We start from the raw sequence: 57,671 nt of genomic DNA on the forward strand, positions 1-57,671 counted from the left end.
GGAGCTTCATAGGGTCAAATGTAAAGTTTTATGTCTCAATTCAACACTTCTGGGTTCGAGGTTATTTGCTCTAATCAAATTAGGCTCCAGTTTCGCAGCGCGGGGATGCCGCAAAAGATGAGTGCTGGGTCACGATGAATGCGGGCAGCGAGGGTTGGGTTTTGTTGAGAAAGCGCCTGGTGGAGCAGGGCGGAGTCGCCGCCTGTAAGGGCGATCGCCCCCAAACCTGCGCCCCTGGCCCAGCGACACCACCGCAGCGCTGCTGCTCTCTCGCGCCACCCGCACCAGCAGCGCCGCCGACACCAGGCTGGCGATGACGGAACTGCCGCCATAGCTAAAGAAGGGAAACGGCAGCCCTGTGGTGGGCAGCGCCCCCGTGGCCACGCCAATATTCAGCAGCGATTGCCCCACCAGCAGCACTACCACGCCGATCGCTACTAGTTGATGAATTGGGCTTTTGGCCTTTAGCGCCACCCGCAGCCCCAGCGCCGCGAAGGAACCCAGCAGCAGCAGCAGCAATAGCCCGCCCAAAAAACCAAATTCTTCGGCATAGACCGCAAAGATAAAGTCGGTGTAATGAATCGGCAGGTAAAACAGCTTTTGCTGCGATAGCCCAAAGCCCGTGCCCGTGAGTCCGCCAGAGCCGACGGCCAGCAAGCTTTGAATCAACTGATAGCCGTTTTGGGCGGGGTCTGCCCAGGGGTTCAGGAAGGAGATAATGCGATCGCGCTGATAGTCGCGCAGGCTGACGCTGAGAACAGCAGCCCCCAATCCGGCGATCGCCGTGCCGCCCAGATATCGCCAGGGCAGTCCCGCCGCCAGCGCCATCAGCCACAGCAGCATTCCGCACAGCGCCGTGGTACTCAGGTTGGGCTGGAGCAAGATGCTGGCCAGCAGCAGCATAAAAATGCCCAGCCAGGTAAACCGCACCCGCCACGACAGCCGATCCCACCGCCCAAAAATTCGCGCCCCTTGCAGCACCAGAAATGGCTTGATCAACTCCGACGGCTGCAAAATCGGCAATGGCCCAATCGCCAGCCAGCGACTCGCGCCGTTGACCGTTGTACCAAATCCGGGCACCAGCGTTAGCAAGATCAGCCCCAGGCAGACCAGCATTAGCAAATCCGCCACGCCCAGCACAAACCGCAGCGGCGTACTGACCAACAGGCTAAAGCCCAGCAGCCCGATGCAGCCATACAAAATCTGGCGCTGGATATAGTAAAGCCCGTTGCCATACTCGGTATCGGCGATCGCATAGGAGGCAGAAAACAGCACCGCCAGCCCCAGGCCCAGCCACAAAAACGTCAGCCAGCGCAGCATCCGCGCCTCCATCGCCCAGGTATCGACGGGCGTACTTTCCCAGGGCAGCGCAGACGACCCAGAAGGGCGATCGCCCGACTCTGGCGGTTTCTGGGGCGGCTCGATGATTGGCTGCACAGCCGAGGGCATCGGCGCAGACTGCACCAGACGGCGATTTTTCCCGATACTTCTCACGCGGCGGCTCATATCGCGGCGACTCGTAAAACGATTCACAAATGCAGATTCACAAATCCAGGCTTACAAATCCAGACGGAGCAAGCAAACAGCTATCATAAACCAGACTGCCTCTAACCCTAGCGCAACTTTCCCGGTGCGTTAAAACAAAATCCCTGCTGACCCCACTCTCGGATTCCCAAGATGGCTATCTTCAATGTGCGATCGCTCCGCAAAGACTTCGGCATCAAGGAAATTCTCCGGGATGCCAGCTTTAGCCTGGAAGAAGGCGACAAGGTGGGGCTGATCGGCACCAACGGGTCGGGCAAGTCTACTCTGCTGAAAATGCTGGCGGGGCTAGAGCCGGCGGACGGCGGCGAGATCTGGCGCAACTCCGGTGCAAAGGTGGTGTACCTGCCGCAGCAGCCCGCTGTGGATGAGAATCGCACCGTGCTGGAGCAGGTGTTTGCCGATTGTGGCGAGCAGATGGCGCTGGTGCGCGAGTATGAAGCCCTGTCGGATAAGCTGGCACATGGGCACGGCGACCCCGACGTGCTAATGGCAAAACTATCCAGTGTGTCGCAAAAGATCGAGATGGCCAACGCCTGGGAGCTAGAAACCCAGGCCAAGGTGATCCTCAGTAAGCTGGGCATTCAGGACTTTGAGGCGCGGGTAGGCGACCTGTCGGGTGGATATCGCCGCAGAATTGCGATCGCCACTGCCCTGCTCTCCGACCCCGACGCGCTGCTGATCGACGAACCCACCAACCATCTCGACGCGCTCTCGGTGGAGTGGCTCCAGGATTATCTCCAGCGCTTTCGCGGCGCGATTTTGCTGATTACACACGATCGCTACTTTCTCGATCGCGTCACCAACCGCATTTTGGAAATCGACCGGGGCGACCTCTACGCCTACGCCGGCAACTATAGCTATTACCTGACGAAAAAAGCCGAAGCCGAAGAATCCGCAGCCAGCACCCAGCGCAAACATGCCGGAGTCTTGCGGCGCGAACTGGAATGGCTGAAGCGTGGCCCCAAAGCCCGCAGCACCAAGCAAAAAGCCCGTATCCAGCGGATTCAGGACATGCAGGCGCAAGAATTCAAACAGGCCCAGGGTAAGGTCGATATCACCACCGCCGGCCGCCGCATCGGCAAGAAAGTCATCGAACTCACGAATATTTCCAAGGCCTACGGCGATCGGGTGCTGATCAAAGACTTTACCCACAGCTTCAACCCGGAAGATCGCATCGGCATCATTGGTGGCAACGGCGCGGGCAAATCTACCCTGATGAATATTATCACTGGGCGCGTGCAGCCCGACGCGGGCACGGTCGAAATCGGCTCCACGATTCACATCGGCTATTTCGACCAGCACTCCGAAGACCTGGAAATCAACGAAAATCAGCGTGTGATTGATTACCTCAAAGGCGTGGCGGAACTGGTGAAAACGGCAGATGGCAGCGTCATCACCGCGTCGCAAATGCTGGAGCGTTTCCTGTTTTCGCCCAACCAGCAGTATGCGCCGATCAACAAGCTCTCCGGCGGCGAAAAGCGCAGGCTGTTTTTGCTGAAGGTGCTGATGGGCGCGCCCAATGTGCTGATTTTGGACGAGCCGACCAACGACCTGGACGTGCAAACGCTGGCGGTGCTGGAAGAGTACCTGGAGGACTTCAACGGATGTGCGATCGCCGTTTCGCACGATCGCTACTTTCTCGATCGCGTGGTAGACGTGATCTTTGCGCTGGAACCGGGCGGCACGATTCGCCAGTATCCTGGCAACTACACCACCTATCTGGAATACCTGGAGCGGCAAAAGCAGGAGGCCGCCGCCGAAGCGCCCAAACCTGCTCCCAAAGCAGCCGCGAAGCCTACGACTTCTGAGTCTGCAAGCACGGTTAATTCTTCAAGCAGCGCCACCAAGCCGCGCAAACTGTCTTTCAAAGAAAAGCGCGAATATGAAACCCTGGAGGCGAAAATTCCCGCCCTGGAAGCGGAACGGGATGCGCTGGAAAAGCAGCTTTATGACCAGCCGCCTGCCGACTTTACAGAAATGCAGCAGTTGACAGAAAAGCTGGCCAGCCTGACGACCGAAATTGATGCCGCCACAGAGCGCTGGCTGGAGCTAGCCGAACTGATTGACGCTTAGCGATGTCCTTAAAGAACGCAAAGAACGCCTACAAAGAACGCCTGCTTAAAGCCTTTAGAACACCTTAAGAATGTCCTTGAAGCACTATCCCTAGCGTTCCATTGTGGCTGATCCATGCTACGCTTAGGGGTGGAGCTGGCGCAAAGCTGTGTGTTCGATGCATTCTGGATGGATAGCCTGTCGGATGGATGCCATCGGTCTGTTTCAAGGAGCAATGTGCAGCCCGCCGCTCTGCTTCGGTTCTGGTGGGGATCAGCCACCAGACGCAAGGGGGAAAGTTCGGTGCAAATCCGACGCTGTCCCGCAACTGTGATGAGCGCAACCGCGCAGGATGCTTGACCCTCTGCTTGCCAGGTTCCTTTGGCAGGGCAGATTTGTCAGTTCTTTAGCCTGAGCGCGTTATCTCTGAGTCAGGATGCCCGCCGATAGCACCACTTTATGATTCATCTGCGAGGCATAGATGGTTTCAAGTTTAAGTTTTTTGGGACGTGATCCGGGGCGATCGCCCACTTTGATTTACTCCTTTCAGGCTGCTCGATCCTTTGAAATATCTGAACCGAACGTGGCAGATTCGCTGGAATTTTCACCAGATGTTTGACCACGGAGATCAAAGACAACTGCCAGACTCCTTCAGTTCGGCGGTTGGCTCAGCATTTCACAGATTAAAGCTTCAGCATGAGCATGATCTGCATGTCAATGTTTTTGCGTCGTTGGGATTTGCGTCTTTAGCAAATTTTCAGCAAATACAGCGTTTTTGAAGCTAGTGAGGCACACGATGGTCAATAAGCCCTTGCCTCGTGAGGGCAGCATGTGCCTCACGAGGCAAGAAAATGCTGTAGGGTGGCTAGATTCCTCGACTGCTGACCCAATTGACTGAGCTTTTTCTTGATGATCTAGCGATTCAAAATTGCCTCAGAAATACGCTTGAAACTTCTTTTCTAAAATCTCGTCTAGCTGATGAGCCGTGGGAAAAGAAGGCTTCAAGCAACGCTCTGTTTGGTGCGACCGCAGCAGTAAAGCTTTGCAGCGAAATTTTGCGAATTTGCCCACCTATCGGATAGGTTTCTGATTGGCTAATTTGAGATTTTATCGTTGTTATAGAATCCCCGATTTTGAGGTTTCTTTGCAGTTGATTAGTCCTCTGTTATTAGTCGAATGTTATTAGCCGAATCGGGTGTGAAAAACTCTCAAAATAACCTTGCAAACTCGCGTGGAGATTGCATCTGAAAACGAGTGCATCCCACTTTTGTAACCCTCACCCTAAATCCCTCTCCCAGAGCGGGAGAGGGACTTTGAATCGCCCCCCTTCTCCCAAAACGGGAGAAGGGGTTGGGGGATGAGGGCAAATTTGCATAACTGGGAGTCACCCTCTGAAAACTGCGTAGGTGCGATCAGGTGTGATCAATTGTTTGACCTTTTTGAGTGTTTGATGAGAAGCGGCATGAATGCAAAGGATTGTGTTTGGCAGGGCCTTTTGGGCTACTGGCAAAACTTGTTTATCCACCAAAATATGCTGATGTTGGGGTATGCAGCTTGGCACGGCTACATCAGCCAGGGGCGCGGGCTGCTGGTCTGTCGGGTGGCGATCGCCCATCCCCACACGGTGGATTGGAGTGTCGAAACGGTGCCTTTTTCGATGCAGTTTGTGGCGCTGGCAGCCGTACCGGAGTTTCTGCGATCGCTGGCGGCAGAAGTTCAATCAGACTTGCTAGATGAAGTGGCGATCGCCCGGCTAATGGAGGCGATCGCCCAGCATGACCCGACCCAATCCATGGTGCTGCTGATCGAGAACAACGGCACGGTCGATATTAACTTGCTTCAGCACTTGGCGATTTCTCCGGCAGACTGCCATCGCCAGGTCGAGCAGCGCTGGAACGAGTTTCAGCCCTATCTGACCGCGTTCCATCGGATGGATTAGCACCCGATTCTCCACATCCGATTTCTCTACATTTTTCCTACCGGCGCAAGCCAGGAGTTTATTCTGCATGACCGATGCCCATTTCAATGTGCCGCGTCCCCGCTGGGACGTGATTAGCTTCACTCTGTTTTTGCATCTGGCTGCTTTGCTAGCTTTTGTGCCGGCCTTTTTTAGCTGGTCAGCCGTAGCGCTGGCGGTGTTCTTGCACTTTGTCACCATTGGGCTGGGCATTTCTCTCGGCTTCCATCGGCTCGCCACTCACCGCAGCCTCAAGGTGCCGCAATGGCTGGAGTACTTTTTGATCATCTGCGGTACGCTGGCGGGTCAGGGCGCAGTCAAGGGCTGGGTCGGCTATCACCGGATGCACCACCTGCATTCCGACGAGGCGGGCGACCCCCACGACTCTAGCCTGGGCTTTTGGTGGTGCCACATCGGCTGGCTGATGCATCAAGTGCCGAGCCAGTCTCAGCTTGCTCGCTACACCAAAGACATTGCTAACGATCCTGTCTATCGCTTTTGCCATCGCAACTACATCTGGATGCAGGTGGCGCTGGCGGTGCTGCTCTACGCGCTGGGCGGGATGCCGTTCCTGGTGTGGGGGATTTTTGTGCGGCTGTTTGTGGGATTCCACAGCACCTTCTTTGTCAACAGCGCCTGCCATAGGATGGGCTATCGGACATATCAGACGGGCGATCGCGCGACAAACTGCTGGTGGGTGGCGCTACTCACCTTTGGCGAAGGCTGGCACAATAACCACCATGCGTTCCAGGCCTCGGCTCAATTTGGGCAGCGCTGGTGGGAAATTGACGTGGCCTGGCTGGTGATTCGCGCCCTGCAAGCAGCGGGTCTGGCGACTCAGGTGAAAACCATGCCCGCTTTCAAAGCGAATCAATAGGATAGAACTGACGCAGCTAGATCCCCCAAACCCCCTTAATAAGGGGGCTTCTAGAATTCCCCCCTTTTCAAGGAGGGCTAGGGGGATCAGCCGTTTAGGCTCTCCCTACGAATCTCCTAGTCGGCAATCTTTCTCACAAATTCTCACAAAAATGTTTCCCGCAGGTATCTCTTATGACAAAACCCGTTTCTTCGGTCGAACGTCAGGCCTTGCAGCCGGATGCAGCGACTCATGCAGGCACGACAGGAGCGATCGCCGACTGGCGCAAACTACCCAGCGGAGAGCGCTACCTCTACCAGCTCTTTAGCCTGATCGACGCGGCCGACTTTACCGTGATCAACCCGGCGGGGCAAGAGTTTCGCTTTGGGCAGGCGGGTGCATCAGAGCCGCTGCGGCTGATCATCCACCATCCCGGCACCTACGATCGCGTCTTGTCCTTTGGCACGCTGGGCTTTTGCGAAGCCTACATGGACGGCTGGTGGGACGAGGCCAACAACAATCTGGTGGAGCTGATCGGGCTGTTTTATCGCAACAATGTCTATTCCAAAGCCAGCAACAAGGTGACGCTGCCGCTGTTGTTTAAGGTGCTGACCCAGCGCCTGAAGACCGTGCCCGTGTTGATTCAAAACAGCCGCAAAAACGTCCAGCATCACTACGATGTGGGCAACGATTTTTATCAGCTTTTTCTCGACCCGACGCTTACCTATTCCTGTGGCTATCGGCGGCAAGAGAGCGACTCGCTGGAAACGATGCAGTTGCAAAAATATGAGCTGATTTGCAAAAAGCTGGGGCTAAAAGCTGGCGAAACCCTGGTGGATATTGGCTGCGGCTGGGGCGGCATGTTGATCTACGCGGCGGAGCGCTACGGCGTGTCGGGAACGGGCATCACCCTCAGCGTGGAGCAGGCCAAGCTGGCGCAAGAGCGGATCGAGCAGCGGGGGTTGGGCGATCGCCTCAAAATTGAAATTGCCGACTACCGCGAGTTTCACGGCCAGTTCGACAAGTTCGTGAGCATCGGCATGTTTGAACATGTCGGCAAGGGCAGCTTCGCCACTTTCATGCAGCAGGCCAACGCGCTGCTGAAACCCAGCGGTGTTGGGCTACTGCACACCATCGTCACCCAGAGCAACGAGCGCAACGGAGCCTGGGTAGACAAGTACATCTTCCCGGGCGGCTATGCGCCCCAACTGCATGAGCTGACTCAGGAGCTATGGGCAGCCAAGCTTGCCGTCGCCCATTGTGAAAACCTCAAGCCCCACTATGCCGAAACGATGAAGCGCTGGGCTGCCAACCTCGTCCGCAACCGAGACGCGATTCGCGCATTGGGCAATGCTTATGACGAGAAATTTCTGCGGATGTGGTATCTCTACCTGCAATCTTTTGAGGCATCGTTCCGCTACGGCAGTCTGCACGTTTATCAACTGCTGTTCTATAAGGGCAAGCCCTGGCCGCTGCCCATGCCGCTCGATTTCAGCTGGTGATGTTTATGCAGTGGGGTTTGCTTAGCTCAGCTTGGGCGATGACGGCAGCCTGGAAGTCGGGCGATCGCCCAAACCCCGCCAAGTTACTGGCCCAACACCAAGGCCCAACACCAAGGCCCAACACCAAACGCTTCTAGCTGCGGCTCATCACGCGCAGCAGCCAGAGCGAGGCGACAATGCCGATAAAGTGCGCCATGTTGATGTTGGTCGTTGCCAGCACCAGCAGCATATCCAGCGGATTGACAAAGCGGGCGGCACTGCCCGAAAAGATGGCGAATCCCTGGGCCGATGCCTTGATCACCAGCGACCCGATAATGGCCTGTGCGCCCAGAAACGTGAGCAGCATTCCTGCTAGATTGATCATCAGCCCCACGCGCAAAAGCTGAAAGGCCTCGCCGCGCTTGGGACGCACCCGCGTATCGGCGGTCTGGAGGCGGCGGCCGAGTCGGGCATAGCGAAAGGCCCAGAAGACGCTGGCGGCTAGGGCAAGCAGCCCCAGCGTCGAGAAAAACGCGCCTGTGCCTGTTTCGGTCGAGGTGGGGGAGGGCATGCCGGGGGTTGCTGTGGTGGCCCCAGCAGCCAGCCCGAAACTCGCAAAAACCAGCGACCCAGCCGAGATTACCCCTGGGACAAGCTGTGCCCAGAAGCTGATCCAGCCCGTGCGCCGAAACGCCAGCGCCACTCGCTGCACCGCAGGCGGCAAGCTGTAGGAAGACTCGATGCGGCTAGACTGGCTGGGTCGGCTGGAGCGGCTGGAGATGGGGCGATCGCTATAGCTTTCTGGCATGTCTGGGCGGGGGTAAGGGTGTCCCTGGGGTTTCGTCTATTGTATCGGGTGGGTGGGGTGATGAGGAGACGCGGTAGCGGAGAGGATTATTTAGAAGATTGATGGAAAACGCGCGATCGCACGCTGAGCGCCAGCCCGCCCAGACAGAGAAACCCCAGCACGCCCGCCAGCGGATTTTGGTTGATGCCCGTCATCCATGCGGGCACTTGCCCGGTATAGCGAATCAGCGAGCCGACATTCACCAGATAATAGCCCCAGACCATGCCACCGTGTAGCCCAATCGACAGGCCCAGTCGCCCCGTCTGCCGCTTGGCCCACACCAACAGCAGCCCTAGCAGCACCAGCCCCAAAAACTGGGGCGCGGTTGCAAGTACCTCATTCAGCGGGCGGATGAAGTGCAACACGGCAAAGGTGAGCGCGTTCGCCCAGAGCGCGGTTTTGGGAGAATAGTCGCGCTCTAGTTCGTCCAGCAGCCAACCGCGAAAGACGGTTTCTTCGGCAAGTCCATAGCCCAGCCCCACGCCCAGCCCTTCTAGCAGAAGGCGTGGAATTGGAAGAGAGGGCGATCGCCACGTAGCCCAGCCCAACCCGTTCATGAGGACAAATAAAAACAGGAGGCTGCAAAAGCCCATGCCTAGTCCTTGCAGCAGATCTCGACCCATTGCCCGCGTGCCCACCAGGCCATAGTGGGCGAATCCGCCCCGCCGCCCATAGACCCAGCGCCCCCACGCCCACAGCAGCCCAAAAAACAGCCCAAACAGCACGGGCATTACCAAAATGCTAATCGTGTTTGCGTCGTTTACAAGGGCATAGACCAGCGCGACGTAGGGCAGCCATAGGCCCAGCAGCACCAGCAGCAGACTGCCAATGCGGAGCGGAAAGGGTAGGTAGGCGAGGCGATGCAAGGGCAGGAGTTTGCTGAGTGGGTTGGCGGATTACGGCTCCACCAAATTTTCCAAGCCCGAAGTCACCTTCATCGACCGGATCGCGTCGCCTGCCTTCAGTTTTTCCAGCACTTCTTTGCCTTCGACGACATAGCCGAAGATGGAGTAGCGGCCGTCTAGCAGGTTTAGCCCGGCGGGGGTGAGTTCGGGTTCAAACAGGAAGAAGAAAAATTGGGAGGAGCCGCCGTTGGGGTCGCTGTCGGGGTGGGCCATGCCGAGTGCGCCAAAGGCAGAGAAGGGCAGCACGGGCTGATCCAGATAGCGGCCCGCGTCCTCCAGCGTAATGCCGTAGGTGGGGGCTTTGTCGCCCTGCACCATCACCTCCAGGGGAATCTTGCGCTCTTGCTTGGTTTTGGGGTCAATAAAGCCGTCTTCGGGCCCTGGCGGATCACCAATTTGCAACACATAGAAGTCTTCGGCGCGGGTGAACTTTAGCCCGTCGTAGAAGCCGCGCTGCACCAGATCGACAAAGTTGCCTGCTGTGACTGGGGCGTTGTAGCCGTCCACCACAGCCACCATATCGCCCTTATCAGTCTTGATGCTAATAGTGGCGCGGCCTTTGAGCTGGGGTAGGTTACTGTATTCCTCCGGCACTTCGTAGGGGAACTGGGCGACCATCAGTTCCTCAAGCTGCCCCACCATGTCGAGCAGTTCGGAGCGCTTTTCCCACAAGGCAGCTTTGTTGTTTTCTTCAACGGCACTCCGCATGGCGTTGATGCCCATTTCTAGCTGGGTAATCAGCAGCCCAGCCGCCGCTTGGCGATCTGCTGGCACGCTGGCTAGCAGTTCCTTTTGCTTCGTGTTCAGAATCCGCTCCATCTGCGACAGCTTGGGGTTGATGGCGTTGAGGCTGGTGCGGCTGATGCGGAGCGGCGTGGACAAATCTTCGAGCAGGGTTTGCAACTGGCGCACGGGTTTGTTGTTAATTGGCAGCGCGTAACGCAAAATGGCGCGGCCGTCGGTGATGGCGTTGCCCTGGGGGAGGGCGATCGCCGCCAAGTTGCTATGGGCGGTTCCCCATCCCACCAGCAGCAGCGTCATCAGCAGAGAAACGGCTCCGGCCTTTAGCCAGCGGGTGAAGGAACGCTTGGGCAGTTGAGTCATGGTTCTGCAAGAGCAACAACAGGAATCGGCTTCCTGTCTGATTTTGCCATAGCGCGGGCCGCGTGGCGGGTTTGGAAGATGGGGAGTGGAGATTCCACATTGCTCCAATCTTCTAACACTTCAACACACTTAGCGACAGCGATACAGGTCGTAGCTATCTAAGTGCCCCAAAATATTTATCACAAATATATCGAACACACTTAGCGACAGCGATACAGGTCGTAGCTATAGCCGTTGATCCAGATCTTGCGAATCTCCTGGGCGGTGCAGTCCGGCTGGTTCACGTTTTCAGAAGCGTGCCAGTTGACCAGCCACAGGTCGAACGGGCGCGGTACCTGGCTTAGCACCTGGTTTAGCGTGGCAGCGGGGGTTAACGTGTTCTTTTCGCCATGCGCTAGGACAAACTGGGGCAGCGTGTAGGGGCTAGCATCGGGCGCAAGTAAGAACTCGCGGGCAATGCCCATCATTTCGCCCGTCTGCACATGGGTTTGGTGGTCGGTAGCGACGAGGATGGGGGCTTCGGTGTATTTCCGCATTTGGGCCGCCAGTTGTTCAGGTCGGTAATATTTCTCGTAACCCAGGTTTACTGCAACCGAGAGGGCGCTGAGAAATCCTAGAAATAAGATGCCCAAAACCGCCGTTTTACCCGTTTTGGGGAACTGGTGGCGGGGGGCATACCAGCGGCGCGAAGTCCAGGGACGGGGCAAAGTTGCCAGATCGAGCAACCTACCCCGGTTCCACAGCGTTGCCAATGCTGCGCCCAGCAGCGCTACCACTGCCGGAAAGTAGATAAAGTTGTAGCGTGCGCCCCGCGTCACGTCGCGCCCCAACCCGTAGGTAATCAGCGTCATCACGGCGATACCTCCCAGCACTAGCCCGCCCAGAAGCACTACTGCCCAGCGCGTTTGGGGATTTTTTAGAAGTGTTTTGAGGCTGTAAATCAGCAGCGGCACGAACCAGATCAAGAAGGCAATCATGACCACTGCCGCTACGCCTGCCAGCGGCAAGAAATCTGCCTCCAGCGGCAACAAAATCACCATCACGACCCAGGCCGCAAGGAACTGAAAAATGGGGTTTAGCCACATTAATAGGTCGCTGCGGTCGTAAAAGATCCACTCAGTGAGGGGGCTGGTTTGCGAATTGGCCAGTTCGGGCAGCCAGACGAGGCAGGCCGCGAGAGAGAAGAGGGCAACCGCAAGGAGTTTGGGCGTGAGGAAGGATGAGATGGGGTGAGCGTGGCGGGCAGGAGCCTGGAAGCGCCAGAAGAAGAGGAGGGCGATCGCCTCGCTCAGCAAACTCAGCAGGACAAAGTAGTGAACCGCCACGCCCAGCGCATTCACCGCCACCCATCCGGCACACAGCCAGAGCGGAATCGGCTGTCTTGCCTGCATCTTGCGAACAGCAACCACCAGGCAGCAGAAAGATAGCGTAATCAGCAGCAGTGCCAGCGTGTAGTGGCGGGCATCCTGCGCCAGAAATACCGCATAGGGCGAAACTGCATACATCACCGCCGCTAGATTCGCCGCCAAGCGCGATCGCCCCGCCAGCCAGCCCAGCGCGTAGATCGCAGGCACCGTGAGAATAGCAAACACCACCGAGAGCGATCGCCCCGCCCACAGGCTGACAATGCCCTGCGGCAACGCCGGAAACAGCTTTAGCCAGAAATGCGACAGCAAAAAATACACCGGCGGGTGCGTACTCTCGCTCATGAGATAGCGCACCACGTCCTGCGGCGTGCCTTCCGGCTCTAGGCGCAGCGGCGACAGCAGCCCCTCCGACGAAATCACCTGATCCAGCGGCACCGTGCGAAAACTGTGCCCCAGGCTAAACACCAGCGTCGAGAACTCATCCGTCCAAGGCGGCTTGCTGCTCAAATACGCAAATCGCACCAACGCCGCCAGCGCCATCCACAAGAGCAGCTGCGCCCAGGGGCATGTTGCAAACCAATCCCTTAAACCTTTACTCACACCACGAATGGAAATCGACAAGTCTTTAGGCTAGCAGGTGTGGGAGGAGTGGTATACAGCATTTTCTTGCCTCGTGAGGCACATGCTGCCCTCGCGAGGCAAGGGCTTATTGACCATCCGTGTGCCTCACTAGCTTCAAAAACGCTGTAGCTGAAGGAGAAGGTCGGGAAAAAACGAAGGAGGGCGATCGCCCCAGTTACCCCTGCAATGCGAAGCGACCTCTCGGCAAGACCAGACCGCCCATAGGAGGGGGTGTGGGGGACGCTTCGTCCCCTGCAAAAGGGGGTTTGGGGGATATCCCCCAAGGCTGTTGGCTCGGCAGACAGAGTCCGCCCAGTCGCCAAAAACTCCTGCAAACTCCAAAGACACTGAGCATAAAAAGCGCTGCTGCGAGCAACCTCGAAACAGCGCCGATGGGTTTCTGTCTGTGGAGATAGAGGGCGATCACCCTCCGATCCAAACCTTTCTGGTTAAATCTCCGCCACTAAATCTCCGTCACTAAATCTCCGCCACAGCCCGCTCAATCAGGCGACGAGCCAGCGTTTGCGTGCCCGTGTGGGAGTAGTATTTCACCGCAATATCCAAAAACGCGCCCAGATAGTCGAGCTTATCCTTCGACACATCCGCCACCTGCACCAGCCGATCCACAATCCCTTCCTGGGTCAGACCGTTTTGAGTCACCAAATCACCCATCCACCCCTTCACCGACTCAAAGCTCTGGCCAATAAAATTCAGTTTCCCTTCTGAGTTTCTACCCGGAATCAGTTCATTCACCCCCTTAAAAGTCTGGTTTTGCTCCAGATCCTTCGGCGAGAGTCCGTTGATATAAGTCCCCACCTTCTGGATAAAGTTGGGCCCCAGCGGCACCAGCCCGTCAAACGACACCAGCGCCGCCATCCGCAGCAGCGACTCGCCGCCATAGTCACCCAGCGCCGCCAAAAAGTCGCCCAGGCTGTCACCGGGGATGCCATTGATCTGGCAGAAGGCGACCACCTCCGTCACCAGCTTCACGGCCAGGTCAATGCTCTGTGCCTGTTCTGGCTTGGGCGCGAGGTGCTTGAGCAGTCCCAAAAAGGAAATATCCTGCCCGACGCGACTGGCCAGCGCTGCCGCCCCCAGCGCACCGGAGGCACTGTCCACCGTGTTGTAAAGCCACAGCGCCTTTTGATAGCCCTGCGACTTGTCGTTATAAAGCTGGACAGCCCGTTCTCCAATCGCCTGGATCATGGCGGGATCGGTTTCCATCGTCACTGCTTTGATCGTGTTATCAAAGCCGACCAGGTTTTCCCAGTGACCCGGCACCACAAAGTCCAGAGATTTGAGGGCGCGGACAGTCAACCCGGTGGTGGGCAAATCATCCACGATTTCATAAATCGGTTTACTCATGGTCAGCGCTCCATTACTTCAGCTTGGACAGGCCAATCAGGTCAAATTTTTGAATCCAGGCGCGGCGATTTTCTTTGGTGAATTCTGGATCGCGGCTGAGGGCCTTGACCTGATAGCGATCTGCCACGAGAATGCCAGTCTGGGTGTTGCCGATTTCCAGGACAGGATAGCCCGCCAGTTTTTCGGTGGCGCTGTCATACTTTTTGGCGGCGGTCGGCAGACTGATGGTGTCAGAAATCGACAGCAGCGCCATATCTTTTGCGTCTTTCTTGAGCTTGGCTTCGGCAAAGCCTTTTTTCTCTTGAGAAAAGACAACGGTATAGCCCTGACCAGAACCTGGGAAGAACTTGTTAAAGCTGCTGCCTTGTTCGGCATCTTTGGCAACGGCCCTCGCGCCCCGCTGGGTGGACTCTTTCTGCGCCTGGGCATAGGGCGAGTTGTCTACTTTGCTACAGGCCGTAGCGCCAGACAACAGCAGCACAGATAGCAATAAAGCAGCTAGTGCTTTACGCCAGTTAAAACGGATCATCCTAACTCTCCTTTGCAACACGGTTGAAGGTGGCTGGGTTTTACGGGCGATCGCCGCTGGGGTGCGGAGCAAACAGGTTGTAAACCTGGTCTAGCGTGAGGCAAGCCAGACTTCTGGGAAGGAGCCGTCTGGTCAAGCCACAACTCATCTAAAACACCCTGTTCTGAGGCTTTTTGCGGCGTTCAGGACATAGCATACCGTTTGTGGTTCCCTTTTCTCTGTATCTATTCCGAACGCTTGGTTAGGTTTTGTAAATCTCTGGGGTTTGCGGCGGGCGATTTTTCTTTGCATTCTGCTTTGCGGAGGAAGGCAGGAAACCGGGTGTGATACGCTCTGGATTGCATAGAATCCCACGAAAACTCTCACGAAAGCGTGCGGATCAATCGTGTGATATATCGCATCAGCAGCATTTCAGCGGCATCTCAGCTTCTCAAGGGTTTAGCAGCAGGGCTATGGCACACCACACCAGTCTGGGGCAGGCGGCACAGTTCAGCACGGGGCAACGGAGATGGCGACCCCGAAACCTTCTCCAGACCAGACTATTGTCCTTGGCCTGCGGGCTGATGCTGGGCCTATCGACCTGGTTTGCCCGCCCCGCCCACAGCGCCGAGCGCGTCATTGTCAACCTGGGTAATTTTGAAATTTCCCTGGCGGTAGACGACCTGGAAACCTACGCCACTACGGGCGAGGTGCGGGGCGGGCTGAAGCTCTATTCGCGGTTTTTGGGCGAAACGGGCATGGTGGAACTGCGCCAGTTTCTCCAGCGGCGGTTTGACGTTGATCCGGTCGTGATTTCCCAGTTGCTTTATTCCTCATTGGGGGAGGAAACTCTGCTGCGACTGGGAGCAGTCGTGCGAACCGACACGCGACAAAACGGCTTTTCCGCGATTCGGGCAGCGGCGATTTTGGCGGCGAGTGAGCCGGAGGGACTGTCCATCATCGGCTGGCTACGTCAGTATCCGTCCTACAGCATCCGCCTGAATGCCCAGCAGTTGCTCGAACTGCGGCAGCAGTTTTCCACTCAAATCAACTATCGAGATGCTGTTGTGCGGGCAATTAACGAAGAAGTAGCCGCAGAAGCGGCCCAGTCGCCCCTGCCCGCAATCACCGGATTGCCCGATCCGGGGGAGTTGGGCCCCTACCGCGTCATTTCGCGCACGCTGGAGTTTAGCCGCGATCGCCGCACCCTCTTGGGCGATCGCATCCCCCGTCCGTTTCGCGTGCTGCTGCGGCTGCCCGACGGGTTGACCCAGCCCGCACCCGTCGTCGTCATTTCCCACGGGCTGGGGTCTACGCCCGAAGCCTTTGCCTACCTGGGCGATCACTTCGCGTCCCACGGCTTTGTCGCCATTCTGCCGCAGCACATCGGCAGCGATGAGAGCCGCCGCACCAGCGCCCTGGCAGGTGTGCTGACCAGCCCCGTGACATCCGTGGAATTTGTCGATCGCCCGCTAGATATCAGCTACGTGCTGGATACCCTGGGCGAACTGGCAGATACCGACCCAGGGCTGGCAGGACGCATGGACTTGCAGCGAGTCGCCGTACTGGGGCATTCCTTTGGCGGCTACACGGCGCTGGCGCTGGCGGGCGCAAGCTTGAACACGGGCGACCTGTTTCAGCAGGAATGTGCCCGGCCGCAGGCGCGACTGGATGTGTCGCTCGTGCTGCAATGTGCGGCCAGCCGCCTGCCACCCTACACCTACACGCTGCGCGACCCGCGAGTCCAGGCGGCGATCGCCGTTAGTCCGCTGACCTATCCCGTCTTTGGGCCTGAAGGGCTGGGGCAAATTCAAGTGCCCGTGATGATGATGAGCGGCAGCAACGATTTCATCGCCTCAGCGGTACAGCAGCAGATTCATCCCTTCCTCTGGCTCAACACGCCAGCAAAGTACCTGGCCATCATGGTGCCCAGTAGCCACACCTTTGCCGACAACACGCCCTCCTCTGGGGCGACGCTAGACACCGTGAGCCTGCTGCTCTCTGGGCCGTCGCCGCGCTTGGGGCAAGAGTATGTGCGCGAGATGAGCCTGGCTTTTTTGCAGCGACATTTGAACAATCAGCCCGCCTATGAGGTGTTTCTGAATGCCGCCTATGCCGAGTCAATCAGCGAGGAGCCGCTGGACTTGCGACTGGTGCGATCGCTCTCTACGGAGCAACTGGAGCAAGCCTTTGGCGGACCACCGCCGATTCCCTTTGTGCCAGAGGTGACGACCCGCTTACCGAGCGATCGCCCTGGATCGGTGCTGCGGGCGATCGCCGAATCAGGGGTGCTGCGAGCCGCCGTACAGCCCGACTCGCCGCCCTTCGGCACGGTCAGCGGCGCAGGGAACCTGTCAGGCTATTGCGTCGAATTACTCAACGGCCTCACCCAGCAACTCCAGGCACAACTGGGCCGCCCGATTCGCCTCGACCTCAGCGCCGCCGAGGTGTCGAACCGCTTTAGCCTAGTGCAGGCGGGCACCGTACAAATTGAGTGCGGCCCCAACACACTGCGGTCGGATATTGAGGGAGTGCTATTTTCTGCGCCCTTTTTCCTGACGGGGGTACAGCTTTTGGCCGCGGCCGACACCGCCAACCAGTTCAACGCGCTGGGCACGCTGGCCGGAGCCAGGATCGGGGTTCTGCGCGACACGGTGACCGAGCAGGTGATTCGGCAGCGCTATCCAGCGGCGCAAATTGTGACGCTGCGAGGCGCAACAGCCCGCACAGCAGGGTTCCAGGCGCTGCGGAGTGGCGCGATTGACCTATTTGCAGGCGACGGCGTGCTGCTGCTGGGCGAGGCACTGCAAACCAGCAGTTCCCTGGCCGGGGCAGGCTACACGCTGCTACCGCCAGAGCCGCTGTCCTGCGACCCCTATGGAATGCTGCTGCCCGCCACCGACTCTACCTGGCGCAACACGGTGAACCAGTTCCTCACCAGTCAGGCAGCGCGGCAGGTGGGCGATCGCTGGTTGACGCAAGACCTGCGACCCTACCTGTTGCTGACGCTCGATCGCTGCGTGGCAGAGTAGCGTTTGCCAGACTTTAACTTCGTCTTTATGCCGACACCAGCGCCGTGTGCCGCACCGGAATCCGAATCACAAAGGTCGTGCCCTGACCCGGCGTAGACTCGCAGTACATCTCCCCCTTGTGCTTATCCACCACAATTTGATAGCTAATCGATAAGCCCAGCCCTGTGCCTTTGCCAACGGGTTTGGTCGTGAAGAAAGGATCAAATAGGCGCGATCGCACGGACTCTGGAATACCCGTTCCATTATCTGAAATCAGGATTGTTGCCCAATCTGGATCGCTCAATCGAGTTTTGATCTGGATAACGTTCGGATGTTCAGAAATCTCTTGAAAAGATCGCGTTTGATTGGCTTCCTCTAGCGCATCAATTGAATTAGTGATCAGGTTCATAAACACCTGATTAAGCTGCCCTGGATAACATTCCACCATCGGCAAATTCCCATACTCCTTAATCACCTGGATCTCTGGACGCTCTGCCTTGGATTTGAGGCGATGCTGTAAAATTAGTAGCGTATTGTCAATTCCTTCATGGATATCTGCTGGCTTAAATTCAGCTTCATTTAAGCGCGAGAAATTGCGAAGCGACAGCACGATTTCGCGAATGCGGCCGGTGCCAATTCGCATCGATTTCAGAATTTTCTGCAAATCTTCTACCAAAAACGCTAGATCAATTTCTTCCAGCGTCTCTTGCAGCGCTACTGGAGGGTCGGGGATGACTTTCTCGTAGGCATGGACTAATCTGATCAGGTCTTGGGTGTAGGTATTCAGATGTTCTAAGTTGCCGTGAATAAAGTTCACTGGGTTATTGATTTCATGGGCAACGCCCGCAACTAGTTGACCCAGGCTAGACATTTTTTCACTCTGCACCATTTGGGTTTGGGTGCGATGCAATTCTTCCAACAGTTGCTTAAGATGATTGTTCTTTTCCTGAAGTTCTTGTGTGCGGAGGAGGACCTTTTGCTCAAGGGATTGGCTATAGGCTTCTAGCTTTTCATTGGCGGCTTGCTGTTGCTGCAAAAGCTGATTGACAAAGGCAATCAGTTGATTAAAAGATTGGGCGAGGCTGCCGATTTCATCATTGCTGGAAACCGAGGCTTGCAGGTCAAATTTTGCGTTCTGAATGGACTGCTGAGCAACATCAGTGAGCACCTGAACCGGACGGGCGATCGCCCGACTAGTGATAATGCCCAGGACAATGGCGATCGCTGTAGACAGCATAATGCCTGCCACAATCGCCTGAAACCGAAATGCATCTGCCTGATCGAGATGCTGATAGGCTAGAGTTTTCTGATTTTCTGCGACCCGCTGTATCTGCACCAGCTGCTCCGACAGCTTTTCAAAGCGAAGCCGCATCCGAACGGCCTCTGCATCTGTCAGGCTTGCTAAGATCATCTGCTGGGCAGGGCCAGCCGTCTCCCGTGTTAGTTCCTGCGGGTTAATCCGCTTCCACAGTGCAGCAATATGCTGGCGGTAGCCCTCAATGGTGGAATCGTAGCTTTGAGCTATTGTTTCTAACGTTTCTATATCCAAATTTTCCTGGGAAGTGTCCAGGTTAATAAACGAATCTAATTCTGCCAGCAGGGCCTTAGCCTGATTAAAATCATTCGTAAACTTACTCATCTCATACTGAAACCAGATTGGCTCTTGCAGCACTACCAGCAAGCGTTGGGGATGGGATTGGAGAGATAGCGATAGCAGCGACAGCTTATTCAGCTTGTCTTGCTGAATCTCAGCAACCTCTAGGGCTTCTTGTGCTTTCTGCTGTGAATGACTGCCTACCGCCAACCCCAGCAACGCCCCTAACGCAGCAATACTAATCGCCACGCCATAGCCATAGCCAATCTTCTTGGAAATACTTTGGCGAGAATCCAGCCAAGCATCCACACCCGCACCTATCTTTGTAATAAAAGCCATACTGATAAGCGTCCAATCTTAAAACAATCAAGAGCCAATACATCCCAAATCGCGCATACTAAAGACGCTCAAGTTCTTTGACAGAAAGGGTTCCGCCATCGCCAACCCATCCAACGAAAAGCTCTGACGAAAAATTCTGACTATTCTGACTGTTCTGACTATTTAGGGCTACCTACTTAGGGAAACAAAACCATTAGCGACCTAAAACAATTGAAGAACTAGAAATAGAGAATTAGAAAAGCAAAACAATTAGAGGAATTTGTCCTGTCCAATAGCGCGATAGGCTTCTCGAATCATGTCGTAGTCCGCATCATTTGCTACGGAGAACTGACTGTCTTCTGGAAAGCGGACTGCCAAACTTTCCACCGAGCGAATTCCCTGAAGCAGTTTGTTTTGTTCCCGCAGCATACGAGCCTGAATCTCTGCTCCGACCGCCGAGCTAAACGCGCTGCTTAAAACAAACACATCACCAGGCAGCAGTTCACCTCGCGCGACGATTGGATAATCTTGCTCAGAGGCATTAAGCGCTTTTAGCGCAGCTCTATATCGAGGATTTCCCCTAACACAGGCATCCACTTCCCCAAGCCGTAGCGATTGCAGGTCATTTTCCCCAGTCATGACCGCTTTGTAATCTACTTGAGGCGTTAGCCCCGCATCCATTAGCATTTTCGTTCCAGCCAGATGGGAGGCTGTAGAGCCAACTTTCCACATATCAACGGTTTTTCCCTTCAGATCCGCCAAGGATTGAATCCCACTATTGGCACGAACCACCAGAACGGCGTAATAGTTGGAGCGAATCAAGCTGACCAGTGGTGTGGCTTGAGTGCGGGCATGGATGGTGACATATTCAGATGGGCCGGCCCAAACCAAATCCAGCTGATTGGTTTGCAATGCAGAGGCGGCCGTGAGCAAATCATCCATAGGAAAAAACTCAACGGAAGTTTCTAAAACGTCTTCTAAAGCCGCCCGAAACGGATCGTACTTTTCCTTTAATTCATCGATTCCCTGAACATCCGTAATTGCGAATCTAATTTTCTTAGGTAACTTGACAGTGGATACACGCGAAGCCGTGGAGGTTGCACTACAGCCAGCAATAAAGAGACTGGAATACCATAGGAAATTGCGTCGTTTCATGGCATTTTGGGGACTATGCTAGATTGGCGGAACTTAGCCTAGAGTTCCCGTCCAACATAAAAAGTCACCAAAATATAAACAGGATTTACTAAACTTATTTAATCTTATGCTTTGTTAGGATGTACGCAGTTAAACGATTTCTCGCGGGCGGCGCTCGCGAGAAATCGTTCAAAATCCAGAAAACCTATCGCAAGTGCGTAAGGTCTGCTTATTTTGGAAAGCCACAGGTATCGTTACAGACTTCCTGATTCCACGACCTTTTCGAGATACTGGCTTTCCAGCAAAAACGCGCCGCGCCCAAACCGAACGCCCCAATAGCCACCGGGGCGGCGATCTAGTACAATGCCTTCTTCTCCAACCTTAATCAGGTCGGGTGGACGCAGCATGGGCATGGGTTCTGCGGTTTTGAGGTAGGCTGGCAGGGCGATCGCCCGCACCCGATCGCCCACCTGAAACACCTTCTCCTCTGTTCCATCCAGTTCTGCCATTGCTTCACCCTCGTTCAGGGAACTTGCCAGATTTTTTCATGATACTGGCTCGGTTCCGCATAGGGATCAATCATTTCGCCATGATGATGCCCATGCGTATGGCTGTGGGGATGCCCGTGGGCGTGGCTGGGTTCATGGTCATGCGTGTGATCCTGCGGATGGCTGTGTCTATGTGCATGATTTTGAGCATGATTTTGAGTATGTTCATGCGCGTGTCCGTGTGCATGTCCATGATCGTGCCCGTGTGCGTGTGCGTGTTCATGATCGTGCCCGTGTGTGTGTGCGTGTTCATGCCCGTGGACTGCGCCATTGCCCACAGCTACCAGACGAAACTTGCACATTTCGCAATTCATCTGCACCTGCCCAAGCTGCGTTTCGATTTCGCGATCGCGCAATACAGAAAACAGCGTCCTATGCAGCCCCATCTCTGGCAGGCAGACCATTGAAATGTCGGGAAACTGGGACTGCTGTTGGGCTGTGATCGTGGCAATTTTCTTAACCAGCACGCCCGTAAACAAAAAGTAGGGCAGCACGATAATCCGCCTGGGCTGATACAGGCGGGCGCGGCGGAAGCCCTCTTCTAGCCGGGGATGGGTAATGCCGATAAAGCAGGTTTCGACGGTGCGATAGCCGCTGCCTTCCCAGAGAATTCGCGCCATTTTATAGACATCGCCGTTGGCATCGGGATCGCTGGCCCCGCGCCCCACAAACAGCAGCACCGTGTCTTCCCGCGCAATGCCCTGGGGATTCCACTGCGGCTGGTCGAGTTCTGCGAGGCGCGATCGCCACAGATCCAGAATTCCTGGCGTAATGCCAAAGTGCCGCCCATAGTGAAACGTGACCTGGGGATGGCGCTGGCGGGCGCGATCCAGTTCATTGGTCACGTCGAACTTGTTGTGTCGCGCCGCAAATAGCAGCACAGGCAGCACCGACAGGTCGGTATAGCCCCTGGCAACGCACTCGTCTACGCCCTGCTGAATCGACGGCTCTGTCAGTTCCAAAAAGCAGGGCACGACTGGACGCGAGGTGTCTAGCGCTTGATACGCCGCCGCAAAATCTAGCAAGCCCTGGCGACCATCGGCATCGCGGCTGCCGTGGCCCACCAGCAGCACCGGGCGCTGCATCGGTAGCGGGGGAAGATCGAGCTGGAACGAATTTCCGAGGGCGATCGCCTGCTGCTCTGGCTCCAGAGGATACATCAGCGGCTGCGCTAACGGCTCAGGGTTCCCAGCAATGGGTAAATTGGACTTTGAAGAAACGGGGTCAATAGAAAGGGTCATAAAAATCAAAACTCCATTCCCGTGCGACGCGGGAGCTAGAGTGAAAAAACAGCAGGCTGGCGTTCTGGCTGGGGAGTTTTGGTTTGATCAATGTCTAACCAATTCAATATGCTCAGACTCCCATCACAGCTGCGGCACAGCGCCGGACTCTCACCGGACTTTCCCACCCTGCGGCTGTTCACATGTGCCTAGCCATCTTACCCCAGGCGGGGAATCGTGGAATGGGGGAGAGGGGGATTGGGATGTGTCCCAGATTGGGAATGAGGGGATAATAAGAGGATCGCGGGATCGCGTCCTTCCCCGGATTGCGTTTTCAATTGCGTTTTTTAGTGCGTTTTCAATTGCGTTTTCCCAATGTCCTTTCGCAAGCGCATCGCCTTTTACCTCGAAGATATCGACACGCCTACCGGAAAGGCGCTCAACCTGCTGATTACCGGGCTGGTGCTGCTGTCGGTGGCGATTTTTGTCGCGCAGACCTATCCGCTGTCGGAGGAGTGGCGGACGGTTTTGGGGGCGCTGGATCTAGCACTGCTGCTGCTGTTTTCGCTGGAATATTTGCTGCGGCTGTGGTGTGCAGAAGATCGGCTCAAGTTTGTATTCAGTCTCTTTGGGCTGATTGATTTGATGGCGATTTTGCCATTTTTCTTGGGCGCAGTGGATATTCGGTTTATCCGCATTTTCCGCTGGTTTCGGATTTTGCGGCTGGCGCGATTTTTTGAAGGGCGGACGGTGTTTGGCTATGTCACGACGGAAGACAGCGCCATTTTTGCCCGCATTTTGTTCACGCTATTTTCGATCGTGTTTGTCTATTCTGGGCTGATCTATCAGGTCGAACATCCGGTCAACCCGGAGCAATTCAACACGTTTTTTGACGCGATTTACTTCTCGATTTCGACCATTTCCACGGCGGGCTTGGGCGATGTGGTGCCGATTACCGATGGCGGGCGATCGCTCACCATTTTGATGCTGTTGACCGGAATTTTGTTCATTCCCTGGCAGTTGGGCGATTTGATCAAGCAGTTGGTTAAAACGGGCACCCGTGTCGCTGTGCAATGCCTGAATTGCGACCTGTCGGTGCATGACCAGGATGCCCTGTTTTGCAAAAACTGCGGGACGCGGCTGCCTGCGAAGCCAGAGATTTTTTTGGGTGAGAGTGATACAAATCCAACTCAAGTGGAGAACGTGATCAAGTAGACTAGGGTGCAGTTTTATTTCTGGTTTTCCAGAGCGCTCTGGGCTTGCACTCGTCAGCGGGCCCAGGGGTGCGCTAGTTCTATCGTGAGGAGCAAACAGCAATGCAGCAGCGAGGGGTCACAGTTTGGTTTACCGGGCTGAGCGGCGCGGGCAAGACGACGATTCGCATGGCGGTGGAAAAGGAATTGCGCGATCGCGGCTTGGCGGTAGAAGTGCTGGACGGCGACATTGTGCGCCAGCATCTCACCAAGGGGCTAGGCTTTAGCAAGGAAGACCGAGACGAAAACATCCGCCGCATTGGCTTTGTGGCGCATCTGCTCAGCCGCAATGGCGTAATTGTGCTAGTGTCGGCGATTTCGCCCTATCGGAACGTGCGCGATGAAATGCGCGATCGCATCGGAGATTTTGTGGAAGTATACGTCAATGCACCGCTCAGCGTGTGCGAAGAGCGCGACGTGAAGGGCCTCTACAAAAAAGCGCGGGCGGGCGAAATCAAGCAGTTCACAGGCATCGACGACCCCTACGAAGCGCCGCTAAATCCTGAAGTAGAATGCCGCACTGACCAGGAAACCCTAGAAGAGAGCGCCGCCAAGGTGCTGAATTTCCTGAAGCAGCAGGGCTACCTGTCTGGACAACCCGCCGCCTCGCTCAAAAAATCGTAAGCGTCTGGGCTGCTTGAATCAGTCCTGGCACGGCCGCTGCGTTCCATCCCACCTCGGCGCGGCGGCCCGTCAGCAGGATCATCCGCAGACTGTAGGACTGGGGAAACCCTTCGACCTCTAGCCAGAGGCGATCGCTCTCCAGTTCACAGGCAATACGCTCCTCTTCCATTAGTTCTGCCCCCATCTGGCTCATGGTTTCCGCCAGTTGCCCCGCCAGCCGACAAAAATCCTCCAGTTCCGCTGCGGTTAGCTCCAGCGCCCAATCGTCGCCGCCGACGAGTCCAGCAAATTCGGGCGCGTCTTCGTCCCAGCCGATTTGCCAGCCGGGGCCGCGTTTGAGGGTACGAGGCATTGGGAGTAATATCGATTTTGGATTTTGGATTTGCGATTTTGGATTTGCGATTTTAGATAGCCAGTCAAGCGTCTGCGGGGCTTCTCACACCTTCGTTCGTCGCTCCGCTTATTCCGCCATTCGGATCGGCTCAACCACCAAAATATTCGTGCCGTCGAGCCGCCCCAGCACGCGCACGGGCGTATTGACCGGGAGATGAAGCTGCCGCCAGGGCAAATCCAGGCACGCTTTCCAGCGAGTTCCCTCGTGCATGACCCAGCCCGTATAGCCGGGGTAAATGGCTTCTTTCACAACGCCTTGGTCGCTGGCAGGGCCCACGCCCAGCAGGTCGGTGATGGGCAAAACTTCTTCTGGCAGCCAGGTGAGTGGGGCAGGGGTTGCCTCAATCCCAGGAGCAGGCTTGGCTTCGGCGGAATTGGGGTCAGTGGTGGGGGCGCTATATTCGGGACTGGTGCGCTCTGGCGCAGTCGGCACGGTCGGCGCGGTCGGCGCGGTCGGCGCAGGTGGCATAGGTGGTACAGTCGGCGCGGTCGCAGTCGGTACCGCAGGCGTGGGAACCGCTGCTGGCTGGGGCGCGGGGGCAGGGAATGGAACAGCAGGCGGCGTGGGTTGGTCGGGCTGGGCGGCGGGTTGGCTTAGGTTTGGCATGGCGGTGGTTGATGGCGGTAGAGCATCCAAATGGGTAGAACTCGGAGTTCTCCATTCAGAATTCCCAGGAGTGGAACCCGGAATAGAAGCATCCCATAAAGTTTCCTCTGGGGAAATCTGTCGAGGATGGGAGAAAGCCTCGGCAAGGGGGAGGAGATAGGTTTCGGGCGGGGCCACGGCGAGGGGCGATCGCCCGTCAGGAGCCGCTTGTACGGGTTCTCGGAAGGGATGCTCCTGATCTCCATATCGCCCCTCTCGCGCCAGATTATGCCGGGAGTCCAGGCTGGTCAGCGTGGATTCGGCAGGGTTCCCAAACCGCTGCCCCAACGAGGTGGCTTGCAGCGCCATCCCTTTCTCGCCTAGCAGATCTGCCCAACTTGGCGGCATCTCGGCTCGATTTTGAAAAATCACAGGCAACCAACTGGCGCAGGGAAAATCGCGCTCCAGTTCTGCTAGACGCTGGCGGGCCTCCCGCACTGACAGATACAGCGGAGTGCCGCGACAAAAGGCGCTGAGGAAGTATTTCAGAAATTCCTGGGCGATGCGATCTGGAACGGGTTCGCGCATGACGATGAGCTGGGGGATGTGAAGCTGTCGCAGATCTTGCGCCAAGCCCAGCCCGTTGCAAGAGTTCAAAATTGCCAGCTTCAGGCCGCGCTGCACGGCTTTGTCGAGGCTGGCCCGAAAGTCGGCGATCGCCAAACTGTCGGTCTGATTGATAAAAATTCGCCCGCGATCGCCCCCCTTCGCGCCCGCCCCCTCAACGCTTTCGCTATGCCCAGCAAAAAAGAGAATGTCCCAGGTTTGCTCAAACAGGCGACCGCTAATATCCTGGCGCGACGGTTCCACTAGAAACTTCACCTCCGCCAGGGGCAATTGCTCTAGCAGGGCGCGGTCGGTGGCGACATCAATCCCGATGCTGTTGCCCAAAATTGCCAAAATCCGCACCCGACCGCTGGGCGGCACAGCCAGCACCGGACGAGTGCGCTGGGCAGCAGGCGAGCTAAAGGCCAGTTCCGTATTGGGATAGCGCTCAAAAAAGTCCCACAAGTGCCAGGGCAACTGCGCCAGCAGCGGGTCGCGGGTATGGACTAGCACGCGCACGGTGTCGTTGCGCTTGAGTTCGCAGAGCAAATCCTCTTTGATGGGGCGAAATTCCCTTGCCGCCAGCCAGTTCGACATTGCCCGCTGGAGATAGTTGGCCGCCGTCTGGCAAGCTCGGATGCACGACCAAACCGAACTGGTATAAGACACCTGTTTGGGGCGCAGGCGCGTCGGCATGGGCAACTGACGATAGCAATACCGCCAGTAGTTGAAGTATTCCAGCAGGCGGGGCTGGGGCGGCAGCCGACCGGACGACTCTAGCTCTGGCTGCTTGCCGTCTTCGCCCACTTCCAGACCGACCTGCACGCCCGATGCCAGATCGCCGTCTAGTCTTAGCAGAACGAGTTTCGTCATGGCTATGCCTCCGGAGTAGGCGTAGGGGTTGGGGATTGGGAGCTAAGGGGGGTTTGGAAAGGCTCAAATCAGGAAGGTTTCGACGTGGCGATCGCCTCCCAGGCTGATCACCACATCAAATGCTTCGCCCGTCTGTCCTTCAAACTGGAGTGTGGCTCGACCGCTGCGGCTGGGCTGGGCAGACATCGACTCATGACCCTGCTGATCGACCACCCACAGTTGCAAGCCTGCGGGCAGGTCGCCGCCATCGCGGGCCGCGCAGATGACGGATAAATCAAATACATCAGGCTGCTGCGTCGGGCAGATCTGCACAATCAGCGCCACCCACTCCAGCCGTCGGTCAAAATGGCGCACCTCGACGAATTTGCCACGGGCGACGGGCCGCGGGCCGCCAGCGGATGACAGGGCGGCATAGGGCGATGCGTCGCGGCAAATCGTGCCCAGATGTCCCTGATCCCAAATGTCTGCCAGCGGCAGCCAGGACGCATCGAACTGTCCATTGTGCCAGGTCGCCAGATGCGTGATCGAGCGGGCGGGGAGAGGGAAGGAATGGTGAGCTGGGGGCTGGAGCGATCGCCGCAGGTGATATTCCAGCACATCGCGCGGCGACAGCACCGGAACGCCCGCGCCCTCAAACTGTTCTGGGCGATGGGTAATCAGCCCGTCCATGCGGTAGTGCAGTGCACAGGCAATTTCTTCAGCCGAGTCGTATTCAAAGGGCTGGCTATGGGCCCGCAGCCAGATGTTGGCATCGCTCCGACACACCGTCAGCATCCGCATCAGCATTTCGGCGAGGGTCTGGGCATGACGAGCGTCGCGCTGGTTCATGATAATGCAGAGCCGCTGATAGCCCAGTTCGGTAATGCAGCCGTGGATCTGCCGCTGCTGCAAGCATTGCCACAGAAAGCTGGCATAGTCGGCGCTGATGCTCGGACGGCTCAAAATCAGATCCACCAACAAATCTGCGTCTAGCATGTAGCACCGGGTACAGAGCGATTGGGGGAAGCGATTAGAAACCATGAAACTCTCTCCTGAGCGTGACGTGAGTAGCGGTGCAGACTCCTCAAGGGGTTTGGTGAGGGGGCTTATCTAAAAGACTCAGCCTGATGACTCAGCCTTATGATTTGGCGTTGGCCCCAGCCCCAAAACTCCTCCTAAAGACAGAGCAAACCGGGCGCGAGGGTCGGTCATCATCCACAAGGCGGCCGTTGCGCTAAACCGTCAGAACCAGGACGCGGGCAGTGCGATCGCCCTTTGGCCGTGTGGACTCCCTCGACAAAGCGCAGTTGACGGCAGGATTGATGGCGGGATTGATGGCGGGATTGATACCGAAAAATGATATCTTTGACTCGGATGGGTTGATGATAGCATTATTTGCTTGTATTCGGGGGCAGTTGACACAGCCGTTGAATTATTTGCTGAACTAGCTGAGCTAAATGAACTTTTTGGACGGGCTGAGAATCTGGCTGGGGCACGGCCGCTAGCCGATGGAGCGGGGCTGTTGTTGCGTCGCCTCTGGAGCAGGCTCAGGAGCCGGACTGCCCATGAGTCGCTGTGCGTCGCTGAGGGATAGCGTATTGGGTTCTGCGACGGGGGCAGCGGGTAGGGGGGCGATCGCCTCGGGTTCTGCTGCGGGCGGATGGGTCGGCGCAGGTGGTCGCATCAGGGCTTGCGCCTCCTCCAGCGACAGCAGCGGCGCAGCAGTCGTCGCCGGATCTTCAATCAGGTCTTTGAGATTGCAGTTCAGCGCATCGCACAGCCGGATCAGCTTGACAATCCAATCCAGGCCGCCGCGACCACGTTCCCAGTTGGCAATAGTAGTTTCTGTCACGCCGACTCGCTGCGAAAGCTGAAGCTGAGTGAGTCCAGCCGCTTTGCGAAGTTCCGCAATGCGAGAGCGGGGTTCTGGGGTGTGCATTCAGTCCTCCCGATCTGATGGTTCTAGAGGCTCAGCCTAACACAAGTTTTAGGCAATTTTAGTTGTGTATTAAACCTTATACAAGAATGTAAACCTAATGCTTTAACCCTGTAATTTTTTAGGTTAAACTATTTATAGTTTCCGCCAATCGGCTTTGGGAGCAGCAGACTGGCTGGCAACGACAAAGCCTTGAAAATATTTCCGGGGGAACTGAAAATCATGCTGATTTTGCCAGACGACCACAACGACGATTTCCGCAGCGACTCTCGCCGCCTGGTCAAGCTTTCCGACCGGGAAGCCTTTGACCCCAACACGGGCGATCGCTATCGCATCGAACGCCAAGACCCAGCAGGTGGCCCCAGCGGCGGCTTCATTCTGGCGATTTTGCTGGGAGTGCTGCTGTGGCTCGTGATGAATACGGGCGGGGTTCAAACGCCTCGCTCGCAGCCCACGCCTGAACGGATTTACCCAGTCCAGCCGATGCTGCCGATTGGATAATCCGGTGAACCGTCTCCGAACGTCGGGTTGCGTGAGCGAGTCCGCGCAGCCCAAACACTCCAGCCCAACGATTCCAAACAGCCTTTACAATCCAAAACAGTTTCCTTTTCTCTTGCAGGCAGGCCAATGGCTCAGGATGCTGATTTCAGCCAGGATCGACTCAAGCTGCTCTTCATTCGCCATGCCGAGTCGGTGGGCAATGTGGAGCGGCGGATGCAGGGCCATGCCGACTATGAGCTAACGGCACGCGGCCGGCAGCAGGCGCGGCAACTGGCAGAACGCCTGTGGGCAAGGGGACAGCCGCCCTCGAAGGTCTACAGCAGTCCCCTCAAGCGGGCAGCGCAAACGGCAGAAATCTTGCTGGCTCAGAGAACGAGCGAACCAGTTCCGCGTCCAATTTCTATTCCTACGATTGAACCGACGATTGAATACGCTGAGGAACTGCTGGAATTTCAAAACGGCATTTTCAAAGGGCTGACCTGGGACGAAGCGCGGGAGCGATATCCCGAACTCTGTGCTGATCTGGAAGCCTCACCCGACTGGATTCCCGCACCAGGAGCTGAAACCCTGCAAGACGGGCGCGATCGCGCTGAGCGGTTTATCCAGCGGGTTTTGGCCATGCATTGCAACGGCGAAACGCTGTGGATCGTCACCCATAGCTGGATCTTGCAGCATCTCATTGCGGCCATGCTGGGGAGCGATCGCACTTGGCATTGCTCTACAAAAAATACGGCTGTGTTTGAGTTTTGGCTAGAGCGATCGCGCTGGGGACTATCCCCCGACAATCCCAACCGATGGAACAGCGACCTCTGGCATATCCGTCGATTTAACGACACTAGTCATTTGCGAGATTTCTAGCTGCCCTAGCAAACCCAGAAATGAGAAGAATATAGCGAGAAATAGTGCCTGATCTGGAGCTATAGGCTAAGGGCTGCTCTCTTCAAGGGCCGCCAGCACCGCTTTGGGCTGGAGCTTATCTTTGAACCAGACGATGCGGGCGGGTGAGTCCTGCGGCTTTACACCCGCCTTTTCCAGATTCAGCCGTTCGGAAACTGCCAGAATCAGATTCTCGCAGTCTGACTGTCGCACCTGCGAAAACTTTTTGCGGAGATACTCTGGTCGCCAGTAGCCGACAATTTCCAGCAGCACCGATCGCCCGTCGGGATGCACTAGCCGAAAGTCCGGAATCATCACGCTGCCGGGAATTGGGATCAGGTCTACCTCGCGCTCCAGCCGCCAGTCGGTTTTCAGCGCATCCCAGCGTTCGGCAAAGGCAGACTCCAGCATACTGTCGTAGGGCTTGCCCGGTGGATAATGGCTCACCAGTCCGCAGTCGGAATCCAGCGCAAAGCGGCGCAGTCGCACTTCGCCCGTGTAAGTGTCGCGCCATTGCAGTTCAGCTTTCAGGCTCCATTTGGTGACGTGCAGCAGAGCAGGCAGCAGCTTGGCAATGTCGGTGCCGTAGCGGGTGCTGTTGCCAAACAGGCTGGCGGGCCCGTCGATGGTGATGGTAAAGCCGTGATCCGCATCGCCCTCGATGTAGGCCATTAGCCCAAAGAGCTTGAGATAGCGAAACAATAGCTTGTATTCGCCGGGATCGTTGCGATGGGCAGTGAGGGTGAGGTGGCTGGCTTTATAAAACACGCCCTGCACCTGAGACAGGTTGTAGCGATGCAAGAGGGCATCGGGCGTGGGCGGCTCGAAGCGGGTGAGGATGCGGTTTTCGGACAGGTCGGCGTAGAGTCCGGCGCGAATGTGGTCGGGGAAGACTTCGCGCTCTAGCTCGGCGCTGAGCTGGGTCGCCAGGGTTTGGAGCGTTTGCTCGGTGGCTGGGGACGAGGGGACGCGCTGGGCAGCCAGAGCAAAGACGCGCTCTCGCAGTTGTGTCGGCTCCAGAGGACTGACGATTTCAAATGTGCTAAAGGCCTCGCTTTTGAGCAGGTGCGCCAGTCCCCGCTTGACCTTGAAATCCGTTTCTTCGCCCTCCATTTCGCGGAGTTGGCTGTCGAGTTCGCCCTGGGTTTTGCCAACGTGCTGCTGGAACTGGTTGATCAGGTCGGTGGCGATCGCCCGATTCGGGTCATTCAGCGCCAATCGTTTCGGCTCTAGGCTTTCGCCGCGGGGTCGGTGGATCAGCAGGTCAGAGGGCAGCATCGGGGGACAGGGCGAGACGGGCGATCGGGCAATCAGGCGAAGGTCGAGAAGCCAAGGTCGGGGGGCACATCCTGCCAGCGGCCCTGACCGACGGCACGGACCGCCTCCCGGAGCGACAATGCGCCCGTGTAGAGTGCCCGCCCCACGATCGCCCCCGTCACCCCCATCGGCTCCAGCGCCATCAGACCCATCAGGTCGCTGGTCGAGCTAATGCCGCCAGAGGCAATCACAGGAATGGAAATCGCGTTGGCCAGTTCTCGCAGCGCCTCGCGGTTGGGCCCTTGCAGCGTGCCGTCGCGGTGGATATCAGTATAGATAATTGCGGCTGCGCCCAGGTCGGCCATTCGCTGCGCCAGGGGAATTGCATCTACTTCTGAAGTTTCCAGCCAGCCACGAGTGGCTACCTTGCCGTTTCGGGCATCAATGCCGACGATGATTTGCCCTGGGAACTCTTGGCACAGTTGCGCGACTAAATCGGGATTTTCTACCGCCACCGTGCCCAAAATCGCCCAGCGCACGCCCAGCCTCAGCACCTCCGCCACGCTCTGGCGATCGCGCAAGCCGCCACCCACTTCGACCGGAACTGGCACAGAACGGGCGATCGCCTCGATCACATCCCCATTGACCACATACCCCGCCTTGGCTCCATCCAGATCTACCAGATGCAGCCGCGTTGCGCCCTGCGCCACCCACTCCTGCGCCACCACCACCGGATCGTCGTGAAACACCTCCGACTGGGCATAGTCGCCTTGATAGAGCCGCACACAGCGGCCGTCGAGGAGGTCAATGGCGGGAATTACATCCATGAGGGAAAACAGGAGTGCTTCAGGTTATTTCAGTCTTTCATCATCCCATGATCTCAGGATCACCCCAACACCAGCCCCGACCGACCCGGCAGGCGCAGGGTCAATTGTCCTTCTGTAATGTGAAAATCGCCCGTGCCCCAGAGATGGCGATCGACGGGGTTGGTGGGTAGGGTGTCGGCGGTCAGGGTGACTTCAGCGGGGTCGAGACCAGCATTGACAGCGACGAGCAGGGAATCCTGACCGAGGGTGCGCGAGAACACATAGCAATGCCCTACAGCGGCGAGGGTGCGATAGTCGCCCGTGCGGAGGGCCGGATGATTGTGACGCAGGGCAATGAGTTCGCGATGATAGGCCAGTGCGTCGCGATCCCACTGGTCGGGGGTAGGGAAGCCGCGCCGACAGTCGGGGTCGCTGCCGCCCGGTAGCCCCACCTCGTCGCCATAGTAAATGCTGGGCGCACCGGGAAAGGTAAGCAGCAGCAGGGTCGCAAGCTTCACGCTAGTGCGATCGCCCTGAGCAATCGAAATCAGCCGGGCCGTGTCGTGGCTATCCAGCAGGTTCAACTGCGTCAGGTGAATCTCCCAGGGATAAAGGTCAAGCAGTTCTTGGATTTTGGCGGCGTAGCCTGCGGCATCTAGCGCCGGATAGGGACGATAGGAGCGATTTTCCACTAGGGGCAAATCGACGCGATCGCCCGCTGCAAACGCAATCGTCGGCGCAGTAAACAAATAATTCATCACACCGTCAAACTGCGTCCCATCCAGCCAATGCCGTGCATCTTCCCAAATCTCGCCGACAATATAGGCTTCGGGGTTGATCGCTTTGACGCGATCGCGAAATTCCTGCCAGAACCCATCGGCTTTAATCTCATTGGGCACATCCAGCCGCCAGCCGTCTACGCCCCGCTTGATCCAGTATTCGCCGATTTGCATCAGGTATTCCCGCACGGCAGGGTTGTCGTGGTTAAACTGGGGCAGTGCCCGCAATCCCCACCAGCTGGCATAGTTGGCGGGCTTTTCGTCGTCGTAGGCCGAGAGCGGCCAGTCGTGGATGCGGAACCAGTCTACCCAGGGCGATCGCGACCCGTTTTCCAAAATATCGTTAAAAAAGAAAAATCCCCGACTGGAATGATTAAACACGCCATCCAGCAAAATACGAATGCCCCGGCTGTGGGCAGAGGTGAGCAGCTTCTCCAGCGCCTCATTGCCCCCCAGCAGCGGATCGACCTGATAGTAGTCGTGGGTGTGGTAGCGGTGGTTGCTGGCAGACTGGAACACGGGCGTAAAGTAGATAGCCGTAACGCCCAAATCTTGCAGATAGTCAAGCTGATCGACCACGCCCCAGAGGTCGCCGCCCTTATAGCCATGAAAGGTGGGCGGCGCGTCCCACGGCTCCAGCGCTGCTGAGCTAAACACTGGATGAAGCTGGCTGCTGCGGGCAAAACGATCAGGAAAGATTTGATAGAAAACGGCGTGTTTTACCCAGTCAGGTGTGTGGATGGACATGAGCAATGAGAACAGGGGGTAGAGGTGGGGGTCAGGGCTTTAGAACAGCGGTCTGTTTCCGGGTCTATGTCCCCGACACCCGAACTATGCCACAAGCCACCGAAATGCTGGGTCTATCAGTTGGATCAATTAACGATCTGTCGGTGGAGACGGATACTGACTTACTCAGCTACAGCGTTTTTGAAGCTAGTGAGGCGCACGGATGGTCAATAAGCCCTTGCCTCGTGAGGGCAGCATGTGCCTCACCCCGCAAGAAAATGCTGTATCGTGTCCGATACGATAGATAGCAGGGGCTTGGAGAAAGGAAAACGGTTCATGCAACGGACGATCGGTATCGCCGCCAAAAGACGAATCTGCTGCCCCAAATCGGTTGCGCCCATTTTGAGCGCCGCCAGAATATCTTGCGAGACTTCGAGCGTAATCGCTTCAGTCGCCATTGTTTTAGTGATTTACCCACAATCGCACTGACGTTTCTGAATTTAGCTTAATGAGTCAATCAGAAAGGCTGATTGCCAAATGACAACCTCTGCTGGAGATGTTTCTAAGAGGGTGTTTAGAAATACGGAGAGTGTAGCAAAACTCCAAGCCAGCCTACGCAGCATCAGACGAATCATCGCACTGTGGATGAAGGCTTCGGATGAAGCGGTCAAGCGCTCGTAATCAAGATTCAGCCGACGACACCAGTGCAGCCAACCGTAGGTACGCTCTACTGTCCAGCGTCTAGGGAGCACCACGAAGCCTTTTGTCCCCTCGCGCCGCAGCACAACTTCGATGCTCCAGTGGCAGGTATCCATCAATGGGGAGGTGAGGAACATGGAGGGCGTGCAGCAGAGAGCAGCGGAGATCCGGAGGTGATAAAGTGGGCTGATGTGGAAAGGACACACGCTGGGTGGTGGGCGTGCGACTTATAGGGTTAGTGAATGGGTGCAATGAATCAGCGCGATCGCCCTTCAGAAGATTCTCAGTCTCTTATCTGTCTCCGCTCGGGGAAGCCTTAGGCTGGCTTCAGCTTGAAGGTTCATGCTTAAGCCGACACCTCCTGTAGAGGTGGCTTGCCTGCTATCTATCACTCACCTTAAGGATCTTCCCTATGCAACTCCCACCCAAATCTCTGCGTCTTTTTGGGTTGTCTGTTTTGACCTCAGCGCTGGCTCTTGCGGCCTCTACCGGAGCGATCGCCAATCCTCCAGCCCAGACCCGCATCCCCACTCAGATTGAAATAGCCCAACAGCAAGTGTCTGTTCTGGTCGCCGGTGTATTCAAGGCGGCCGAAGCGCCGACCACCGGCAATGCCCGGATCGTCGTCGAAGGGGGGCAGCGCTATCTGGAGTTTGACTCGACCTTTAGCACCACAGATCAAGCGCTAGACCTGCATGTGGTGCTGGATACGGATGCTAATCCGCCGCAGAGTTATAGTAATCTGGGTCGATTCGTGAACTTGGGAAGCCTTCATTCGACCACCGGATCGCAGCGCTATCCTATTCCTGACTCGGTGAATGTGTCTTCCTTCAAGTCTGCTGTGATTTGGTGTCGCATGGCAAATGCCACCATCGGCTACGCCACGCTGGGGCAATAGAATAGTCCGGCTTTCCACATTTACTACTGTCTGCTCAGCACAGGGCGATCGCGCATCGAGTGATCCATCGCCCTGTGCCATTTCTTGTTCGTGAGGAAGCCTCATCAAGCAGCGCGTTTAAGCATTCTAGGGTTGCACCACGACTTGCTGGGTCGCTTGAATTGGCTGTCCATTGTGCATCAGCGCTTCGTGCCCGTTTGCGTTCAAGCTGACGGTAATTTCGTGGGTTCCAGGGGCGAGGCTTTCCAGGTAATACCAGTTTCCATACAGGCGGGTTATCTTCACCCCGTCAATGTACAAATGACCGTGCCCTTCCTGGAAACTGCTGGTCTGATTGACCCGCTCTGGCGCAAAGGTAAAGTTTGTCACCTGAATTTCCAAATTCCAGCCCCGACGAGCGTCTGGATGAATCACCAGTTCGACTGTGGGAACAGGCTGTCCTGCGGGAATTTCCAGCATCCCGTGTTCGTGGTCATGTGCGCCGTGATGCGGGGAGTGGGGCGGATGGGTATGGGTTGAGCCTACGCCGTGCGGTTCGCTGTGCGAGTGTCCTTCGTGGGCGTATCGCAAGGGCATGGGGGTAGAAGCGTGAATCAGTCCTGTGGGGACTGCGATCGCTCCACAGCCAATGGCGATTCCTGCAAGGATCGCTTCGCGAATCGCCCAGCCCAATTTGAAGCCTTTTTTCATATTATCTAATCTTTTCTTACTCACTTGCATCTTGAAGGCGTGAAATGCATACGCGAAATGAATGCGTGAAATGAATAACTGACGCTAGCCGATCGAGGTGTGCGATCGCCACTGCTTGAGCAACTGCACCGCCTGTCGATAAGCGTCTGGCGCAAGCTCCGGGTGTTCGCCAAAATAGCGCACTGACTCGCGCAAATCGGCGATCGCGCTGCCGGCCTCGCCGCGCTGCTGTCGCACCATCGCCCGCCCAAAATACGCCTCTGCATAGGTTGGATCAATGGCAATGGCCTGGTCAAAATCGCTCAGAGCCGCCACCAGGTTTCCGTCCCGGTGATAGGCGCAGGCGCGGTTGAGATAGGCACGGGCACTGCTGCTATCCAGTTGAATGGCTTGCGTTAGGTCGGCGATCGCCCCTCGCGAGTCGGCCACCAGCAGTTCCGCCAGGCCGCGATCGGTATAAATCTGGGCTAGCATTTTGCGATCCTGCGGCGGAGCCTGTCGCAGCGCTTCGCCATAGTCCACAATCGCCTCTCGGTATGCCGCCTGCGCTGCCTTTGCCAGTCCGCGATTATATCGGGCGCGGGGGTCGTGGGGCGTAAGGCTGAGCAGTTGTGTAAAGTCGGCGATCGCCTCAGCATAGGCACCCCGACGATACTGCGCCAGCCCGCGATTGAGATACGCTTCGGTATTGCGCGGATCGAGCCGCAGCGCTTGGGTGCAGTCGGCGATCGCCTCGGTATACTCGCGCTGATAAATTCGCACCAGACAGCGATCGCCATAGGCCGCCGCAAAATTTGGGTTGGCGCGAAGGGCTTCACTAAAGGCTGCGATCGCCGCTGGATAATCTCCCTGCCGAAACGCTGCCACTCCAGCCGTCAGCGCTGCGCGATCAGGCTGTTGCAACACCACCTCCGCGGCGATCGCGCTGGAACCTCTGCCCCACCAAAGGGTCAGCAGCAGCCCCAGCGCGATCAGCCCCGAAACCACACGCTGCAAAGCCCGTCGCGGGTCTGGCTTCTGCATGGGCAACCTACCAGCCCTTCTCGGCTTGATCGAGAACATAGGCAGCGACGGCGGCAATTTGCTCATCGGTCAACCGTCCCTTAAACGCAGGCATCCCGGCTTTGCCGTTGGTTACCTGAGTCGTGATGGCAGCGATGGAATTCATGCCAAATTTTTCCAGCGCTTCTTTCTTCAAGGTTTTTTCAGCGTTCACCAGGTTAATGCCCCCCGCGTGGCAGGCGGCACAGTTGGCGCTAAATACCTTTGCGCCAGTCGCCAAATCCGCATCGGCATGGGCAGGCAGGGCGATCGCCCCCAGCCCAATCACCAGCGACAGCACAATCGAAAGCGCCTGCAAAATTCGTTTCATCGTTGTGTTCTCCAGATATCAACCTTCTGGAGGCTTATCGTCTCGAAGTCTAGCCGCATTGTCAAAAGACAGCCTGTCAAATCAGAATCCCTTTGGCGAGATCCCTTTGGCGCTTCACCAGCGACTTCAAGCCTCTCTTGCTCCCCTTCTCCCGACTTGGGAGAAGGGGTTGGGGGATGAGGGCAAATCGAAAGTACACATCGCGTTTTTCTTGCCTTTCCTCAGCGTTCAATAAGCTGGTTCTCAGTTGGAGGCGGCAGTCTAAGGGCAGCGTCTCCAAAAGTTAGTGAGCGCATCGCCCGCCCAACTCTGGCGGCGGTCTGAATCCCTCAGGACGCTCCGGATTCTAGCAAAGCCGTTTAGTTGGATTTCCGGCTGCTGCGTCAATGCTGGCGGGTGTGGCGATCGCCTCCTTTCCTGGTCAACACCAGACTGGCGGCACTATCAAACCAAGTTCATTAGCTCCTCAAGCGGGGTGGGCCTTGCCTGCTCCGCCTTTTCTTGCATAGCGCCAACGCTGCGATGTCTGTGATTCTTGATTAGAACAAAAGGCGCAGAGATACCTACTAGATACCTTTGCGCCTTTCATGTTGAATCGGAACCTGAACGAGGCTTAGCCCTGGGTCAGCCAGGCTTGCAGGCCTTCGGGAGCTTTCACCTGGGCGAGAATCGCCGCCAGCGTGTTGCCTTCCAGCACCTCCTCTTTGAGCAGGGTTTGGGTGGCAGACTCCAGCAGGTCGCGGTTGAGGCGGAGGATGTCTAGCGCCATGTCGTGGGCCTTATCCAGTGTTTGCTTGACCTGGCGATCGATTTCGGCGGCCACCTCCGGGCTGATGGCGCGGCGGGTGCTGCCCCCATCGAGGAACTGCGCCTGGTTTTTGTCAAAGGCGATCGGGCCGAGGGTTTCGCTCATGCCGTACTGGGTAATGGCGCGTTCGGCCAGGTCGGTGGCCCGCTGGATGTCGTCGCTGGCTCCGGTAGACACCTTGCCAAAGACGATTTCTTCCGCAGAGCGCCCGCCTAGCAGCGTCGCCAACTGGCCGCGCAGTTCATCCTCCAGCAGCAAGAAGCGATCGCTCTCCGGCGTTTGCATTGTGTAACCTAGCGCCCCCATGCCACGCGGCACGATGGAGATCTTGGAAACCTTGGTGTTTCCAGGCATCAGCGCTCCCACCAAGGCATGGCCCACTTCATGATAGGCGACGGTTTTCCGCTCCAGCGGGGTCAGCACGCGAGAGCGCTTCTCCAGCCCCGCAATCACCCGCTCAATGGCTTCGTTGACATCCGCCATCAGCACGGCCTGGCGATTGTTGCGGGCGGCCATCAGCGCCGCTTCATTGACCAGGTTGGCCAGATCAGCACCGGAGAAGCCCGCCGTTTGCGCGGCGATCGCCTCCAGATCCACATCCTCTCCCAGCTTCACCGGGCGGGCGTGAACCTTGAGGATTTGCAGACGGCCGCTCTTGTCTGGACGATCCACCAGCACTTGCCGATCGAAGCGGCCGGGGCGACGCAGCGCCGGGTCGAGAATTTCGGGGCGGTTGGTGGCGGCAATCACAATCACGCCGTCGTTGCCGTCGAAGCCGTCCATTTCTGTCAGCAATTGGTTCAGCGTCTGGTCGCGCTCGTCGTTGCCGCCGACGGGGTTGGCGCTGCGGGTTTTGCCGATGGCATCCAGTTCGTCAATGAACACGATGCAAGGAGCCTGCCGCTTGGCGCGGTTGAACAGATCCCGCACACGAGACGCGCCCACGCCGACGAACACTTCCACAAACTCCGAGCCAGACATGCTGATGAAGGGGACACCCGCTTCTCCGGCGATCGCCTTGGCCAGCAGCGTCTTGCCCGTCCCCGGCGGGCCCACCAGCAGCACGCCCTTGGGAATCTTCGCCCCAATGCGGCGATACTTCTCGCCATTCGCCAAAAAGTCCACAATCTCTTGCAGTTCTTGCTTTGACTCGTCTACGCCAGCTACATCAGCAAAGGTAACCTTACCTTTACCCGCCTGGTTATAGACGCGGGCGTTGCTCTTGCCCATGCCCATGCCCACGCCCAGCCCGCCAAAGCCGCCGCCAAAGTGATTGCCAAAACCAGTCCCAAAACTGTTGCTAGGGGTGCTGTTGTTGGAGCCACCCCCCGCCTGATTTAGCCTTGCCAGCCAGGCAAACATCCCCACCAGCATCCCGGTGGAAAGTAAGATACCTGCCACTAGCCCAGAGGTGTCGCCGTTGTCATCAAGCTTGGTAAAGGGTACGCCGTGGCGACGCAGCAGACCCGGCAGCGTGTCGGTCGGGCCGTTGGGAAGGGTGTAGAACTGCTCTCCGCCAAACTCTGGTTTCAGCGAGTAATCAATGCGATCGCGCTTAATTACAACCCGCTGCACCTGGGATGATTTCACCTGATCGAGAAAGGTGCTGTAGGTCGAAAGGGAACGAGAATCCGGTTTCATCGGCAGTAAGTCCTGAATGCAACAAGCATGAAAAAGGCGATCGCATAATTCACATTGCAGAATTACATCGCACTTTTCACATCCCTGATTTTCAGGGCGATCGCCCCTAGTCAGAGCGTCGAAAACCTCACCTAAATGATGCGGGTTCTCCACCCTTCAGCTTAGGAAATTACGGTTGCTACGACTCTAATATCCGGTTTTCCCGTATCTATATTCAGCAAAGGTTATCGCGGAAGGAGTCTCCTACTACCTCGATCTGGCGATTTCTGAAATTCTTATACAGCGTTTTTGAAGCTAGTGAGGCACACGGATGGTCAATAAGCCCTTGCCTCGTGAGGGCAGCATGTGCCTCACCCCGCAAGAAAATGCTGTAGCGTGGTCACGCTTGATCAGTCATTTTGAGGATGGCGAATCAATCGGGACACTAACGGATTTTGGATTTTGGATAGGCAACCTGAACCGCCAAAATCCAAAACCCAAAATCGCCCTTATCTGTTCTTACTCATTCGTGCCAGGATTGCTCCGGACTTCACGGTGCAGGCAGCGCAGCACTTCGCCGGGTTGCTCGGCGTTGAGGACGATGCCGTTGGGCGGAAATTCGAGGGCGCGAGTCCACTCGAAGCGTTCGGCGTAGCGGAGCAGGTGCAGCCGGTCGATGGCCAGTTGCGCGTCTTCGGGCAGGCCGATGATGTAGTGGCGCAGGCGGCGACGGCGCGGCAGTTCGCAGGTGAGCGGGGGCAGCGAAAACTGGGTCGCCTCCGAGCGTGGGGACGACCAGGTGTATTGAATTGTCAGCATTTGGGGTTTCCTCCAGGAAACGAGTGGGGTAGGAAACCCCGAAATGTTGGCCGCCCCCGGAGGTGAAGCACTGGGACAGGGCGGCCTACAATGGACGCAGCCCTGAGACAGGCTGTAGCTGTCGAGGGGTCAGGCGTTGGTGGGTGCTGCGAACACCTGCCAGCGCCGTGGATGACTAAACGACCAAAATTTCGGGGGAAAGGTAAGCCGCACTGACTTGGGGTCATTCACAGCTTGATGGACGATTGTAGTCGATGTGTTTGTATCTTGCAAGAAAAACTTAGAAAGTTTGAGTTTAGAAAGTTTAGATTCTGCGCTGCCCCGCCTGCGAGTTTCCTGAAAACGGGACGACTGTATCTTCTGCCACCCCATAGGCGATCGCCCCTGGTTTTAGCCGCACCTCATAGCCGCCCGTGAAGCCGCCGAAGGACGGCAGGATCAGCCGATGGGGCGGTTCCAGCAAGAAGCACGGCAGTCGGAGCGTGTCGAGTCGAGTCTTGAGCCGCAAACAGGGATGAATATGTCCACAAAGATTCACGCAGTCAGGAATGTCAGCAGGTTCGTGACTGAGAACGAGTCCAGGATATTCGATGGGGCGGGTGTGGAACGAGATTTCAAATGAATCTAGCAAAGAGGCGATCGCCCGATCGTGATTGCCCAAGATCACTTGCACTGTCACACCGCACGTCTCAGTGAAGTGAATCCAGGATTGCAGAATTGCGTCATCCAGTCCGCGTGGTGAGTGGAACAGGTCCCCCAGGACACAGAGCGTTTTGGGTGAGAGGCGATCGCACAGGGTATTGAGTCGTTCCAGCGTATCCTGATTCACACGATTGGGAATCGGCACGCCCAGCGATTGGAACGCTTCGGATTTTCCCAAATGCACGTCTGCAACCAGCAGCAAATCCAAATCAGGAACATACACGGCCTTGTCTGGCAAAAGCTGGAGGCGCTGATTGAGAACAGAGATTTCATGCATGGCGAAGGATGATATGCAGAATTTACGAACGCCCCAGAGTTTGCATGAGCGCATTCAGAACAGGCGTGGGCTGTTGGGCCTGCAAATTCGACGGATTCGCCCAGCTAAAGGGAGCCTGTCGTTCGGCGGCCATCCACAGCAAGCGGCGGGCGCGGGTCATGGCGACATACAGCAGGCGATACTCTTCCGCAATTTTAAGCTGCTGCGCCTGCTGCCAGGCGGTGTCGATGTCGGGCAGGGGGGACTGGTGAACGTGGGCGCGAATCTGGGCGCGGGCCACTTCTGCCAGGTCAAACTCGCCCAAAAACTGCTGGGCGGGCGGCACCCAGGCTTTGCCGGGAATTGTCTGCTGCTGCAAAAACGGCAGAAACACAAAGTCCCAGTCCAGTCCCTTCGCCTTGTGCATGGTGATGATGGTGAGTTGCTTAGGGCGGACGTAGCGCGTGTCGATGTCCTCCGTTTCCACAGGCTCAAACCGCTCGGATTGAACAATTTCGCTCAGCACCTCCAGCGTGAATTGCAGCGATGGCTCACTGGCGGTTTGCTGGGCAATGCGGGCGGCGAGCTTGTCGGCCGTGGCGAGTTCTGTCTGGTCATAGTTCAGCGTCAGCGCCAGAAACGGAATCAGTTGAAACTGGGGCAATTCTACCCGCGCCCGCAGCAATCCGGCACAATAGCGCCGCGCCTGCACGACCGGATCGGGCTGGGCTGTTTCCAGCGGGCCGGGATAGAGAAAATCTTCCGGCTGGCTGCTGAGCGCGTCGAGATCTTGCGGCGGGATGAGCTGCCGATCGGCCAGCACCCGCAGCGCGGCTTTCAGGTTGTCGGGCGAGTGGGGGCGATCGCAAAATTGCAGCAGGGTCAAAATTTCGCCGGGGACGTGGGAATGGCGATCGCGCTCTCCCACCTCATACACCGCAATGCCCAGCGCCCCCAAATCCGCACCCAGCTTATAGTCCGTCGGATTTCGCAAGACGTTTGCCACAAAGCGCCCCATGCGATTCTCGCGCACCAGCACCGCCGCCCGCGCCTCTGGCTCTCTGGCAAACAGTTCCGCCACCCGCTGAGCAATCAAATCCACGCTGCGGTAGATATCCGGCGGAAAGCGGATCTCCACGCCTTCGCCCTCTGGCGGCGGATTGCTGTCGGCCTGCGGGTCGCCGGGGGGCACGGGACGGATCGCCTGGAGGCGAAAGGGGAGGGGGCTTGCAGCAAGGGGGCGATCGGGTGCGTTGTTGACCCACTGCACCAGGAAATTGGCGGCATCGATGACGGGCTGCGTGCTGCGGCCAGCCTGATCCATTTCGGCAAGGCGGCCCTGCTGCTGGCACTGGGCGCAAAATTCGCGGAAAAACAGAGGGTCAGCAGGGGTGAAGGTGGAGTTGATGGCCTGGTTGGGATCGCCAACGCGGACGAGGTTGGGTTGTCCTGTGTGGGGATCGGCGGCAAGCAGTTCCAGCAGGCGCGTTTGCAAGGGCGAGGAATCCTGGGCTTCGTCTTCAAACACGGCGTAGACCTGCTGCTGCCAGGATTGCCGCGCTTCGTCGTTTTGCAAGACGCGCAGGGCAGCGAGGATCATGTCGTCGTAATCCAGGAAGCTGCGCTGATGGAGCAGGGTTTCGTACTGTTCGTAGAGTCCGGCGGCGACTTGCAGGGCAATGTCATTGGGCAGGAGGTTAATGCCGTCTTCGGTAATGTAGGACGGAGAAAAGTCGGCGCTTTGGGCGATCGCTCTCACGTCGTCAGGACTCAAACCCGAACTTTTGGCTTCGTGAATCGCGGTGTTCGCCAGATTCGGCAAAATCTCCGTGCCCAGCACCGATCGCCGCCGCAGTCGCTCGGTTTCTTCGCCATCGGCCTGTTGCCCTTCCAATAGCTGACGATAGAGGTCGGGATGGGCGGCGCTCCACTGCTCCACGGCGGTTTTGATCAGCCGACTGCCCCGCTCCGGCGTGATCAGCGTCAGCCGCGTCAGGTCAAGTTCGGACAAATCGGGGTGGCGGCTGGCAATGTTCAGCGCTAGCCCGTGCAGCGTGTAGACTGAAAATCCGGTGGTGGGCAGTCCCAATTCTTTCAGCAACTCGCGGATTTTTGCCCGCAGGTTTGCTGCCGCCGAGCGCGTGAAGGTGACGAGAAAAATCTGGCGGCTGGGTAGGGTACGGTCACGCAATGCGTTCTGATAGCGCCGTCCTAGGAGAATCGCCGTGGCGATCGCCATGCCCGTCGATTTTCCAGACCCCGGCACTGCCGACACCGCTAGCGGCCCGCCCGTCCAGTCGGCCATGCGCTGCTGCCCCGGTCGCAGGCGATCGCGCAGGGCTTCTAGCTTCGTCTCTAGCGTTTGTAGTTCTACAGAAAGCACCATGCCTTATAGCGTAGCGCCTGAAACCCAATTCGCTATGCTAAACGAAAGCGCTGCATTGCGAGAACTGCCGCCATGAGCGCAGAACCCCAATTTCACCGCCGTTCTCCCCAAGAGTATTTAGATTGGGAAGCCATGCAGGACATCAAGCACGAATATCTCGATGGGGAAGTGTTCGCCATGACGAGCGGCACGATTGCCCATAATTTGATTGCGCTGAATTTAGCCTCCACGTTGAAAGCATTTTTGCGGGGCAAGGGCTGTCGCGTGTTTATGTCAGATGTAAAAGTGCAGGTGTCTGAGCGTGGGGCGTATTTCTATCCCGATGTAATGGTGAGTTGCGATGAGCGCGATCGCCCAGCGGTGAACCTCATTCAACATCCCTGCCTAATTGTAGAAGTGCTGTCTCCCACGACCGAAGCCTTCGATCGGGGCGAAAAGTTTCGTCGCTATCGCCAGCTTTCGACGCTGCAAGAATATGTCTTGATTGATGCTACGCAAATTAGTGTCGATCGCTTCCGTCGCCTTTCAGAAACGCAGTGGGAACTGCAATCTTTTGCCGCCGAAGACACCCTCGAACTCACCAGCATCGACTGGCAAGGGGCGATCGCCCTGCTCTATGAAGATGTAATTTTCGAGAGCATTCCACCTTCAAGCTAGATGGAAATAAAAGTAAGAAAGAAGGTAGTTGGATTGCTTTATCAAGCAGCTTCTCAGGTGATCAACCCGATTTCGATTTCCAGCCTTTCCCAAGGATCATCAGCAGATTTTCGATTGGCAATTTGGGCAGTCAGCGTTTCGCCGCGATCTAGCATTTGCGCCAGGGTTCTGTTTGCAACACGAGGCACATAGCCCAATTTCCGGTCTTGCCAGTAAACCTCGATCGCATATTCGTCATGCTTGTTGTCAGGCTCACGGACAAGCCGCACGGCATCTCCGACAGCCAAGTTTTTCCATACTTTTTTACCATCGTAGTATTGAAAACCAGCGACAAACACAGTTTGAACCAACTTGATGGTGCCGTTAGAGTCAGCACTTGAAGGAGAAGATACCCCTTTCGCAGGAGCAAACCACGACAATATCCGATTAAGGTCAGCTTGGGTAAGATAGCGAAGACCGGAATTCGGAGTTCCCTGGGTAGGGGCAAACCATGACAATACTAGCTCAAGTTTCTGTCTGTCCATAATTATTGCCAGATCCGTTTAGATTCATCCAAACCCATTCAGATTCATTGTGTTGTCAATTACATTGGCTATTAACGCTGGCTAAGTCGTGATGGTTCTGGCTAAATAGCTTTGGCAGGGAATATACCAACTATTCAATTATTCAATTAGCTTCTCAATTCAATATTCCTCATTCCTCAATTCAATTAGTTTCAGCGTTTTGGCATCCGGTTCGCCCTGAAAATATTGGTCGAGCAGTTGGTGAAACACCGAACCAGCGGGCGATACCTGGGCAAACAGCGTGGCGCAGGAGCGCAGCTTCAGGTCATCGGGTGAGCCAAAAATCTCGTAAGCTGATCGCCCGTTTACCTGAAGCGCTGCCTCGGCGCACTCGATCAACCGAGCGCCCAAAATGGGATGTTGCAGGTATGCCTCGGCCTCGGCGAGGCTTTTGATGGCGTAGTGCTGAGACGTGGCGCTGAAGCCCAGCCCTGCATATTGCGGGAAGATGTACCACATCCAGTGCGATCGCTTTTTGCCCTGCCGAATTTCCGCCAGCGCCCGCGCATAGTCAGACGCTTGCGCTTTCAGGAAGCGATTCAGGTCATAGAGGTCGTCTTGCTCTGCCATAATTCACGATATGCGGATTTTAGATTTTAGATTGCCGATTTTAGATTGCCAAGCTGAGGCGATGTAAGACTTTCAGCTCTCGTTATGGGATCGTCTTCAAAAGATTTTCCAAAAGACTTAACCTCAGCCAGCGAACGGGCTTTCCAAAGACCGTGCCCAAGCCTTGTGATGACTTGCCATGAAACTTCACCGCCCGCCTCTGATCCTTGCTTTCCTGCTGCTGTTGGGGCTGGGGCTGCGGTTTTGGGGGCTGGACTTGAAGCCGATGTGGCTGGATGAGGTGATTACGGCGATCGCCGCGATGGGTCGTCGCTATGACGAAATCCCGGTCGGGCAGTTCTTCCCGCTGTCGTATCTGGATGAGTTGTTCACCGTGCAGCCGGGGCTAAGTTGCACAGACATCACGCAGCGGCTGATCGCCACCTCGCCCCATCCGCCGCTGTTTTTTTGCCTGATGTATGGCTGGATGGAGGCGCTGCGGCCGGGCGAGCACTGGGTCTGGGCGCTGCGGGCGCTGCCGGCGCTGTTTGGGGTGGGGGCGATCGCCGCTGTGTATGCACTCAATCGGGTCGCCTTTTCGACTGCGGCGGGGCTGGCGGGGGCAGCAGCGATGGCGGTGTCGCCGTTTGGGGTTTATCTCTCACAAGAGGCGCGGCACTATACACTGCCTGTGCTGCTGATCACGCTGGGGCTGCTGGGGCTGGTGCAAATGCAGCAAGACTTGCAGCGGCATCGGTTTCGCCCGTGGGTGTGGCTGGGCTGGGCGGCGATCGCCGGACTGGGACTCTACGTTCACTATTTTTGCCTGCTGGCACTGGCGGCGCAGGGGGGGGCGCTGCTGGGCTGGATGCTGCTCAATCGGGGGCAAATTTCGCGCTGGGGCTGGGGGGCGCTGGGGCTGGCGATCGCCGCCGTTGTCCTGATGTATCTGCCCTGGCTGCCGATTTTCTGGGAGCATATGAACCGCCCGGAAACCGAGTGGCTGGGGCTGGCAGACGGCATTTTGGGAAGACTCTCGCCGCTGCTGCAAACGGCGGTCGGCTGGGTGCTGATGGCGGTGATGATGCCTGCGGAAAAACAGCCCAGGGCGATCGCTATTCCGTCGGCGCTGTTTATGCTGGGCTATGCCGCGTGGCTGGGGCGACTATTGTGGCGCAGCGGGCGAACCCTCTGGGGCAAAACGCCGCAGCAGCCTGCGTTGACCTTGCTGGTGGGGTTTCTGGGGCTGGTGCTGCTGGAGTTTGCGGTCATCGTCTACGGACTCAACAAAGACATCACCCTGGCTCCGCGCTATAACTTTGTCTACTTTCCGGCGGTGTGTGCGCTGGTGGGGCTGCTGCTGGCGCATTTGCCAAAGGGGATGAATCCGAAGCGGGTGTGGGCGATCGCCCTGGCAGTCGGCATCGTCAGCAGCCTGGTCGTCGCCAGTGGACTGGGGTTCTACAAAAGCTTCAACCCGCTGAAGGCCGCCAGCGAGATATATTCCGACGACCCCACCACGCCCACCCACATCGTCGTCAGCGCCCCCAGCACCCAGGAAATTGCCCTCGGACTCAGCTTTGGGCTAGAAATTCGCCGCCGCGCCCTGCAAGATCATTCCACCACGCCGATTCGCCTCGGCTTTTTGGCACAGCCTGCGCGAGACGCGGCATTTTGGGAGTCCCTGGCAAATATGCCCCAGCCCCAGGAATTACCGCTGAATCTCTGGGTGGTCGGGTCTTCGCAAATGCCCAAACAGAGCTTTCCGGTGCAAGTGTGGCTGCGTCGCCCGCCCGGAAGCCGTCCCCGCCGGATACGATGCGCGATCGCCCCCGACGAAACCCACCACGCCGCCAACTATCCCTACCAGGGCTACGTTTGTCAAGCGGGGGTAGGGCGTGTCTCCCGTGCCCCTACTCCTCTGCCTCCGCGCTCAGATCCGGCGGCAGCAGCGGCAGGCGGATGGTAAAGGTGGTGGAGTGGCGATCGCCCGATACCGACAAGCTGCCGTGAATTTGCTCAGCTCGTCGTCGCGCCAGCGCCAACCCCAGTCCTGTGCCGCCATGCTTCCAGGGGTCGCTGTTGGGGATGCGGTAGAACTTCTCAAAGATGCGATCGCGCTCTGCTTCGGGAATCGTGATGCCCGTGTTGGTGATGTGGATGGCGTAGTGGGGAGACGCAGGGTGGGGAAGCTGGGCGCTCTCCGTTTCGTTATCTTCTAAATCTTCGAGGCGGGCAGAAACGCAGATCGTCTCGTTGGTGGGCGTGTACTTGCAGGCATTTTGAAGCAGTTCTGTAAAAACTTGCTCCAGGTAGGAAAAATCGGTGGTGACGATCAGCGGCTCGGCGGGCAGGTGAAAGTGCAGGTTTTGCTGCTGGCTGCGGGCACGGCTGACGAAGGGTTCGGCAACGTGCAGTATCCAGGATCGAAGCTCCAGACTGGTCAGCAACAGCGGCTCGGTGTTGGCAGAAAGGCGCGACAGGTCGAGCAGGTCGTTGATCAACCTCGTTTCGCGATCGCACTCACTTTGCAGAATTTTGAAATACTGACTGATTTGCGGGTCGTCGAACACGCCCTTGCGCCGAAGCAAAATCTCCAACATTTCTGCGGACATTTTGATACTGGACATGGGCGATCGCAGTTCGTGAGACACGGTGTTCAGAAAGTCGTCCTTTAGATGATTTAACCGGGCTAGCTCATCGACCTGGCGCTGGGCGCTCTGATAGAGCCGCGACTGGCGGAGGGCGATCGCGCACTGGTTGGCCACCTGCTGCACCAGCCGCATCTCCATCTCCCGAAACGCCTCCTGACAGGGCTTAAATAGCCACAAACTGCCCAAAACTCGCTGATCGTGTAGAATCGGGCAAACTAGCATCGCCATTGGCTGCTCAGCCCTTGAGGACGCAATCGGCACAGCAGCCTCATGAACAAGCCTAAGCACAGGGAGCGGTTCCAGACAGCACCCCTGCACAAACTGACCGGCGAGAACGGCTGTATGCACCTCAGAATGCTCGACCAAGTTCACCACGAGTCCCTCGCTAGAAGCTGCCTGGGGGCTACTGCGATACTCATAGGCGATGGTCAACGTCTGTGCCGCCAGATCATACAAGCCTGCCTGACACCGCTCCACTCCCAGCCCGATGCCCAACTCGGTCACAGCAGTTTGCAAAATCTGGCGTTCGTCTAGGCTATCGCGCACTTTGTCGGTGATGCGCTTGAGCCGGGCTTCTAGGTCAATGGCTTGCTGCAACTGGGTTGTGCGCTGCTGCACCTGCGTTTCCAGGTTGGCGTTGAGCAACTGCACCTGATGAAATAGCTCTGATTGCTGGATGGCGATCGCCAGCTGATCGGCGACGGACTGAGCAACATCGACCTCCCAGTCTTCCCACCCCGCCAGCGACAAATCTCGCGAGAGGCTAAGGCTGCCCCAGATGCCTTCTCCGACTTTCAGCGGCACCAGCAGCCAACGACCGGGGATCTCTGCGGCTAGCTTTTGGTTAACCGCTCCTTCTGCCTGGCGATTGTCGTCTAGCCGCACAGACACCCCTTGCATCAGTTGCCTGCCGATGGGATTGCCCCTGTGGGGAATGCGGACTCCCAGCAGTCGTTGGGAGACGGGCGACCCCGGCGGCACATATTCTGCCTGAAGCAGCCAGCACTGCTCGGCGGGCAGATATTTCGCAATCCACACGCGGCTGAGTCCCAGAAGAGAAGCGGTTTCGCGAACCGCAGTTTCAAAAATGGTGGGCAAATCCAGCGATCGACGGATTGCCTGAATCACCTGATTCAGCATTTGCTCTCGCTGCGATCGCTGCTTGAGTTCTAGCTCTAGTTGTTTGCGCTCAGTAACGTCTTGCGTCGTGCCATAAAGCTTGACGACGCGCCCTGCCCCATTGACCCGTACTTGGGCACGGGATTCTAGATAGGCAATTGAGCCATCGGCTCGGCACAGTCGCAAATCGAGAACATAGGGTTGCCCCAGGGCGATCGCCTGCGAAATAGCCGCCTCTAGCCGCGACCGATCCTCCGGGACGAGCTGTTGCAGCAAATCCAGATATTTAGGGGTGCCCTGGGCAGGGTCTAGCCCATAGATGGCATACATCTGCTCCGACCAGGTGATTTGCTTGGTGTCTACGTCAAACTCCCAATCCCCAATTTGACCCACCGCCTGGGCCGTTTTTAGGCGGGCTTGGCTTTGCTGAAGGGCTTCTTCGGCCTGCTTGCGGCGGGTAACATCTAAATCAACGGTTGTCACCCGCCAGCAGTCTTCCTGCGGTTCGTAGCAGCTAGAAGCAATGCAAGAGATCCAGCGAATTGAGCCATCGCGATGGCGAAACCGGTACTCATAGTTGGCAGGTTTTCCTTGCAGAAGTTGGGTTCGCATTTGGGCAAACACCAGCGGGCGATCGTCGGGCAGCACCCGCGAAATCCAGAGATGCTTATCATTCATGAAGTCCTGAGCCGGATAGCCAAACAGCGTTTTGTCTCCAGCAGAGCAATAGTCGTAGACCCAAGTCATATCGGCATAGAGCCGAAAACTGGTGACAGCGGCGCAGGCACCGTTCAATACTTCCCGGAGTTGCAGCGCTGTTTGCTCGGAGGTTTGCTCTAAGGCTTTGCGATCGCTGATATCTGTTACCAGCGCGTAGTACCCTCGCACCTGCTGAAGATCCCCCCAATCAGGAACTAGCAGCACCGAGACATGGCGCAATCCGCCAACCTTGTAGGGTAGTTTGGCTTCATATTGCACCAACTTGCCTCGTAGGGCCTGCTCGATAAATGGAGCGGCTACGCGATAGGCTGCTTCGCCAATCACATCTTGTACTGTTTTGCCATAGAGTTCTTCTCGCGGCTGTTCCATCCACACCTCGTAGGTGCGGTTCATAAAACGGTAGCGCTGCTCAGCGTCATTATAGGCAACGCACACCGGTAAAACATCGAGAACCCTCTGAAGGTGTAGTTCACAATCTTTGGGCAGAGAACTGGCAACAGACTGTGGTTCGCCGAATACAGCCGTCGCTTCAGGAGCAGCCGAAGCGTGGATTGCTGGGGTGGGCGAGTCGGATAGATCGCAAGGCTGAATTTGGGGAGTGGGGCGATCGCTCACGGGTATAGAATGCCTCAGAAAGCAGTCTGCAAAAGCCTAGAAGGATACCTGTACCTGAAGGAAACTGGGAGCTTGGCTATCTAGAAACAATAGCATTCTCGGTAAGGTACAGGTCTGCTCTCGCTATACTGTTCGATGATTGTCCCTGTAAGACATTAGAAGATGCAATCATGCTCTAGCCGAACCCTGCGAGAAACCGCTGCGTCGCTAGTATCGCTCTAGCAACTGCTGCACTTCTGCCTCTAGTTCCAGATTACCCAGAGCGTTCCACTCGGCGCGGCGCACCGCCAGAAATGCTTGCGCTAAGTCGGCTCCCAGCGCATTCAGCAGCACGGCGGACTGGCTGAGTTGGGCGATCGCCGCTCCCAGGTTGGTGGGTAGCCGATCAATCTGGCGAGCCTGCCGTTCTGCCTCGGTCAGTGTGGCGGGGTCTACGGCGACAGGTTCTCCCGGTTCTCGCCGCTGCTGAATGCCATCCAGCCCCGCAGCGATTGTCGCCCCCAACGCCAGATAGGGATTCGCCGAAGCGTCTACGGTTTTTAGCTCAAGATGGGTCGGGCTGGGCGGGTGGGGATTGCTGGGCACGCGCACGGCAGCCTCGCGGTTGTCCATGCCCCAGGCGCGAAAGGCTCCGCTCCAACTCTGGGGCTGGAGACGGCGGTAAGAATTGGTGCTGGGTGTGGTCAGGGCCATCAAGGCGGGGAGATGGTGCAAAATGCCGCCGATAAAGTGGAGGGCGATCGCCGACAGGGTTCCAGTCCGTCCTGGATCGGGCAACACATTCACGCCCTCGCGCCACAGGCTCAAGTGCAGGTGGCAACCACTTCCCGCCTGGTCAGCAAAAATCTTGGGCAAAAACGAAGCCCGCAGCCCGTGCCGCAGCGCTACACCGCGCACCGTTTCTCGCAAGGCAATCTGCCAGTCGGCCGCCCGCAGCGCGTCCCCATAGCGGACGGCAATTTCGTGCTGCCCTGGCCCCGACTCTGGATAATAGCGCTCGACCCAAATTCCCTGAGCTATTAGCGCGTCCGTGATGTCATCGATGACCGCTTGGTTCAGATCCATCCCCAGAGTCGCCGCAAAAGGTGTGCGATCTGCCGGGTGAATCAATCCTGACTCATCCAGCCGCAGCAGATAAAATTCAGGCTCAAACGCCGCCATCACCCGCAGCCCTGCCTCTTGCTCCAGACGAGCCAGCATTCGCTTCAGGAAGCCACGCGGACACAGGCTCCAGGGCTGTTCGCCTAGCTGCATGTCGGCCATCACGCGAGCATGACCTGGCGCGTAGGGCAAGGGGGTCAGCGTCTTCCAGTCGGGCACCAGCCACGCTTCGCCCACCGGCCCCAGTCCGCTGTCTGCGGCCACGCCGTCCACCATCACGGGAACCGCCTGCTGCGCTAACGAGATGCCAATTCCCCAGTCTCGATGTTCGTCTAGAAACTGGCGGTGAAAGGCTTTGCCGCGAATGACGTTGCCGTTGTCGCACCATAGCAAGCGCACAAAGCGGGTGTTGTACTGGGTGAGTCGAGTGGCTAGACAATCGGAGTCGGTCATGTGGTTTGTGGTCAATGTTGCGATCGCCCTTGCTGAACTTTGGGGGCAGAGAATGCTGCATAGAGTTCCATTGAAGCAAGATTAAAGCTTCAATAAAGCCTCTGTGAAGCCTGTGGAGGAGACTGAGTGCAGCCCTAATATACAGGAGGGGAAGTCATCTCAGTAATTCCACGCACTCATGCTATGGGTGCATTTAGGAACATTCTTTTAAGTTTCTTCCTGTTTCAGCAAAGTTTCATTGTTGAAGTGATTGCCTAGATTTTTCAGGCTCAGTTTTCGAGTTTTAGTTTTCAAGTCTCAAGCTTTTTAGGGTGCGAATTGGTTTGAAGATCAGGTCTGCTGAATGGCAGGCGATTTTGTGCTGCTGTTTGTGCTGCCCAGTTTTTGCTGAACTTCACGTTTAACCCTGTGTTCTCATCCGGAAATTGCCCCTCGACTCCCGCTTCCTATGGATAGCCAAACCCCGTTTTCATCTGCCAATTTTTCTCCAGTCCGCTCCTCCGATTTTCTAGAAATCGTCCTGGGTAGCGGCAATGACACGATTTTCACCTCTACTGAACACTCAGAGCGAACCGTCTATCGGGGTGGTTTGGGCATCGACCGGATTAATTTGGTGTTTACATCCGAACAACTCCAGACCATCCTCGACAGCGGCCAGTTGCCCGCTCTAAAGACTTACCTCAGCGATCCAACAAATCGACGACTGGAGCTGGTGTCGCTGCTGAACTTTGCGGCTGAGGGCTTTGAGATAGCAGCTTTGTATATTCAAGACACGAGTAACCCGGACTTGGGCGATCGCCTCGTACCCATTTCCACCGACGCGCTGCTCAATACAGATGCCGTTAGCATTGGTCGGGCATCATCTAGCTTCGGCAGTTCACCCTCCGTCCTACCTGACGATTCACCCGAGGTTCCCGGCATTCATGATTCGCCCAATGTCGAAATGCCAGAACTCGATGAGTGGATACCTCCGGTAGATGAGGCGATGGTGAGCCTTGATACCTTTTCCATAGCAAGCTCCGTGGAAAGTTCGGACAGGGCGATCGCAGAAATGCCAACCCTGGTTGGAACGCCGGGAGTTAACACGCTGTTCATTGCAATGGATAGTGCCTACACCATCAAAGCTAACAGCGGCAACGACTACATTTACGCTGGCAGTGGCGATGACCTAATCTACACCAGCAGTTTTGGTTCAACAGATACGAACCAGGTATGGGCAGGCGCAGGCAACGACACGATTGTTCTGAGCAGCGGTGCAGATACAATCTATGGCGAAGACGGCGACGACCTGTTTTTGTTCAATGTGCCGGGTTATGCAGACGGCAGCGCTCTGGATGGCGACACAATCTACGGCGGCGCAGGCAGCGACACCATCCGCAACGACACGCCCGGAGCCGACATCTTCCTCTGGCAAATCAACAACTTCTACCAGTTCCCCACATCAACCTGGATTCTGGGCGTAGAAGTGTTCGATGGCAACGGGGGAACAATCATTGGGCGCGATACGCTTACCAACTATCTCGACTTTTCAGTGTTTGAATCGGTCATGAATGTCCCGCTGATTCGGCTGGGAGAAACTTACGACCTGGTAAATGCATCTAGCTTTACTACACCTGTAGAAATTCACGGACTTGCGGGCAATGATATCCTCATTGGCGGTGCAGGCGATGACACGCTAGTCGGCGGGCCGGGCGACGATGTGCTGACAGGTGGCCCTGGTCGAGATACGTTTCACCTGAATGCACCCGGACAGGGCATAGACCAAATCACTGACTTTACGCCCAGCGTAGATCGCCTACGAATCGCAGCTTCTGACTTTGAAAATTTCCAAAGCGCTGGGCCGTTGCAGGCAAACCGATTTGTCATAGGTGTGGCAGCCCAAACTTCCCTCCACCGAATTATCTACAACCCGTTGAACGGAGATTTGCTATACGACGCAAACGGCTCTGGCGATGGCGTGGGCGCTGTGCAAATTGCGATCCTGCCAAGAAACCTATCGCTGAGTCACTCTGACATTCTGGTGATGTAGGAGTTTGGCTGGAGTGATGATGTAGATATCGGTAGATATCGGCTGTCTAAAGCGCAGCCACTTGCCTAAAGCGCAGCCACTTTAGATTGCAGCCGCTTCAATTTCGTCATCGGGAAGCGCCCAGACGAATCAGGCGGCCGTTTGGCGCGTCGGTGAGGACGTAGAGATAGCCGTCCGGGCCCTGGCGCACGTCTCGAACCCGCTGTCCAATAGGAATTGAAGATTCGTTGACAACTCGCCCTGCCTCATCTACCTCGATCTGGCGTACATCTTGTGAGACCAGACCACCCGCAAACAGTTTCCCTTGCCACTCTGGGAAGCGATCGCCCCGATAAATCGCCAACCCCGACGGAGCCGTAGCCGGAGTCCACACTAGGCGAGGATCAACCATGCCCGGTCGCGACTGTTCTGATGAAATCACGCCGCCGGAGTATTCGCGGCTAAAGGTGACCACCGGCCAGCCATAGTTTTTGCCAGGGGCAATCAGATTCAACTCATCGCCGCCGCGAGAGCCATGTTCTGTAGACCATACCCGCTGAGTTTCTGGGTCAAACGCCAGCCCCTGTATATTGCGGTGTCCATAGCTCCAAATGCTGGGTTCAGCGTTGGGTGTATTGACAAAGGGATTATCGACGGGGATAGAACCGTCGTCATTCAAGCGCACAATTTTTCCAAGATGCACATTCAGATTCTGGGCCTGGTTGCGGATTAGGTCGCCGTCAAGCTGCACCGGTGGGTTGCCGCCGTCACCAATTGACACCAGCAGCGTATTGTCAGGCAGCCAGGCCAGACGAGACCCGAAGTGTTGCCCCTGCGTCTTGGCGCGGTTCACTTCAAACAGCACCGTCCAATTGGTCAGGCGCGTACCGTCAAACTGGGCGCGGGCGACGCGGGTTTGGTTGGCATCTACGGCACCATGAGCATAGGTGAAGTAGACCCAGCGATTTTCAGCAAACTGGGGATGCAGGGCGATATCCAGCAGTCCGCCCTGGCCAACTGCCAGCACTGGGGGAACGCCGGGAATCGGGGTTGGGTCAAGCCTGCCGTTGCGAATGATCCGCAGCCGTCCGGGCCGTTCGGTCACCAGCATGTCGCCGTTGGGCAGCCAGGCGATGCCCCAGGGATGCTCCAGATTTTCGGCAAGGATGGTTTGCTGGATGCCAGGTTGCTGGGCGATCGCCCCGCTGAGGACAGGCGGAATGGCGGCATCAACCTCGCTAGCAGCAGAGGCAACGTCAAACGCAGCAGGTGCTTCAGCATTAGATGCGGCAGGCGGAATGTCGGAAGGGGGATCGGCGGGGGCGATCGCAGCAGGAGAGGCTTCGGGCATCTCTGGCTGCACCGGAGGCGAAGCAGCACAACCAATTAGGGAAACGAGAGCCACGAGATATCCTGGGGTTTTCAAGAGGTCAGGGTTCAGAATCGCCATAGGACATTGAGTTGCCGAATCACTGCATGAAAAATCAGCCCACTGAAATCATCCTGCTGAAATCCTGGTCGTCAGGCGCTTTCGGGGACTGCGTGGAGGGCGATCGCCCCCTACACAATACAGCTTGATTATAACGACGGGCTTTCCTGCCCCGGATCTGTCCCAGTGCAGAGCATTTGTAAAGACGCTGATCAAAGTACGCTCAAACAAGCTCAGATACGCTCAAATCCGCTTGAAATTAGCTGAAACAAAAAGCCCCTCACCGGATGGCGAGGGGGCTTTCAGTTAAGGATTCAATGACCTGAACTCCATCAATCTAGCCAAATCGACTAGAGGTTGAGGCGATCAAGAAGGCGGCATAGGTCAGGATGTAGCCCACCGTGAAGTGTGCCAGACCTACCAGACGAGCCTGAACGATTGACAGCGCCACGGGCTTGTCCTTCCAGCGCACCAGGTTTGCAAGCGGCGTGCGCTCATGGGCCCAGACGATGGTTTCGATCAGCTCTTGCCAGTAGCCGCGCCAGCTAATCAGGAACATGAAGCCAGTCGCCCAAACCAAGTGTCCAAAGAGGAACATCCAGGCCCAAACCGCTAGGTTATTCATGCCGTAGGGGTTATAGCCGTTGATTAGCTGAGCCGAGTTGAGCCACAGATAATCGCGCAGCCAACCCATGATCGTTGGCGAGCTTTCGTTGAACTGCGCCACGTTGCCTTGCCACACGCCCAGATGCTTCCAGTGCCAGTAGAAGGTGACCCAACCAATGGTGTTGAGCATCCAGAACATAGCGAGATAGAAGGCATCCCAAGCAGAGATATCGCAGGTGCCGCCCCGGCCAGGGCCGTCGCAGGGGAAGCTATAGCCGAAGTCTTTCTTGTCGGGCATCAGCTTCGAGCCGCGAGCATCCAATGCGCCTTTCACTAGGATTAGCGTGGTGGTGTGCAGACCCAGGGCGATCGCATGGTGAACCAGGAAGTCGCCAGGGCCAATGGTCAGGAACAGCGAGTTTGCGCCGCTGTTGATGGCATCCAGCCAGCCCGGTAGCCACACGTTGCCGTGATTGGGCCAGGCGGTCGCTGCAATGCTGTCAGGATTCGACAGCAGCGCGTTGAAACCGTATAGCGCCTTGCCCGAAGAAGCCTGGACGAACTGTGCGAATACAGGCTCTACCAGGATTTGCTTTTCGGGCGTGCCGAAAGCCTGCATCACGTCGTTGTGGACGTACAGACCCAGCGTGTGGAAGCCGAGGAACAGCGACACCCAGCTCAGGTGAGAAATCAGCGCTTCTTTGTGTTGCAGCATCCGATCTAGCACGTTGCCTTTGTTCTGAGCGGGGTCATAATCCCGCACCAGGAAGATTGCACCGTGCGCGAACGCACCCACCATGATGAAGCCAGCAATGTACTGGTGATGGGTATAGAGGGCTGCCATCGTCGTGTGATCCTTCGCAATGAAGGCGTAAGGCGGCATGGCATACATGTGCTGCGCCACCAGAGAGGTAATCACACCCAGCGCCGCTAGAGCAAAGGCAAGCTGGAAGTGCAGCGAGTTGTTCATCGTTTCATACAAGCCCTGGTGGGGCAGGTTGAACTGACCTTCGCTGCTCTTGCTCAACAGACCAGCCTTGGAGTTCAGCATTTCTTTGATGCTGTGCCCAATGCCGAAGTTGGTGCGATACATGTGGCCTGCAATGATGAAGATCACGGCGATCGCCAAGTGGTGATGCGCGATATCCGTCAGCCACAGTGCCTCGGTCTGAGGATGGAAACCACCCAGAAACGTCAGGATTGCCGTACCCGATCCTTCACCCGTGCTAAACACATGGTTCAGACCGTCAGGGTTTTCCGCATACACGCCCCAGTTGCCCGTAAAGAAGGGCAGCAGTCCAGCGGGGTGCGGCTTCACC

Annotated in this window: 44 protein-coding genes, 2 pseudogenes and 2 riboswitches (1 of these 48 running past the window's edge); of the genes and pseudogenes, 13 read left to right on the forward strand and 33 right to left on the reverse strand. The window is 56.9% G+C overall.

Features of this window, described 5'->3' with window-relative positions; all coding sequences use genetic code 11:
* Positions 1-129: 129 nt before the first annotated feature.
* Positions 130-1,332, reverse strand: a complete 1,203-nt coding sequence (locus tag IGS16_RS04665) for an FtsW/RodA/SpoVE family cell cycle protein (RefSeq protein ID WP_297083814.1) — start codon at positions 1,330-1,332, stop codon at positions 130-132.
* Positions 1,333-1,677: 345 nt separating this feature from the next.
* Between IGS16_RS04665 and IGS16_RS04670 the strand changes: the two genes are divergently transcribed.
* The 4 genes from IGS16_RS04670 (at position 1,678) to IGS16_RS04685 (ending at position 7,912) form a co-directional block, all read left to right on the forward strand.
* Positions 1,678-3,618, forward strand: a complete 1,941-nt coding sequence (locus IGS16_RS04670; RefSeq protein WP_297083732.1) for an ABC-F family ATP-binding cassette domain-containing protein — start codon at positions 1,678-1,680, stop codon at positions 3,616-3,618.
* 220 nt (positions 3,619-3,838) lie between these two features.
* A riboswitch (cobalamin riboswitch) is annotated at positions 3,839-4,060 on the forward strand.
* A gap of 999 nt (positions 4,061-5,059) precedes the next feature.
* Entirely contained in the window at positions 5,060-5,536 is a 477-nt protein-coding gene (locus IGS16_RS04675; protein ID WP_297083734.1) for a hypothetical protein, read from the forward strand.
* Between the two features lie 67 nt (positions 5,537-5,603).
* Positions 5,604-6,431, forward strand: a complete 828-nt coding sequence (locus tag IGS16_RS04680; protein WP_297083736.1) for a fatty acid desaturase — start codon at positions 5,604-5,606, stop codon at positions 6,429-6,431.
* 173 nt (positions 6,432-6,604) lie between these two features.
* Entirely contained in the window at positions 6,605-7,912 is a 1,308-nt protein-coding gene (locus IGS16_RS04685) for a cyclopropane-fatty-acyl-phospholipid synthase family protein (protein WP_297083737.1), read from the forward strand.
* Positions 7,913-8,045: 133 nt separating this feature from the next.
* Here IGS16_RS04685 and IGS16_RS04690 read toward each other — a convergent pair whose 3' ends face one another.
* The 6 genes from IGS16_RS04690 to IGS16_RS04715 all read right to left on the reverse strand — a co-directional run bounded on the left by IGS16_RS04690 (position 8,046) and on the right by IGS16_RS04715 (position 14,629).
* Positions 8,046-8,699, reverse strand: coding sequence for a DUF3611 family protein (locus tag IGS16_RS04690; protein WP_297083739.1), 654 nt, complete (start codon positions 8,697-8,699; stop codon positions 8,046-8,048).
* An 86-nt stretch (positions 8,700-8,785) separates the two neighbouring features.
* Positions 8,786-9,604 carry a type II CAAX endopeptidase family protein gene (locus IGS16_RS04695; RefSeq protein ID WP_297083741.1) on the reverse strand — a complete coding sequence of 273 codons (819 nt, stop codon included), beginning with the start codon at positions 9,602-9,604 and terminating at the stop codon, positions 8,786-8,788.
* A 30-nt stretch (positions 9,605-9,634) separates the two neighbouring features.
* Positions 9,635-10,747: a peptidylprolyl isomerase gene (locus IGS16_RS04700; protein WP_297083743.1), complete on the reverse strand. Its 1,113-nt coding sequence runs from the start codon at positions 10,745-10,747 to the stop codon at positions 9,635-9,637.
* A gap of 200 nt (positions 10,748-10,947) precedes the next feature.
* Complete coding sequence (locus IGS16_RS04705) at positions 10,948-12,654, reverse strand: glycosyltransferase family 39 protein (protein WP_297083816.1); 1,707 nt, start codon at positions 12,652-12,654, stop codon at positions 10,948-10,950.
* Between the two features lie 558 nt (positions 12,655-13,212).
* Positions 13,213-14,100 (reverse strand): hypothetical protein, encoded by an 888-nt coding sequence (locus IGS16_RS04710; protein ID WP_297083745.1) that lies wholly within the window; start codon positions 14,098-14,100, stop codon positions 13,213-13,215.
* A 13-nt stretch (positions 14,101-14,113) separates the two neighbouring features.
* On the reverse strand, positions 14,114-14,629 hold the full coding sequence (locus IGS16_RS04715; RefSeq protein WP_367185727.1) for a hypothetical protein: 516 nt from the start codon (positions 14,627-14,629) through the stop codon (positions 14,114-14,116).
* A gap of 452 nt (positions 14,630-15,081) precedes the next feature.
* Between IGS16_RS04715 and IGS16_RS04720 the strand changes: the two genes are divergently transcribed.
* Positions 15,082-17,640, forward strand: a complete 2,559-nt coding sequence (locus IGS16_RS04720; RefSeq protein WP_297083749.1) for an alpha/beta fold hydrolase — start codon at positions 15,082-15,084, stop codon at positions 17,638-17,640.
* Between the two features lie 25 nt (positions 17,641-17,665).
* Here the strand turns inward: IGS16_RS04720 and IGS16_RS04725 are convergent, their stop codons facing one another.
* The 4 genes from IGS16_RS04725 to IGS16_RS04740 form a co-directional block, all read right to left on the reverse strand.
* Positions 17,666-19,552, reverse strand: a complete 1,887-nt coding sequence (locus IGS16_RS04725) for an ATP-binding protein (RefSeq protein WP_297083750.1) — start codon at positions 19,550-19,552, stop codon at positions 17,666-17,668.
* Between the two features lie 249 nt (positions 19,553-19,801).
* Complete coding sequence (locus IGS16_RS04730; protein ID WP_297083753.1) at positions 19,802-20,686, reverse strand: PhnD/SsuA/transferrin family substrate-binding protein; 885 nt, start codon at positions 20,684-20,686, stop codon at positions 19,802-19,804.
* Between the two features lie 233 nt (positions 20,687-20,919).
* On the reverse strand, positions 20,920-21,174 hold the full coding sequence (gene sipA, locus IGS16_RS04735; protein ID WP_297083755.1) for a regulatory protein SipA: 255 nt from the start codon (positions 21,172-21,174) through the stop codon (positions 20,920-20,922).
* A gap of 14 nt (positions 21,175-21,188) precedes the next feature.
* Positions 21,189-22,373 carry a sirohydrochlorin chelatase gene (locus IGS16_RS04740; RefSeq protein ID WP_367185728.1) on the reverse strand — a complete coding sequence of 395 codons (1,185 nt, stop codon included), beginning with the start codon at positions 22,371-22,373 and terminating at the stop codon, positions 21,189-21,191.
* Positions 22,374-22,490: 117 nt separating this feature from the next.
* Positions 22,491-22,661: riboswitch (cobalamin riboswitch) on the reverse strand.
* 147 nt (positions 22,662-22,808) lie between these two features.
* Here IGS16_RS04740 and IGS16_RS04745 point away from each other — a divergent pair.
* Both IGS16_RS04745 and cysC read left to right on the forward strand, forming a co-directional pair.
* The gene (locus IGS16_RS04745) at positions 22,809-23,648 is read left to right on the forward strand and encodes an ion transporter (protein WP_297083757.1); all 840 of its coding nucleotides are present in this window, start codon (positions 22,809-22,811) and stop codon (positions 23,646-23,648) included.
* A gap of 95 nt (positions 23,649-23,743) precedes the next feature.
* Positions 23,744-24,310, forward strand: a pseudogene (gene cysC, locus IGS16_RS04750) (adenylyl-sulfate kinase); the annotation flags it as partial.
* Here the strand turns inward: cysC and IGS16_RS04755 are convergent.
* The 4 genes from IGS16_RS04755 to IGS16_RS04770 form a co-directional block, all read right to left on the reverse strand.
* On the reverse strand, positions 24,297-24,662 hold the full coding sequence (locus IGS16_RS04755) for a DUF1818 family protein (RefSeq protein ID WP_297083759.1): 366 nt from the start codon (positions 24,660-24,662) through the stop codon (positions 24,297-24,299). The pseudogene cysC and the gene IGS16_RS04755 overlap by 14 nt on opposite strands.
* 108 nt (positions 24,663-24,770) lie before the next feature.
* Entirely contained in the window at positions 24,771-26,768 is a 1,998-nt protein-coding gene (locus IGS16_RS04760; protein ID WP_297083761.1) for a CHAT domain-containing protein, read from the reverse strand.
* A gap of 63 nt (positions 26,769-26,831) precedes the next feature.
* A complete protein-coding gene (locus IGS16_RS04765) occupies positions 26,832-27,788 on the reverse strand; it encodes a hypothetical protein (protein ID WP_297083763.1) in 957 nt (318 codons plus the stop codon).
* A gap of 460 nt (positions 27,789-28,248) precedes the next feature.
* Entirely contained in the window at positions 28,249-28,686 is a 438-nt protein-coding gene (locus tag IGS16_RS04770; RefSeq protein WP_297083765.1) for a helix-turn-helix transcriptional regulator, read from the reverse strand.
* Between the two features lie 219 nt (positions 28,687-28,905).
* Here IGS16_RS04770 and IGS16_RS04775 point away from each other — a divergent pair, with 219 nt between their 5' ends.
* Together IGS16_RS04775 and IGS16_RS04780 are read left to right on the forward strand one after the other, a co-directional pair.
* The gene (locus IGS16_RS04775; RefSeq protein WP_297083767.1) at positions 28,906-29,184 is read left to right on the forward strand and encodes a hypothetical protein; all 279 of its coding nucleotides are present in this window, start codon (positions 28,906-28,908) and stop codon (positions 29,182-29,184) included.
* A 126-nt stretch (positions 29,185-29,310) separates the two neighbouring features.
* Positions 29,311-30,042, forward strand: coding sequence for a histidine phosphatase family protein (locus IGS16_RS04780; RefSeq protein WP_297083769.1), 732 nt, complete (start codon positions 29,311-29,313; stop codon positions 30,040-30,042).
* A gap of 66 nt (positions 30,043-30,108) precedes the next feature.
* Here IGS16_RS04780 and IGS16_RS04785 read toward each other — a convergent pair whose 3' ends face one another.
* From IGS16_RS04785 to IGS16_RS04805, 5 genes and pseudogenes are all read right to left on the reverse strand, one after another.
* Positions 30,109-31,338: a DUF790 family protein gene (locus IGS16_RS04785; RefSeq protein WP_297083771.1), complete on the reverse strand. Its 1,230-nt coding sequence runs from the start codon at positions 31,336-31,338 to the stop codon at positions 30,109-30,111.
* Positions 31,339-31,370: 32 nt separating this feature from the next.
* Positions 31,371-32,144, reverse strand: coding sequence for a 1-(5-phosphoribosyl)-5-[(5-phosphoribosylamino)methylideneamino]imidazole-4-carboxamide isomerase (gene hisA / locus IGS16_RS04790; protein ID WP_297083772.1), 774 nt, complete (start codon positions 32,142-32,144; stop codon positions 31,371-31,373).
* 59 nt (positions 32,145-32,203) lie between these two features.
* Positions 32,204-33,649 (reverse strand): glycoside hydrolase family 13 protein, encoded by a 1,446-nt coding sequence (locus IGS16_RS04795; protein ID WP_297083774.1) that lies wholly within the window; start codon positions 33,647-33,649, stop codon positions 32,204-32,206.
* A gap of 242 nt (positions 33,650-33,891) precedes the next feature.
* Complete coding sequence (locus tag IGS16_RS04800; protein ID WP_297083776.1) at positions 33,892-34,086, reverse strand: hypothetical protein; 195 nt, start codon at positions 34,084-34,086, stop codon at positions 33,892-33,894.
* Positions 34,087-34,233: 147 nt separating this feature from the next.
* Positions 34,234-34,428 (reverse strand): annotated as a pseudogene (locus IGS16_RS04805) (transposase); the annotation flags it as partial.
* Between the two features lie 311 nt (positions 34,429-34,739).
* On the opposite strand from IGS16_RS04805, the gene IGS16_RS04810 reads away from it, so the two are divergent.
* A complete protein-coding gene (locus IGS16_RS04810) occupies positions 34,740-35,225 on the forward strand; it encodes a DM13 domain-containing protein (protein ID WP_297083777.1) in 486 nt (161 codons plus the stop codon).
* A 126-nt stretch (positions 35,226-35,351) separates the two neighbouring features.
* On the opposite strand, the gene IGS16_RS04815 is transcribed toward IGS16_RS04810, so the two are convergent.
* The 7 genes from IGS16_RS04815 to IGS16_RS04845 all read right to left on the reverse strand — a co-directional run bounded on the left by IGS16_RS04815 (position 35,352) and on the right by IGS16_RS04845 (position 43,878).
* Positions 35,352-35,915, reverse strand: a complete 564-nt coding sequence (locus tag IGS16_RS04815; protein WP_297083779.1) for a hypothetical protein — start codon at positions 35,913-35,915, stop codon at positions 35,352-35,354.
* A gap of 84 nt (positions 35,916-35,999) precedes the next feature.
* On the reverse strand, positions 36,000-36,938 hold the full coding sequence (locus IGS16_RS04820; protein WP_297083781.1) for a tetratricopeptide repeat protein: 939 nt from the start codon (positions 36,936-36,938) through the stop codon (positions 36,000-36,002).
* A gap of 7 nt (positions 36,939-36,945) precedes the next feature.
* Positions 36,946-37,287 (reverse strand): cytochrome c6 PetJ, encoded by a 342-nt coding sequence (gene petJ / locus IGS16_RS04825; RefSeq protein WP_297083784.1) that lies wholly within the window; start codon positions 37,285-37,287, stop codon positions 36,946-36,948.
* Positions 37,288-37,900: 613 nt separating this feature from the next.
* Positions 37,901-39,736, reverse strand: coding sequence for an ATP-dependent zinc metalloprotease FtsH (gene ftsH / locus IGS16_RS04830; protein WP_297083786.1), 1,836 nt, complete (start codon positions 39,734-39,736; stop codon positions 37,901-37,903).
* A gap of 498 nt (positions 39,737-40,234) precedes the next feature.
* Positions 40,235-40,534 carry a hypothetical protein gene (locus IGS16_RS04835; protein ID WP_297083787.1) on the reverse strand — a complete coding sequence of 100 codons (300 nt, stop codon included), beginning with the start codon at positions 40,532-40,534 and terminating at the stop codon, positions 40,235-40,237.
* A gap of 304 nt (positions 40,535-40,838) precedes the next feature.
* Positions 40,839-41,513 carry a ligase-associated DNA damage response endonuclease PdeM gene (gene pdeM, locus IGS16_RS04840; protein ID WP_297083789.1) on the reverse strand — a complete coding sequence of 225 codons (675 nt, stop codon included), beginning with the start codon at positions 41,511-41,513 and terminating at the stop codon, positions 40,839-40,841.
* 22 nt (positions 41,514-41,535) lie between these two features.
* Positions 41,536-43,878: an ATP-dependent helicase gene (locus IGS16_RS04845; protein WP_297083791.1), complete on the reverse strand. Its 2,343-nt coding sequence runs from the start codon at positions 43,876-43,878 to the stop codon at positions 41,536-41,538.
* Positions 43,879-43,950: 72 nt separating this feature from the next.
* On the opposite strand from IGS16_RS04845, the gene IGS16_RS04850 reads away from it, so the two are divergent.
* Positions 43,951-44,535 carry a Uma2 family endonuclease gene (locus tag IGS16_RS04850; protein WP_297083794.1) on the forward strand — a complete coding sequence of 195 codons (585 nt, stop codon included), beginning with the start codon at positions 43,951-43,953 and terminating at the stop codon, positions 44,533-44,535.
* 53 nt (positions 44,536-44,588) lie between these two features.
* On the opposite strand, the gene IGS16_RS04855 is transcribed toward IGS16_RS04850, so the two are convergent.
* Positions 44,589-45,059 (reverse strand): HIRAN domain-containing protein, encoded by a 471-nt coding sequence (locus IGS16_RS04855; RefSeq protein ID WP_297083796.1) that lies wholly within the window; start codon positions 45,057-45,059, stop codon positions 44,589-44,591.
* Positions 45,060-45,218: 159 nt separating this feature from the next.
* A complete protein-coding gene (locus IGS16_RS04860; protein ID WP_297083798.1) occupies positions 45,219-45,668 on the reverse strand; it encodes a DUF1810 domain-containing protein in 450 nt (149 codons plus the stop codon).
* Between the two features lie 178 nt (positions 45,669-45,846).
* On the opposite strand from IGS16_RS04860, the gene IGS16_RS04865 reads away from it, so the two are divergent.
* Positions 45,847-47,616, forward strand: a complete 1,770-nt coding sequence (locus IGS16_RS04865) for a glycosyltransferase family 39 protein (RefSeq protein WP_297083800.1) — start codon at positions 45,847-45,849, stop codon at positions 47,614-47,616.
* Here the strand turns inward: IGS16_RS04865 and IGS16_RS04870 are convergent.
* Both IGS16_RS04870 and IGS16_RS04875 read right to left on the reverse strand, forming a co-directional pair.
* Positions 47,561-50,755, reverse strand: coding sequence for a PAS domain-containing protein (locus IGS16_RS04870; RefSeq protein ID WP_297083802.1), 3,195 nt, complete (start codon positions 50,753-50,755; stop codon positions 47,561-47,563). The two genes, IGS16_RS04865 and IGS16_RS04870, sit on opposite strands and share 56 nt — an antisense overlap.
* A gap of 207 nt (positions 50,756-50,962) precedes the next feature.
* A complete protein-coding gene (locus tag IGS16_RS04875; protein WP_297083804.1) occupies positions 50,963-52,309 on the reverse strand; it encodes a glutamine synthetase family protein in 1,347 nt (448 codons plus the stop codon).
* Between the two features lie 448 nt (positions 52,310-52,757).
* Here IGS16_RS04875 and IGS16_RS04880 point away from each other — a divergent pair, with 448 nt between their 5' ends.
* Positions 52,758-54,338: a calcium-binding protein gene (locus IGS16_RS04880; protein ID WP_297083806.1), complete on the forward strand. Its 1,581-nt coding sequence runs from the start codon at positions 52,758-52,760 to the stop codon at positions 54,336-54,338.
* 106 nt (positions 54,339-54,444) lie between these two features.
* On the opposite strand, the gene IGS16_RS04885 is transcribed toward IGS16_RS04880, so the two are convergent.
* Entirely contained in the window at positions 54,445-55,722 is a 1,278-nt protein-coding gene (locus tag IGS16_RS04885; protein ID WP_297083808.1) for a PQQ-dependent sugar dehydrogenase, read from the reverse strand.
* 361 nt (positions 55,723-56,083) lie between these two features.
* On the reverse strand, positions 56,084-57,671 hold the 3' portion of the coding sequence (gene psaB, locus IGS16_RS04890) for a photosystem I core protein PsaB (RefSeq protein ID WP_297083809.1). 641 nt of this gene lie beyond the right edge of the window; only the last 1,588 of its 2,229 coding nucleotides appear in the window; its start codon lies off the right edge, out of view; the stop codon is at positions 56,084-56,086.

The sequence above is a fragment of the Thermoleptolyngbya sp. C42_A2020_037 genome (assembly GCF_015272455.1).
In the GTDB taxonomy this organism is placed as follows: domain Bacteria; phylum Cyanobacteriota; class Cyanobacteriia; order Elainellales; family Elainellaceae; genus Thermoleptolyngbya.

What these genes read in the sequence shown, in the direction of transcription:
- IGS16_RS04855 (WP_297083796.1), bottom strand. Translation starts at nt 45,059, where the DNA reads ATGGACAGACAGAAACTTGAGCTAGTATTGTCATGGTTTGCCCCTACC.
- IGS16_RS04845 (WP_297083791.1), bottom strand. Translation starts at nt 43,878, where the DNA reads ATGGTGCTTTCTGTAGAACTACAAACGCTAGAGACGAAGCTAGAAGCC.
- IGS16_RS04770 (WP_297083765.1), bottom strand. Translation starts at nt 28,686, where the DNA reads ATGCACACCCCAGAACCCCGCTCTCGCATTGCGGAACTTCGCAAAGCG.
- IGS16_RS04710 (WP_297083745.1), bottom strand. Translation starts at nt 14,100, where the DNA reads ATGAGTAAACCGATTTATGAAATCGTGGATGATTTGCCCACCACCGGG.
- IGS16_RS04685 (WP_297083737.1), top strand. Translation starts at nt 6,605, where the DNA reads ATGACAAAACCCGTTTCTTCGGTCGAACGTCAGGCCTTGCAGCCGGAT.
- IGS16_RS04775 (WP_297083767.1), top strand. Translation starts at nt 28,906, where the DNA reads ATGCTGATTTTGCCAGACGACCACAACGACGATTTCCGCAGCGACTCT.
- IGS16_RS04730 (WP_297083753.1), bottom strand. Translation starts at nt 20,686, where the DNA reads ATGAAACGACGCAATTTCCTATGGTATTCCAGTCTCTTTATTGCTGGC.
- IGS16_RS04670 (WP_297083732.1), top strand. Translation starts at nt 1,678, where the DNA reads ATGGCTATCTTCAATGTGCGATCGCTCCGCAAAGACTTCGGCATCAAG.
- IGS16_RS04850 (WP_297083794.1), top strand. Translation starts at nt 43,951, where the DNA reads ATGAGCGCAGAACCCCAATTTCACCGCCGTTCTCCCCAAGAGTATTTA.
- IGS16_RS04820 (WP_297083781.1), bottom strand. Translation starts at nt 36,938, where the DNA reads ATGCAGAAGCCAGACCCGCGACGGGCTTTGCAGCGTGTGGTTTCGGGG.
- IGS16_RS04675 (WP_297083734.1), top strand. Translation starts at nt 5,060, where the DNA reads ATGAATGCAAAGGATTGTGTTTGGCAGGGCCTTTTGGGCTACTGGCAA.
- IGS16_RS04665 (WP_297083814.1), bottom strand. Translation starts at nt 1,332, where the DNA reads ATGGAGGCGCGGATGCTGCGCTGGCTGACGTTTTTGTGGCTGGGCCTG.
- IGS16_RS04705 (WP_297083816.1), bottom strand. Translation starts at nt 12,654, where the DNA reads ATGGCGCTGGCGGCGTTGGTGCGATTTGCGTATTTGAGCAGCAAGCCG.
- IGS16_RS04765 (WP_297083763.1), bottom strand. Translation starts at nt 27,788, where the DNA reads ATGGTTTCTAATCGCTTCCCCCAATCGCTCTGTACCCGGTGCTACATG.
- IGS16_RS04860 (WP_297083798.1), bottom strand. Translation starts at nt 45,668, where the DNA reads ATGGCAGAGCAAGACGACCTCTATGACCTGAATCGCTTCCTGAAAGCG.
- IGS16_RS04865 (WP_297083800.1), top strand. Translation starts at nt 45,847, where the DNA reads ATGAAACTTCACCGCCCGCCTCTGATCCTTGCTTTCCTGCTGCTGTTG.
- petJ (WP_297083784.1), bottom strand. Translation starts at nt 37,287, where the DNA reads ATGAAACGAATTTTGCAGGCGCTTTCGATTGTGCTGTCGCTGGTGATT.
- IGS16_RS04725 (WP_297083750.1), bottom strand. Translation starts at nt 19,552, where the DNA reads ATGGCTTTTATTACAAAGATAGGTGCGGGTGTGGATGCTTGGCTGGAT.
- IGS16_RS04835 (WP_297083787.1), bottom strand. Translation starts at nt 40,534, where the DNA reads ATGCTGACAATTCAATACACCTGGTCGTCCCCACGCTCGGAGGCGACC.
- IGS16_RS04700 (WP_297083743.1), bottom strand. Translation starts at nt 10,747, where the DNA reads ATGACTCAACTGCCCAAGCGTTCCTTCACCCGCTGGCTAAAGGCCGGA.
- IGS16_RS04690 (WP_297083739.1), bottom strand. Translation starts at nt 8,699, where the DNA reads ATGCCAGAAAGCTATAGCGATCGCCCCATCTCCAGCCGCTCCAGCCGA.
- IGS16_RS04720 (WP_297083749.1), top strand. Translation starts at nt 15,082, where the DNA reads ATGGCACACCACACCAGTCTGGGGCAGGCGGCACAGTTCAGCACGGGG.
- IGS16_RS04740 (WP_367185728.1), bottom strand. Translation starts at nt 22,373, where the DNA reads ATGTATCCTCTGGAGCCAGAGCAGCAGGCGATCGCCCTCGGAAATTCG.
- ftsH (WP_297083786.1), bottom strand. Translation starts at nt 39,736, where the DNA reads ATGAAACCGGATTCTCGTTCCCTTTCGACCTACAGCACCTTTCTCGAT.
- IGS16_RS04780 (WP_297083769.1), top strand. Translation starts at nt 29,311, where the DNA reads ATGGCTCAGGATGCTGATTTCAGCCAGGATCGACTCAAGCTGCTCTTC.
- IGS16_RS04880 (WP_297083806.1), top strand. Translation starts at nt 52,758, where the DNA reads ATGGATAGCCAAACCCCGTTTTCATCTGCCAATTTTTCTCCAGTCCGC.
- IGS16_RS04760 (WP_297083761.1), bottom strand. Translation starts at nt 26,768, where the DNA reads ATGACGAAACTCGTTCTGCTAAGACTAGACGGCGATCTGGCATCGGGC.
- IGS16_RS04680 (WP_297083736.1), top strand. Translation starts at nt 5,604, where the DNA reads ATGACCGATGCCCATTTCAATGTGCCGCGTCCCCGCTGGGACGTGATT.
- hisA (WP_297083772.1), bottom strand. Translation starts at nt 32,144, where the DNA reads ATGGATGTAATTCCCGCCATTGACCTCCTCGACGGCCGCTGTGTGCGG.
- IGS16_RS04715 (WP_367185727.1), bottom strand. Translation starts at nt 14,629, where the DNA reads ATGATCCGTTTTAACTGGCGTAAAGCACTAGCTGCTTTATTGCTATCT.
- IGS16_RS04745 (WP_297083757.1), top strand. Translation starts at nt 22,809, where the DNA reads ATGTCCTTTCGCAAGCGCATCGCCTTTTACCTCGAAGATATCGACACG.
- IGS16_RS04800 (WP_297083776.1), bottom strand. Translation starts at nt 34,086, where the DNA reads ATGGCGACTGAAGCGATTACGCTCGAAGTCTCGCAAGATATTCTGGCG.
- sipA (WP_297083755.1), bottom strand. Translation starts at nt 21,174, where the DNA reads ATGGCAGAACTGGATGGAACAGAGGAGAAGGTGTTTCAGGTGGGCGAT.
- IGS16_RS04810 (WP_297083777.1), top strand. Translation starts at nt 34,740, where the DNA reads ATGCAACTCCCACCCAAATCTCTGCGTCTTTTTGGGTTGTCTGTTTTG.
- IGS16_RS04875 (WP_297083804.1), bottom strand. Translation starts at nt 52,309, where the DNA reads ATGACCGACTCCGATTGTCTAGCCACTCGACTCACCCAGTACAACACC.
- IGS16_RS04785 (WP_297083771.1), bottom strand. Translation starts at nt 31,338, where the DNA reads ATGCTGCCCTCTGACCTGCTGATCCACCGACCCCGCGGCGAAAGCCTA.
- pdeM (WP_297083789.1), bottom strand. Translation starts at nt 41,513, where the DNA reads ATGCATGAAATCTCTGTTCTCAATCAGCGCCTCCAGCTTTTGCCAGAC.
- IGS16_RS04815 (WP_297083779.1), bottom strand. Translation starts at nt 35,915, where the DNA reads ATGAAAAAAGGCTTCAAATTGGGCTGGGCGATTCGCGAAGCGATCCTT.
- IGS16_RS04795 (WP_297083774.1), bottom strand. Translation starts at nt 33,649, where the DNA reads ATGTCCATCCACACACCTGACTGGGTAAAACACGCCGTTTTCTATCAA.
- IGS16_RS04755 (WP_297083759.1), bottom strand. Translation starts at nt 24,662, where the DNA reads ATGCCTCGTACCCTCAAACGCGGCCCCGGCTGGCAAATCGGCTGGGAC.